General features: G+C 59.7%; 61 protein-coding genes and 2 tRNA genes (2 of these 63 running past the window's edge). 31 read left to right on the top strand and 32 right to left on the bottom strand.

All coding sequences use genetic code 11. The annotated features are described in order from the left end of the window. From ACR0LD_RS05025 to ACR0LD_RS05015, 3 genes are all read right to left on the bottom strand, one after another. Positions 1–413: the start of a zinc-binding dehydrogenase gene (locus ACR0LD_RS05025; protein ID WP_170367095.1), read on the bottom strand. Its footprint begins 616 nt before the window's first position; only the first 413 of its 1,029 coding nucleotides appear in the window; the start codon lies at positions 411–413; its stop codon lies beyond the left edge, outside the window. Between the two features lie 232 nt (positions 414–645). After that, complete coding sequence (locus ACR0LD_RS05020; protein WP_093962956.1) at positions 646–1,197, bottom strand: hypothetical protein; 552 nt, start codon at positions 1,195–1,197, stop codon at positions 646–648. A gap of 210 nt (positions 1,198–1,407) precedes the next feature. Then, positions 1,408–1,497 (bottom strand) — tRNA-Ser (locus ACR0LD_RS05015). Positions 1,498–1,620: 123 nt separating this feature from the next. Here ACR0LD_RS05015 and ACR0LD_RS05010 point away from each other — a divergent pair. From ACR0LD_RS05010 to ACR0LD_RS04970, 9 genes are all read left to right on the top strand, one after another. Continuing rightward, positions 1,621–2,463: a DUF2059 domain-containing protein gene (locus ACR0LD_RS05010; RefSeq protein WP_170357817.1), complete on the top strand. Its 843-nt coding sequence runs from the start codon at positions 1,621–1,623 to the stop codon at positions 2,461–2,463. Beyond that, positions 2,463–3,269, top strand: a complete 807-nt coding sequence (locus ACR0LD_RS05005; protein WP_480635798.1) for a DUF2059 domain-containing protein — start codon at positions 2,463–2,465, stop codon at positions 3,267–3,269. Before ACR0LD_RS05010 ends, ACR0LD_RS05005 begins: the two co-directional genes overlap by 1 nt. Before the next feature lie 208 nt (positions 3,270–3,477). Further along, the gene (locus ACR0LD_RS05000; protein WP_170367097.1) at positions 3,478–4,092 is read left to right on the top strand and encodes a 50S ribosomal protein L21; all 615 of its coding nucleotides are present in this window, start codon (positions 3,478–3,480) and stop codon (positions 4,090–4,092) included. Between the two features lie 11 nt (positions 4,093–4,103). Next, positions 4,104–4,373 carry a 50S ribosomal protein L27 gene (gene rpmA, locus ACR0LD_RS04995; RefSeq protein WP_005983052.1) on the top strand — a complete coding sequence of 90 codons (270 nt, stop codon included), beginning with the start codon at positions 4,104–4,106 and terminating at the stop codon, positions 4,371–4,373. Between the two features lie 96 nt (positions 4,374–4,469). Further along, complete coding sequence (locus tag ACR0LD_RS04990; protein ID WP_149777268.1) at positions 4,470–5,078, top strand: LysE family translocator; 609 nt, start codon at positions 4,470–4,472, stop codon at positions 5,076–5,078. Next, a complete protein-coding gene (locus ACR0LD_RS04985) occupies positions 5,075–5,611 on the top strand; it encodes a GNAT family N-acetyltransferase (RefSeq protein WP_170339204.1) in 537 nt (178 codons plus the stop codon). Before ACR0LD_RS04990 ends, ACR0LD_RS04985 begins: the two co-directional genes overlap by 4 nt. 37 nt (positions 5,612–5,648) lie before the next feature. Beyond that, positions 5,649–6,683: a GTPase ObgE gene (gene obgE, locus ACR0LD_RS04980; RefSeq protein WP_480635795.1), complete on the top strand. Its 1,035-nt coding sequence runs from the start codon at positions 5,649–5,651 to the stop codon at positions 6,681–6,683. Further along, on the top strand, positions 6,671–7,777 hold the full coding sequence (proB, locus tag ACR0LD_RS04975; RefSeq protein ID WP_170390083.1) for a glutamate 5-kinase: 1,107 nt from the start codon (positions 6,671–6,673) through the stop codon (positions 7,775–7,777). The genes obgE and proB overlap by 13 nt, the downstream gene beginning before the upstream one ends. A 51-nt stretch (positions 7,778–7,828) precedes the next feature. Beyond that, positions 7,829–9,091 carry a glutamate-5-semialdehyde dehydrogenase gene (locus tag ACR0LD_RS04970; RefSeq protein ID WP_480635792.1) on the top strand — a complete coding sequence of 421 codons (1,263 nt, stop codon included), beginning with the start codon at positions 7,829–7,831 and terminating at the stop codon, positions 9,089–9,091. A 9-nt stretch (positions 9,092–9,100) separates the two neighbouring features. On the opposite strand, the gene ACR0LD_RS04965 is transcribed toward ACR0LD_RS04970, so the two are convergent. Then, positions 9,101–9,697 (bottom strand): histidine phosphotransferase family protein, encoded by a 597-nt coding sequence (locus ACR0LD_RS04965; protein WP_480635790.1) that lies wholly within the window; start codon positions 9,695–9,697, stop codon positions 9,101–9,103. A gap of 45 nt (positions 9,698–9,742) precedes the next feature. Between ACR0LD_RS04965 and ACR0LD_RS04960 the strand changes: the two genes are divergently transcribed. The 5 genes from ACR0LD_RS04960 to tsf all read left to right on the top strand — a co-directional run bounded on the left by ACR0LD_RS04960 (position 9,743) and on the right by tsf (position 13,529). After that, complete coding sequence (locus tag ACR0LD_RS04960) at positions 9,743–9,925, top strand: DUF3553 domain-containing protein (protein ID WP_170339192.1); 183 nt, start codon at positions 9,743–9,745, stop codon at positions 9,923–9,925. Between the two features lie 108 nt (positions 9,926–10,033). Continuing rightward, on the top strand, positions 10,034–10,789 hold the full coding sequence (gene olsB / locus ACR0LD_RS04955; RefSeq protein WP_480635788.1) for an L-ornithine N(alpha)-acyltransferase: 756 nt from the start codon (positions 10,034–10,036) through the stop codon (positions 10,787–10,789). Next, positions 10,776–11,630, top strand: a complete 855-nt coding sequence (gene olsA / locus ACR0LD_RS04950) for a lyso-ornithine lipid O-acyltransferase (protein ID WP_480635786.1) — start codon at positions 10,776–10,778, stop codon at positions 11,628–11,630. Before olsB ends, olsA begins: the two co-directional genes overlap by 14 nt. Before the next feature lie 167 nt (positions 11,631–11,797). Then, positions 11,798–12,577, top strand: a complete 780-nt coding sequence (rpsB, locus tag ACR0LD_RS04945; RefSeq protein ID WP_480635785.1) for a 30S ribosomal protein S2 — start codon at positions 11,798–11,800, stop codon at positions 12,575–12,577. A 76-nt stretch (positions 12,578–12,653) separates the two neighbouring features. Then, entirely contained in the window at positions 12,654–13,529 is an 876-nt protein-coding gene (tsf, locus tag ACR0LD_RS04940; protein WP_093962057.1) for a translation elongation factor Ts, read from the top strand. 344 nt (positions 13,530–13,873) lie between these two features. On the opposite strand, the gene ACR0LD_RS04935 is transcribed toward tsf, so the two are convergent. The 3 genes from ACR0LD_RS04935 to ACR0LD_RS04925 all read right to left on the bottom strand — a co-directional run bounded on the left by ACR0LD_RS04935 (position 13,874) and on the right by ACR0LD_RS04925 (position 16,201). After that, entirely contained in the window at positions 13,874–14,626 is a 753-nt protein-coding gene (locus ACR0LD_RS04935) for a LuxR family transcriptional regulator (RefSeq protein WP_093962957.1), read from the bottom strand. Then, positions 14,626–15,075 carry a type II 3-dehydroquinate dehydratase gene (aroQ, locus tag ACR0LD_RS04930; protein WP_170390094.1) on the bottom strand — a complete coding sequence of 150 codons (450 nt, stop codon included), beginning with the start codon at positions 15,073–15,075 and terminating at the stop codon, positions 14,626–14,628. Before aroQ ends, ACR0LD_RS04935 begins: the two co-directional genes overlap by 1 nt. Positions 15,076–15,205: 130 nt before the next feature. Continuing rightward, positions 15,206–16,201 (bottom strand): NADPH:quinone oxidoreductase family protein, encoded by a 996-nt coding sequence (locus ACR0LD_RS04925; RefSeq protein ID WP_480635783.1) that lies wholly within the window; start codon positions 16,199–16,201, stop codon positions 15,206–15,208. A 154-nt stretch (positions 16,202–16,355) separates the two neighbouring features. Between ACR0LD_RS04925 and ACR0LD_RS04920 the strand changes: the two genes are divergently transcribed. Genes ACR0LD_RS04920 through ACR0LD_RS04910 form a run of 3 tightly spaced genes read left to right on the top strand, consistent with a single transcriptional unit; the run spans position 16,356 to position 19,037 of the window. Then, a complete protein-coding gene (locus ACR0LD_RS04920; RefSeq protein ID WP_170357836.1) occupies positions 16,356–17,174 on the top strand; it encodes an SDR family NAD(P)-dependent oxidoreductase in 819 nt (272 codons plus the stop codon). 32 nt (positions 17,175–17,206) lie between these two features. Continuing rightward, positions 17,207–18,232, top strand: a complete 1,026-nt coding sequence (locus ACR0LD_RS04915) for a phosphotransferase (RefSeq protein ID WP_480635780.1) — start codon at positions 17,207–17,209, stop codon at positions 18,230–18,232. A 10-nt stretch (positions 18,233–18,242) separates the two neighbouring features. Further along, positions 18,243–19,037: an IclR family transcriptional regulator gene (locus ACR0LD_RS04910; protein ID WP_367648386.1), complete on the top strand. Its 795-nt coding sequence runs from the start codon at positions 18,243–18,245 to the stop codon at positions 19,035–19,037. A 4-nt stretch (positions 19,038–19,041) separates the two neighbouring features. Here ACR0LD_RS04910 and ACR0LD_RS04905 read toward each other — a convergent pair whose 3' ends face one another. Then, positions 19,042–19,647: a DsbA family protein gene (locus tag ACR0LD_RS04905; protein ID WP_480633071.1), complete on the bottom strand. Its 606-nt coding sequence runs from the start codon at positions 19,645–19,647 to the stop codon at positions 19,042–19,044. Positions 19,648–19,865: 218 nt separating this feature from the next. On the opposite strand from ACR0LD_RS04905, the gene ACR0LD_RS04900 reads away from it, so the two are divergent. Both ACR0LD_RS04900 and ACR0LD_RS04895 read left to right on the top strand, forming a co-directional pair. Further along, positions 19,866–21,083: a serine hydrolase domain-containing protein gene (locus ACR0LD_RS04900; RefSeq protein WP_480635778.1), complete on the top strand. Its 1,218-nt coding sequence runs from the start codon at positions 19,866–19,868 to the stop codon at positions 21,081–21,083. 49 nt (positions 21,084–21,132) lie between these two features. Next, positions 21,133–22,002, top strand: a complete 870-nt coding sequence (locus ACR0LD_RS04895; RefSeq protein ID WP_170371036.1) for an acyl-CoA thioesterase — start codon at positions 21,133–21,135, stop codon at positions 22,000–22,002. On the opposite strand, the gene ACR0LD_RS04890 is transcribed toward ACR0LD_RS04895, so the two are convergent. Together ACR0LD_RS04890 and ACR0LD_RS04885 are read right to left on the bottom strand one after the other, a co-directional pair. Next, complete coding sequence (locus ACR0LD_RS04890) at positions 21,999–22,766, bottom strand: SDR family oxidoreductase (RefSeq protein WP_480635775.1); 768 nt, start codon at positions 22,764–22,766, stop codon at positions 21,999–22,001. The two genes, ACR0LD_RS04895 and ACR0LD_RS04890, sit on opposite strands and share 4 nt — an antisense overlap. 130 nt (positions 22,767–22,896) lie before the next feature. After that, positions 22,897–24,126 carry an acyl-CoA dehydrogenase gene (locus ACR0LD_RS04885; protein ID WP_170363462.1) on the bottom strand — a complete coding sequence of 410 codons (1,230 nt, stop codon included), beginning with the start codon at positions 24,124–24,126 and terminating at the stop codon, positions 22,897–22,899. 96 nt (positions 24,127–24,222) lie between these two features. Between ACR0LD_RS04885 and ACR0LD_RS04880 the strand changes: the two genes are divergently transcribed. Continuing rightward, entirely contained in the window at positions 24,223–25,134 is a 912-nt protein-coding gene (locus tag ACR0LD_RS04880) for a LysR family transcriptional regulator (protein WP_170357851.1), read from the top strand. Position 25,135: 1 nt separating this feature from the next. Here ACR0LD_RS04880 and phoB read toward each other — a convergent pair whose 3' ends face one another. The 7 genes from phoB to ACR0LD_RS04845 all read right to left on the bottom strand — a co-directional run bounded on the left by phoB (position 25,136) and on the right by ACR0LD_RS04845 (position 30,546). Beyond that, positions 25,136–25,825, bottom strand: a complete 690-nt coding sequence (gene phoB / locus ACR0LD_RS04875) for a phosphate regulon transcriptional regulator PhoB (RefSeq protein ID WP_480635773.1) — start codon at positions 25,823–25,825, stop codon at positions 25,136–25,138. Between the two features lie 12 nt (positions 25,826–25,837). Next, positions 25,838–26,539 (bottom strand): phosphate signaling complex protein PhoU, encoded by a 702-nt coding sequence (gene phoU, locus ACR0LD_RS04870; RefSeq protein ID WP_093962068.1) that lies wholly within the window; start codon positions 26,537–26,539, stop codon positions 25,838–25,840. Between the two features lie 16 nt (positions 26,540–26,555). Then, positions 26,556–27,335 carry a phosphate ABC transporter ATP-binding protein PstB gene (gene pstB, locus ACR0LD_RS04865; RefSeq protein ID WP_315901647.1) on the bottom strand — a complete coding sequence of 260 codons (780 nt, stop codon included), beginning with the start codon at positions 27,333–27,335 and terminating at the stop codon, positions 26,556–26,558. A gap of 70 nt (positions 27,336–27,405) precedes the next feature. After that, positions 27,406–28,452, bottom strand: coding sequence for a sensor histidine kinase (locus tag ACR0LD_RS04860; RefSeq protein WP_170339160.1), 1,047 nt, complete (start codon positions 28,450–28,452; stop codon positions 27,406–27,408). A 16-nt stretch (positions 28,453–28,468) separates the two neighbouring features. Next, positions 28,469–29,002, bottom strand: coding sequence for a gamma carbonic anhydrase family protein (locus tag ACR0LD_RS04855; protein WP_480635770.1), 534 nt, complete (start codon positions 29,000–29,002; stop codon positions 28,469–28,471). Next, positions 28,999–29,640, bottom strand: a complete 642-nt coding sequence (gmk, locus tag ACR0LD_RS04850; protein ID WP_170357855.1) for a guanylate kinase — start codon at positions 29,638–29,640, stop codon at positions 28,999–29,001. Before gmk ends, ACR0LD_RS04855 begins: the two co-directional genes overlap by 4 nt. Positions 29,641–29,655: 15 nt before the next feature. Then, complete coding sequence (locus tag ACR0LD_RS04845) at positions 29,656–30,546, bottom strand: YicC/YloC family endoribonuclease (RefSeq protein ID WP_480635768.1); 891 nt, start codon at positions 30,544–30,546, stop codon at positions 29,656–29,658. A 237-nt stretch (positions 30,547–30,783) separates the two neighbouring features. Between ACR0LD_RS04845 and ACR0LD_RS04840 the strand changes: the two genes are divergently transcribed. After that, on the top strand, positions 30,784–31,458 hold the full coding sequence (locus ACR0LD_RS04840) for a PAS domain-containing protein (protein ID WP_480635766.1): 675 nt from the start codon (positions 30,784–30,786) through the stop codon (positions 31,456–31,458). Between the two features lie 54 nt (positions 31,459–31,512). On the opposite strand, the gene ACR0LD_RS04835 is transcribed toward ACR0LD_RS04840, so the two are convergent. Then, positions 31,513–32,883 carry a class II 3-deoxy-7-phosphoheptulonate synthase gene (locus ACR0LD_RS04835; RefSeq protein WP_093962074.1) on the bottom strand — a complete coding sequence of 457 codons (1,371 nt, stop codon included), beginning with the start codon at positions 32,881–32,883 and terminating at the stop codon, positions 31,513–31,515. Between the two features lie 169 nt (positions 32,884–33,052). Here ACR0LD_RS04835 and ACR0LD_RS04830 point away from each other — a divergent pair, with 169 nt between their 5' ends. Continuing rightward, positions 33,053–34,057: a GlxA family transcriptional regulator gene (locus ACR0LD_RS04830; protein WP_170338595.1), complete on the top strand. Its 1,005-nt coding sequence runs from the start codon at positions 33,053–33,055 to the stop codon at positions 34,055–34,057. Positions 34,058–34,060: 3 nt separating this feature from the next. Here ACR0LD_RS04830 and ACR0LD_RS04825 read toward each other — a convergent pair whose 3' ends face one another. Genes ACR0LD_RS04825 through ACR0LD_RS04815 form a run of 3 tightly spaced genes read right to left on the bottom strand, consistent with a single transcriptional unit; the run spans position 34,061 to position 35,601 of the window. Next, a complete protein-coding gene (locus tag ACR0LD_RS04825; RefSeq protein ID WP_480635764.1) occupies positions 34,061–34,285 on the bottom strand; it encodes a hypothetical protein in 225 nt (74 codons plus the stop codon). A gap of 3 nt (positions 34,286–34,288) precedes the next feature. Next, positions 34,289–34,471, bottom strand: coding sequence for a hypothetical protein (locus tag ACR0LD_RS04820; RefSeq protein ID WP_480635763.1), 183 nt, complete (start codon positions 34,469–34,471; stop codon positions 34,289–34,291). A 32-nt stretch (positions 34,472–34,503) separates the two neighbouring features. After that, positions 34,504–35,601, bottom strand: a complete 1,098-nt coding sequence (locus tag ACR0LD_RS04815) for a PQQ-dependent sugar dehydrogenase (protein ID WP_480635761.1) — start codon at positions 35,599–35,601, stop codon at positions 34,504–34,506. A 167-nt stretch (positions 35,602–35,768) separates the two neighbouring features. On the opposite strand from ACR0LD_RS04815, the gene ACR0LD_RS04810 reads away from it, so the two are divergent. From ACR0LD_RS04810 to ACR0LD_RS04780, 7 genes are all read left to right on the top strand, one after another. Continuing rightward, positions 35,769–36,950, top strand: coding sequence for an ABC transporter substrate-binding protein (locus tag ACR0LD_RS04810; protein WP_170338589.1), 1,182 nt, complete (start codon positions 35,769–35,771; stop codon positions 36,948–36,950). A 131-nt stretch (positions 36,951–37,081) separates the two neighbouring features. Next, positions 37,082–37,870: an ABC transporter ATP-binding protein gene (locus tag ACR0LD_RS04805; RefSeq protein WP_093962961.1), complete on the top strand. Its 789-nt coding sequence runs from the start codon at positions 37,082–37,084 to the stop codon at positions 37,868–37,870. Further along, complete coding sequence (locus ACR0LD_RS04800; RefSeq protein ID WP_170338588.1) at positions 37,867–38,697, top strand: ABC transporter ATP-binding protein; 831 nt, start codon at positions 37,867–37,869, stop codon at positions 38,695–38,697. Before ACR0LD_RS04805 ends, ACR0LD_RS04800 begins: the two co-directional genes overlap by 4 nt. A 328-nt stretch (positions 38,698–39,025) precedes the next feature. Next, positions 39,026–39,355 (top strand): hypothetical protein, encoded by a 330-nt coding sequence (locus ACR0LD_RS04795; RefSeq protein WP_170338586.1) that lies wholly within the window; start codon positions 39,026–39,028, stop codon positions 39,353–39,355. Between the two features lie 210 nt (positions 39,356–39,565). Then, complete coding sequence (locus ACR0LD_RS04790) at positions 39,566–40,576, top strand: branched-chain amino acid ABC transporter permease (RefSeq protein ID WP_093962081.1); 1,011 nt, start codon at positions 39,566–39,568, stop codon at positions 40,574–40,576. Beyond that, on the top strand, positions 40,573–41,886 hold the full coding sequence (locus tag ACR0LD_RS04785; RefSeq protein ID WP_170403078.1) for a branched-chain amino acid ABC transporter permease: 1,314 nt from the start codon (positions 40,573–40,575) through the stop codon (positions 41,884–41,886). The genes ACR0LD_RS04790 and ACR0LD_RS04785 overlap by 4 nt, the downstream gene beginning before the upstream one ends. 188 nt (positions 41,887–42,074) lie before the next feature. Further along, positions 42,075–42,329: a hypothetical protein gene (locus ACR0LD_RS04780; RefSeq protein ID WP_093962083.1), complete on the top strand. Its 255-nt coding sequence runs from the start codon at positions 42,075–42,077 to the stop codon at positions 42,327–42,329. 42 nt (positions 42,330–42,371) lie between these two features. On the opposite strand, the gene ACR0LD_RS04775 is transcribed toward ACR0LD_RS04780, so the two are convergent. Beyond that, on the bottom strand, positions 42,372–43,919 hold the full coding sequence (locus ACR0LD_RS04775) for a helicase HerA-like domain-containing protein (protein ID WP_480635758.1): 1,548 nt from the start codon (positions 43,917–43,919) through the stop codon (positions 42,372–42,374). Positions 43,920–44,387: 468 nt separating this feature from the next. Here ACR0LD_RS04775 and ACR0LD_RS04770 point away from each other — a divergent pair, with 468 nt between their 5' ends. After that, positions 44,388–44,999, top strand: a complete 612-nt coding sequence (locus ACR0LD_RS04770; protein WP_170442725.1) for an invasion associated locus B family protein — start codon at positions 44,388–44,390, stop codon at positions 44,997–44,999. Positions 45,000–45,049: 50 nt separating this feature from the next. Here ACR0LD_RS04770 and ACR0LD_RS04765 read toward each other — a convergent pair whose 3' ends face one another. The 4 genes from ACR0LD_RS04765 to ACR0LD_RS04750 are packed head-to-tail and all read right to left on the bottom strand — an operon-like array spanning position 45,050 to position 49,297. Next, on the bottom strand, positions 45,050–46,258 hold the full coding sequence (locus tag ACR0LD_RS04765) for a beta-ketoacyl-[acyl-carrier-protein] synthase family protein (RefSeq protein ID WP_093962085.1): 1,209 nt from the start codon (positions 46,256–46,258) through the stop codon (positions 45,050–45,052). A gap of 9 nt (positions 46,259–46,267) precedes the next feature. After that, on the bottom strand, positions 46,268–46,525 hold the full coding sequence (locus ACR0LD_RS04760) for an acyl carrier protein (RefSeq protein WP_093962086.1): 258 nt from the start codon (positions 46,523–46,525) through the stop codon (positions 46,268–46,270). 32 nt (positions 46,526–46,557) lie between these two features. Then, positions 46,558–47,649 (bottom strand): UDP-3-O-(3-hydroxymyristoyl)glucosamine N-acyltransferase, encoded by a 1,092-nt coding sequence (lpxD, locus tag ACR0LD_RS04755; RefSeq protein WP_480635755.1) that lies wholly within the window; start codon positions 47,647–47,649, stop codon positions 46,558–46,560. 37 nt (positions 47,650–47,686) lie between these two features. Continuing rightward, a complete protein-coding gene (locus ACR0LD_RS04750; protein ID WP_480635753.1) occupies positions 47,687–49,297 on the bottom strand; it encodes a L,D-transpeptidase family protein in 1,611 nt (536 codons plus the stop codon). A 354-nt stretch (positions 49,298–49,651) separates the two neighbouring features. Between ACR0LD_RS04750 and mepK the strand changes: the two genes are divergently transcribed. Continuing rightward, complete coding sequence (mepK, locus tag ACR0LD_RS04745) at positions 49,652–50,221, top strand: peptidoglycan L,D-endopeptidase MepK (RefSeq protein WP_170338571.1); 570 nt, start codon at positions 49,652–49,654, stop codon at positions 50,219–50,221. Positions 50,222–50,353: 132 nt separating this feature from the next. On the opposite strand, the gene ACR0LD_RS04740 is transcribed toward mepK, so the two are convergent. From ACR0LD_RS04740 to sufC, 6 genes are all read right to left on the bottom strand, one after another. Continuing rightward, positions 50,354–50,430 (bottom strand) — tRNA-Arg (locus ACR0LD_RS04740). Between the two features lie 78 nt (positions 50,431–50,508). Further along, a complete protein-coding gene (locus ACR0LD_RS04735) occupies positions 50,509–51,729 on the bottom strand; it encodes a cysteine desulfurase (protein WP_170367122.1) in 1,221 nt (406 codons plus the stop codon). Between the two features lie 11 nt (positions 51,730–51,740). Then, positions 51,741–52,307 carry a Yip1 family protein gene (locus ACR0LD_RS04730; protein WP_480635751.1) on the bottom strand — a complete coding sequence of 189 codons (567 nt, stop codon included), beginning with the start codon at positions 52,305–52,307 and terminating at the stop codon, positions 51,741–51,743. Then, positions 52,304–52,789: a YIP1 family protein gene (locus ACR0LD_RS04725; RefSeq protein WP_170357884.1), complete on the bottom strand. Its 486-nt coding sequence runs from the start codon at positions 52,787–52,789 to the stop codon at positions 52,304–52,306. Before ACR0LD_RS04725 ends, ACR0LD_RS04730 begins: the two co-directional genes overlap by 4 nt. Continuing rightward, complete coding sequence (gene sufD, locus ACR0LD_RS04720; RefSeq protein ID WP_480635749.1) at positions 52,789–54,069, bottom strand: Fe-S cluster assembly protein SufD; 1,281 nt, start codon at positions 54,067–54,069, stop codon at positions 52,789–52,791. The genes ACR0LD_RS04725 and sufD overlap by 1 nt, the downstream gene beginning before the upstream one ends. Further along, on the bottom strand, positions 54,069–54,088 hold the 3' portion of the coding sequence (gene sufC, locus ACR0LD_RS04715) for a Fe-S cluster assembly ATPase SufC (protein ID WP_170357887.1). Its footprint extends 736 nt past the window's final position; 20 of the gene's 756 nt are visible here — the last part of the coding sequence; its start codon lies off the right edge, out of view; its stop codon occupies positions 54,069–54,071. Before sufC ends, sufD begins: the two co-directional genes overlap by 1 nt.

Here is a 54,088-nt window from a genome sequence, read left to right as displayed (position 1 = left end):
GCGGCACCGTCATCGTCCGATATCTCGGGCCGTAAAGGAATGCACATCTGCGCCTGTGTCAGGGCATACTCGGCCCATGCGCCGGACCCGGAGGCGACGAAGGCGACCCTTTGCCCCTTCAGCGCTTCGGCGCCCGCGCCGGTGGCGACGACGTCCCCGCACCCTTCGAAACCGGCCGGGGCACCTTTGACCCGCGGCTGACCGTACTCACCTTTGATGAAATGGAGGTCTGAGGGGTTCACCGATGCGGTGCGCAATTTGATCAGCACCTGGCCAGGGCCAGGCGTGGGCACCGGGATCTCGGCATTCTCAACCCAGTCGGCGGCGTCCTCGATCGCCGGGCCCGTGGCGGTACCCGAGTATCCGTCAAATTTCTGGATCACGGCAAACATGGATTTGGGGAGGTCAGTCATTCTTTTTCCTTTGTTTCCGACATTTTCAAGCAAACGGGTCGATCCGAGTGCGCGCCCCGGGGCAGGTCGCACCGATGCCGACAATAGGTCGTCCCGACTTGATGCGACTGGTTGAGCCAAGCCAAACAAATGGCACCGGGCACGTCAATCGACCACAGGGTTAACGTTGGGGAATTGGGAAGCCGGTGCAGGTGTGACAAGGCCCGACAATTGCCGGCCTTGTCGAATGATCTTATTGCGTCAACAGGTTGCGCAGTTCCTGGATCTTGAGCGCAGCCGTTTCCGGCGCTTCCTTGATGCCATCGAGGATCTTGATCACCTGGTCCTGGATTTCCTGGCTCAGCTGGCTGTTTTTCACGGATTCAACCATCGCGTCATAGTCGAACTGCTCGGCCGACAGCATGCCTTCGTCAACCCAGGTATTCAGCAACTCCTGCCCTTGGGCAGTGAGGGCTGCAACCTGATCGCCTGCCTGGTTGGCCAGATCCGTAGCTGCATCGCCGGCCTGGTTTGCCAGATCGGTAGCTGTTTGACCGGCTTGCTCGGCGGCTTCACCGGCCTGTTCTACGGCGGCCGAGGCTGCGTCACCTGCTTGCTGTGTGGCCGTCGACAAAGCCTCGCTGGCGGCTTCCTGGGCTGCGGTTGCGGCCTCGCCAACGGCCTCGCCGGCTTCTTTGGCGGCAGATTGCAGTTTTTCGGCCGGGGTGGGCTCGGGCTGATTCAGGTAGAAATACGCGCCGGCACCCAATCCGGCGATGATAATCAGGATGATAATGCGGGACATTGGGGTCTCCTTTTCGGATGTGTGCCGCTGATGTGGGGAGAAACTACCTGAGATCAAAGGGGAAATCCCAAAGATTCGGCGCATGTTCGGGGTTTGGGCCACTCGGCGCTGATCAGTCAGACGATCGGCGGCAACAACACGCCACCGGCGAAAATACACGGTTGCAACCATCAGGCGAACAAGAAAGGGGGGGGAATCATTGGGAAGTAGTGGCGGAGAGACAGGGATTCGAACCCTGGGTGGGCTTGCACCCACAACGGTTTTCGAGACCGCCCCGTTCGACCACTCCGGCACCTCTCCGCGGGGGTCTGTGAGGGGGGGATTTAGTTGTGATCGCCGAGGGGTGCAAGCAGAAAATTCCCGAATTCACCAAACCGCGGATTTTCCATTGCCAGTCCGACGAAATCTCCTAGGCTGACATGTATGAGACATCTTCTGCACCGCATTTCGCTTCTGCTCATCCTGCCCGTGTTCGCGTTCGCTCTGACGGCTCAAAACGCCTTGTCCGCCAGTCGGGATCGGATTGAGGCTTTTCTGACGACGACGGGTTTTGACGTGGCGCTGGAAAGCATCGCATTGGCCTCGGCTTCGGCGCCTCAGATGCTGGGGATCGACCCCGAGGGTTTTGGCTCGCAATGGACGCGTCTGACGGAAGAGGTGTTCGACACCGACGACATGCATGAAACAGCGGTTGCGATTCTCGAACAGACGCTGAGCGACGAGGCCCTGAACCACGCGGTCGAGTTTTATGCCTCGGATCTGGGACAACGGCTTGTCGAGGCGGAAAATGCCTCGCACCTTGTCGAGGATGACGAAGCCAAGCAACTTGAGGGGCAGGAGATCATATCCGATCTGGTCAAGTCCGGTTCGAGCCGCATCGAAAGCCTGAAGCGGATGAACAGCGCCATCGATGCCAGCGAAACCTCGTTGCGGGCGCTGCAGGAGATCCAGCTGCGGTTCCTGCTGGCCGCCAGCGCCGCCGGAGTGATCGACCTGCAGTTGGACGCGGACGGGCTGCGCCAGATGATGAAGCTGAACGAACCCGAGATGCGGCAGTCATTGCAACTGTCCGCCTTGGCCAACGCGGCCTACACCTATCAGGATTTCTCTGACGCGGATGTCGACGCCTATACCAAAGCGCTGGAACAGCCGCTTATGCAGGAAGTCTACGAGCTGTTGAACGCCATCCAGTACGAGATCATGGCGATGCGGTTTGAAGTGCTGGCGGCGCGCATGGCCGAACTGCGTCCGGCTCAGGACATCTAATGCGACTGTTTCTGGCTCTGTGGCTGGTTTTGGCCGGTTGGGCCAGTGCGGTCACGGCCGACCAGGTCGACCGTCTGACCAAAGCCATGCATTTGTCCGACGTGATGCAGATCCTGCGTGATGAAGGTGTCGTGCAGGGGCGCGAACTGGACAAAAGCCTGCTGGACGGTGAGGGCGGATCGTTTTTTGAGGCCCAGGTTGAAGACTTGTACGACAAGGCCTGGATGCAAGCCAAGATTCACGACGCCCTGGCTGGCGGTATGTCCGAAGGACAACTGGAGCAGGCTGCTCTGTTTTTCGAGAGCGATCTGGGCCGCGCCGTCGTGTCTCTGGAAAACTCGGCCCGTCGAACTTTTTCCGACGAAGCCATAGAAGAGATGGCCATGGCCGCATATCGGGAAGCCGATCGTGATGCGGCTTATTTTCGTCTGATCGATGAGTATGTCGAGATCAACGACCTTGTTGATCGGAACGTGCGCGGTGCGTTGCAGGCCGATTACAATTTCTTCCGTGGGTTGACGGACGGGCAGGGCATCACGGGCGACGACGGCGAAATGTTGGCCCAATTGCTGGCGCAGGGAGCGCAGTCCGAGCAACAAACCCGCGAGTGGCTGTACTCGTTCCTGCTGTTTGCGTACCAACCGCTCAGCGAGGCCCAGCTGCGCGAGAATATCGCCTTTTCACGTACCGAGGCAGGGCAAGCCTTGAACAACGCCTTGTTCGCTGGTCTGGACACCATGTTCAACGAGTTGTCATACCAGCTGGGCGTGACGGTGGCTCAGGTTCTGCAAGCGTCGGATCTTTAGGCCGGTTTGCTGTTGACTTTGCCGTGTGATCCGTGGATAAGCGCGCATCCCGGCCGGAACCTCCGCGCCGGGTATCGTTATTGTTGGCCTGACGGGTGCGCCCTGACGGTCGTTCATCCGCCCGAAAAGGGCGCGCTGTTCGAGGTGGCCTTGGCCGAAACACCCGTCTGACGGGGACCACAGAACGCGGTAGAAAAAGGAAAGACGCATGTTTGCAGTCCTCAAGACTGGCGGCAAGCAGTACAAGGTTCAGGCGGGCGACGTGCTCCGCGTTGAAAAGCTGGCTGCCGACGCAGGTGAAAAAGTCCAATTCAACGACGTTCTGATGCTGGGTGGCGACGCCCCGGTGGTCGGCGCGCCGTTCATCGATGGTGCGGCCGTTCAGGCGGAAGTGATCGAACAGATCAAAGGTGACAAGGTCATCAAATTCGTCAAGCGCCGCCGCAAGCACAGCTCGAAGCGCACCGTTGGCCACCGTCAGAAGCTGACCCTGGTCAAGATCACCGACATCCTGCCCTCGGGCGCGGACAAGTCGGGCGTCAAGGCCGCAACCGGGTCGGCTCCGGCAGGTGAAGTTGCGAAAGCAGCGAAACCCGCCAAGAAAGCCGCTGCCAAGGCAGAAGCCCCGGCCGCTGCTGCTGCCGCTGACGATCTGACCAAGATCACCGGTGTTGGTCCCGCAGCTGCCAAGAAACTGGCCGAAGCCGGTATCGAAAGCTTTGCCGCTCTGGCCGCCTTGTCGGACGAGCAGATTGCTGCTATCGAGACGGTCAAAGTGAAACCCGAATGGGTTGAGCAGGCCAAAGAGCTGGCCAAAGGCTAAGGAGAGAGAGAATGGCACATAAAAAAGCTGGCGGTTCCTCCCGTAACGGCCGCGACTCAGCGGGTCGTCGCCTTGGCGTGAAACTGTATGGTGGCCAGGCCGCCGTTGCAGGCAACATCATCGTGCGTCAGCGCGGCACCAAGTTCTGGCCGGGCGAAGGCGTGGGCATGGGCAAGGATCACACCATCTTTGCAACTGTCGATGGCGCCGTGAAGTTCCACAAGGGACTGAAAAACCGCACCTTCATTTCGGTCCTGCCAGTGGCGGAGGCCGCAGAGTAAGCCGAAACCCAGAAGGTTTAAGAAAAATTCATGGGGGACCGGCACAAAGTGCCGGTCCCCTTTCTCGTTTTGACGCAGATTTGATCGAAAGCCCCGATGCCCGTTGCAACCACCAGTTTCCTGATCTTTGCCGCCAGCCAGGTCGGCACGCCGGGACCGGCCAACATGGTCCTGTTGGGAACGGGTGCGCGCTATGGGTTCCGGGCTGCGCTGCCCTTCGTGGCGGGCGTGATTCTGGGCAAGCAGCTGATCATCTGGCCGTTGGGCTTTGGCCTTCTGCAACTGGCAGAACAAGCCCCCACCGCGTTTGCGGTTCTGAAATATGCTTCGGCGGCCTATATTTGCTGGCTTGCATGGAAAATCGCCAACCTGCGCCTGTCCCATCAGGACGCGGGCGAGTCGGTTCCGGGTTTCTGGGCCGGGCTGGTGGTGCATCCGCTGAACCCCAAGGCCTGGGCGATGATCATCGCGGGATTCACCGGGTTCGTCGCGGCGGGAACGTCGGTGCTGAGTGCGACGCTCACGATCGCGCTCGTTTTGTTGACCTGCCAGTTGGTCCTGCACCCGATCTGGACCTTTGCGGGCGATAGAATTGCACGCGTGGTTGCGGGACGGCCGGCGGAAAAATATCTGATGTGGACCCTCGCGGGTCTGACTGTTGCATCCGTACTTTTCGTGTTGTTCGGAGGAGGAACACACCAATGAAACTTGAGGCAATCATAAATCAGCCGGTCATTGAAACCGAGCGGTTCGACCTGCGCCCGCTGCGCCGGTCGGACATGGGCCTGATCGAGCACTACGCCGGGGACGAGCGCGTGGCGCGCATGACCACGTCGATCCCGCACCCCTTGCCGCCCGGTTCGATCGAGGCTTTCGTGACCCGCGCCATGGCCGAGGACCGGGACGAGGACGTCTGGGCGATGGACGCCACCAAGGATGGCGGGCCCGAGTTGATCGGGGTGATCTCGCTCAAGCGGCTGGATCGCAACCAGTCCGAAGTGGGCTATTGGGTCGCGCCCTTGTATTGGAACACGGGCATCGCCTCGCTGGCGGTGGAAACGCTGGTTCAGGCGAATCCGTTGGAAAACGCCACGATGTTTGCCAGCGTGTTTCAGGACAATCCCGCCTCGGCACGGGTTCTGACCCATTGCGGGTTCCAGTATCTTGGCGATGCTGAAAGCTTCTCGGTGGCGCGCGACGCAAACGTGCCCACCTGGACGTACAGTAAAAAACTCTGACTTGTGGCCGATGGGGCCTTTGCAGTAGGGGACTGACATGAAATTTCTCGATCTTGCAAAGGTCTACATCCGGTCCGGGGCCGGCGGTAGCGGGTGCGTCAGCTTCCGACGCGAAAAGTACATCGAATACGGCGGCCCCGATGGCGGGGACGGCGGCAAGGGCGGGTCCGTCTGGGCCGAGGTCGTGGACGGACTGAACACCCTGATCGACTTCCGCTTTCAGCAGCATTTCTTTGCCAAGAACGGACAGCCGGGCCGGGGCCAGCAGCGCACCGGCAAGGATGGCGACGACATCATTCTGCGCGTGCCCGTCGGAACCGAGATCCTGGACGAGGATCAGGAGACGGTGATCGCCGACCTGACCGAAGTGGGGCAACGTGTCCTGCTGGCGCGGGGTGGCAATGGCGGTTTCGGCAACCTGCATTTCAAATCGGCCACAAACCAGGCGCCGCGCCGGGCCAATCCGGGGCAGCCGGGCGTGGACCGTACGATCTGGCTGCGTCTGAAATTGATTGCCGATGTGGGTCTGCTGGGCCTGCCGAATGTGGGCAAGTCGACCTTTCTGGCCGCCACCTCGAACGCTCGGCCCAAGATCGCCGATTATCCCTTTACCACGCTGCATCCTAATCTGGGCGTCGTCGGTGTGGACAACGTGGAATTCGTTGTGGCCGACATTCCCGGCCTGATCGAAGGCGCGCATGAAGGCCGCGGCATCGGCGACCGTTTTCTGGGCCATGTCGAACGCTGCGCGGTGTTGCTGCATCTGGTCGACGGCACGTCCGAGACCATCGCGCAGGATTATCACACCATCATCCACGAGCTTGAGGCCTATGGCGGCGCGCTGGCTGACAAGCCCCGGATCACCGTGTTGAACAAGATTGACGCGCTGGACGAAGAACAGCTCGAACTGGCCAAGGCCGAGTTGAAAGAGGCCGTGAGCGGCGCTGTCATGACCATGTCGGGCGTCGCCCGGCAGGGCGTGACCGAAGTTTTGCGGGCCCTGCGCGCCCAGATCGACGAAAACCGCCTGCGTCAGAAACCCACTGAGGAGCGCGAGACGTGGCAGCCCTGACCGACGCAAAGCGCCTGGTGGTCAAGATCGGCTCGGCGTTGCTGGTCGATCGTGCGACCGGCAAGCTGCGTTCGGAGTGGTTGCATTCGCTGGCGCAGGACGTGGCGTGGCTCAAGGGGCAGGGGGCCGATGTGGTTCTGGTCTCGTCCGGTTCGATCGCGCTGGGGCGCGGCGTTCTGGGTCTGCCCGCAACCGCGCTGTCGCTGGAGCAGTCCCAGGCCGCTGCCGCCGTCGGTCAGATCCGGCTGGCGCGGGCCTATGAAGAGGCGTTGGCACCGCACGACATCACCACGGCGCAGGTTCTGGTGACGCTTGAAGACAGCGAGAACCGCCGCCGGTACCTGAACTCGCGCGCGACGCTGGAAACTCTGCTGGGGTTGGGTGTCGTGCCCATCGTGAACGAGAACGATACGGTGGCCACGGATGAAATCCGGTACGGCGACAATGATCGCCTGGCCGCGCAGATCGCCGTGACCGTCGGTGCGGACCAATTGATTCTGCTGTCCGATGTCGATGGGTTCTACACTGGCAACCCTGCCGAGGACCCGTCCGCCACCCGGTTTGACGTGATCGACGCGATCACGCCCGAGATCGAGGCGATGGCCGGTGACGCCGGTTCGGGGCTGTCCAAGGGCGGCATGAAGACCAAGCTGATGGCCGCGCAGATGGCGACGGCGGCGGGCTGCGACATGGCGATTACGGAAGGATCGCCTTTGAACCCGCTGAAACTGCTGAACAATGGCGCGAACAGCACTTGGTTCAAGGCCAAGCTGGACCCGCATGCGGCGCGCAAACGCTGGATCTCGGCGATGAAGCCGCGGGGCGAGATCACGGTCGATGCAGGGGCAGCGCAGGCGCTGGAGAATGGCAAAAGCCTGTTGCCGGCCGGCATCGTCGAAGTGACGGGCGATTTTGGACGGGGCGACCCGGTGGCCATCAAGGATCACGAAGGCCGGCGTTTGGGATTGGGCCTCAGCCGCTATACCGCGCACGAGGCCGACACCATCAAGGGGCGCAAATCCTCCGAGATCGAGGACGCACTCGGCTATCCCGGCCGTGCGGTGATGATCCACCGTGACGATCTGGCTTTGTAGCCGCGAAAACTGATAGATTTGGCTGGTCCGACGACCGGAAAGGCAGATGACATGAAGGACTTTGATAGCATTCCCGCCCTGATGGCCGATCTTGGCAAGCGCGCCAAGGATGCGTCTCGGGATCTGGCCTTTGCTTCGGCCGAGCGCAAACACGCCGCGTTGATTGCCGCCGCCGACGCTGTGTGGAAGAACCGTGCGCAGATCATCGAGGCCAACAAGAAAGACCTGGACTACGGCCGCGAAAAGGGTCTGAGCCCGGCTATGATGGACCGTCTGATGCTGGACGAGACGCGCATTCAGGGCATGGTCGACGGGTTGCGCACCGTGGCTGAACAGACCGATCCGGTGGGTGAGGTTCTGGCCGAATGGGATATGCCCTCGGGGCTGAACATCCGCCGCGTACGCACCCCGCTGGGCGTGATCGGCGTGATCTATGAAAGCCGCCCGAACGTGACCGCTGATGCCGGGGCGCTGTGCCTGAAGTCGGGCAACGCCGTGATCCTGCGCGGCGGATCCGAGAGCTTTCATTCTTCAACCGCGATCCATGCTTGCCTGGTCGAGGGTCTGAAGGCCGCAAACCTGCCCGAGGATGCGATCCAGCTGGTCCCGACCCGTGATCGGGCGGCGGTGCAGGAATTGCTGACCATGACCGACTATGTCGACGTCATCGTGCCGCGTGGTGGCAAGGGGCTGGTCGGGTTGGTCCAGCGCGAGGCGCGGGTGCCGGTCTTTGCCCATCTTGAAGGGATCGTGCACATCTACATCGACAAGGCTGCGGATCCGCAGAAAACGCTGGACGTGGTGCTGAACGCAAAGACCCGCCGCACTGGCATCTGCGGGGCGGCCGAATGCCTGCTGGTGCATCAGGATATCGCGGAAACGCTGGGGCGCGACGTGATCGCCGCGCTGCTGGCCGCGGGCGTCGAGGTCCATGCCGCGGGTGCGCTGGCCATCGACGGCACCGTGCCGGCCAACGATGACGATTGGGGCAAGGAGTTTCTGGACAGCATCATTGCTGCAAAACCGGTGGCCGATATCGACGAGGCAATTGCGCATATCCGGGAATACGGATCGAACCACACCGATTGCATCATGACCGAGGATCAATCCGCCGCCGACCGCTTCTTTGAACGGCTCGACAGTGCGATCCTGATGCACAACGCCTCGACCCAATTTGCCGACGGGGGTGAGTTCGGAATGGGCGCCGAGATCGGAATCGCCACGGGCAAGATGCACGCGCGCGGCCCGGTGGGGGCGGCGCAGCTGACCAGCTTCAAATACCTGGTGCGCGGCAACGGCACGACGCGCGCCTGAGGCGCTGCGTCAGAACCGCAGCACCACGCGGGTCGCGCCCGTCTCGGCCGATACCCGGCGGCCCTGAGCGGCCGCCGTCTGCGGAAGCAGGGCGAACTGCACCTGCGCCGGCGTGACCTTGTTGGCGAATGTGCCGGTTGGGAGGCCTTTCCACAGGTCGGGATCGACATTCATGCGGTCGGCCGTACCAGTGACCGTCCATTTGTCGCCCACGCTGTCGATCTTTACCTCGCCGCCCATCGGCATGGCGCTTTCGCAGCACATGATGGCCAGAAAGGCCAGTTTGATCTGATTGCGCGGCATCGCCTCGGTGACGTTCCAATGCACCCGGACACGGCCCGCGTGGTTGACATCGCGCAGCAGGTCCGTCACTTCGCTGCGGCCTAGCGGCTGATCGCTGGCCGCGCCAAAGGCCACGCGAAAGAACCGAACCCGCGCCTCGGCGCTGCCGACGCTGCCGGTGATCAGTTCCATCTCGGGGCCCTGGGTGCCGCCAACCATCTCCAACAGTTCCAGCCCATTGGTGATCGCGCCGATCGGGCTGATCAAATCGTGGCAGATCCGAGAGCCGATCAACTCGGCCAGGTTGACGTTGGTGTCGCCCATGCGTACCTCCTGTGGTATCCCCCATGCCCGACCCGGAGCCGTCGCATGACAGATCTGAATGCCATTCTTGCACCGGGCATGTTTGTCCGCCACCCAGATTTCCCTGACTGGGGCGTTGGACAGGTCCAGTCCAACATCGGGGGCAAGATCACCGTGAACTTTCGCGACCAGGGCAAAGTGGTGATTGACGGAACACGCATCGCCTTGATGCCGGTTCTTGATCCATGAAACTGGTTTAGGAAAGGTTAACGGTGCTCGCCACCCGGTTCGTGTTGCCATTCGCCGCGCAGCTGCGGTATCAGCGCTGGGATCGCAACAAGACGACTACCATTCCACATGCCGGATACGGGCCCTTCATTCACTGTCAAACTTGCCGAAACCGACGAGGAACTGCGCGCGGCGCAGCGGCTGCGTTATGACGTCTTCGTGCGTGAATTGGGCGGTGGCGGAGAGATGGTCGATCATGCAGAGGGCCTGGAACGCGACCAGTTCGACCCGTATTTTGATCACATGCTGGCCTATGACGACGTCACCGGAGAAGTGGTCGGAGTCTACCGCCTGTTGCCGGGTGACCGCGTAGCTGAAGTCGGACGGTTCTACTCTGAGGATGAATACGACCTTACCGTTCTGAAAAACAGCGGCCGCAAATTGCTGGAACTCGGCCGGTCCTGCCTGCATCCGGACTATCGCGGCGGAACCGCAATGTATCATTTGTGGAATGGCCTCGCGAAATATGTGTCCGAACGGGAGATCGAGGTTCTGTTCGGCGTTGCCAGTTTTCACGGCACAGACGTCGAGCACCTTGCCCAGCCTATGTCGATGCTGCATCACAACCACCTGGCTCCACCCGAACTGCGGGTGCGTGCGCAGCCGGATGTTTATCAGAACATGAACCTGGTTCCGAAAGATGCGCTGGATCGACGGAGTGCGATGTTGCAAGTTCCGGCCTTGATCAAGGCCTATCTTCGATTGGGCGGGTTTGTGGGCGAGGGGGCATTCATCGACCATGCCTTCAACACCACCGACGTTTGCCTGATCCTCGACACCACACGGATGAACGAAAGACAGAGACGCATCTATGGCGGAGCGTGACGTGCCAAACGGTGCTGTCTGGCACAGCTCGGACGACCCGGACCCGGTTGAGTTGGGCGTGTGGGGTTGGATTTTGGTGATCCTGCGGGGGCTTCCTCTGGCTGTGCTGGTGTTCGGTGGTCTGATCGTTCTGTTGCTTGTGCGCCTGGTCGAAAGACCCATCTTTGGCCTGCGTCGACCAGTAACGCCCTTCATTGCCCAATTCGTGTGTCGCAATGCGTTTCGAATTCTGGGGATCGGATTTTCAAGCTCGGGTGAGCTGATGCAGCAGCGCGGGGCCGTCGTGGCCAATCACACGTCCTGGCTGGACATCTTCGCGCTCAACGCCCGCAAGCGTGTATACTTCGTTTCCAAGGCCGAGGTGGCGAATTGGCCCGGCATCGGTTGGCTGGCCCGCGCCACCGGAACCGTGTTCATCGAACGCAATCCCAAAAAAGCACGCGAGCAGACCAGATTGTTCGAAGACCGTCTGAAGGCCGGGCACAAGCTGTTGTTTTTTCCAGAGGGCACATCGACGGACGGACTGCGGGTTTTACCATTCAAAACAACGCTTTTTGCGGCATTCTTTGCAGATGAACTGCGTGATTTCATGTATGTTCAGCCGGTTTCGGTTGTCTACCACGCGCCCGATGGGCAGCCGGACCGGTTCTATGGCTGGTGGGGGGACATGGATTTTGCCCCGCATCTTCTGAAGACGCTGGGCGCGCGGCGGCAGGGGCGGGTCGAATTGATCTATCATTCTCCGGCTCGGGTCAGCGATTTCGACAACCGCAAGGCTTTGGCCGCGCATTGCGAGCAGGCCGTTCGCCACGGGCATGCCTTGGCGCGGCCAGAAAAATAGGGGCAAAAGCCCCTTGCACCGTCAGTCAACCTGCCGTATACGCGCGGCATTCAATCCGCAGGCGGGGTTTGGTCGTTTTGAGGGAGACATCCTCATCAAGGCCGCCGGTTGGAGCAAACGCTTCTTTCACCCCCGCCAAGGCGAAAACCGGAAAAGGAAAACATAGCATGGCTCTTCCCGAGTTCACCATGCGTCAGCTGCTGGAAGCTGGCGTTCACTTTGGTCACCAGACACAGCGTTGGAACCCCCGCATGGCGCCTTTCATCTATGGCGCACGCAACGGCATCCACATCATGGACCTGACCCAGACCGTTCCGATGCTGGACCAGGCGCTGCAGGCGGTACGTGACACCGTCGCCAAAGGTGGCCGCGTTCTGTTTGTCGGCACCAAGCGTCAGGCTGCACAGCCAATCGCCGATGCCGCTGAAAAATCGGCTCAGTATTACATGAACCACCGCTGGCTGGGCGGCACGCTGACCAACTGGAAAACCGTTTCCCAGTCGATCAACCGTCTGAACCAGATCGACGAAGCCATGGAATCGGGCGCTGAAGGCCTGACCAAGAAAGAGCGTCTGGGCATGGAGCGTGACCAGGCCAAGCTGCAGGCTTCGCTGGGCGGCATCCGCGAGATGGGCGGCGTCCCTGACCTGCTGTTCGTCATCGACGTCAAGAAAGAAGCACTGGCCATCGCAGAAGCCAACAAACTGGGTATCCCGGTTGTGGCCGTCGTCGACACCAACTGCTCGCCGGATGGTGTGGACTACATCATCCCCGGCAACGACGATGCTGCCCGTGCAATCGCACTGTATTGCGACCTGGCCGCACGCGCTGCGCTGGACGGCATGACCGCTCAGCTGGGCGCCGCCGGCGTCGACCTGGGCGAGTTCGAAGAAGCACCGGTTGAAGAAGCCGTTGCAGAAGAAGCCGAAGCGTCGGCCGAAGCGTAAGCTGCCCGTCACGTAAATGACATATGGGGCAGGGTAGACCTGCCCCAATTCCGTTTGAATTGAGGAGAGCCAAGAGATGGCAATCACTGCAGCAATGGTGAAAGAACTGCGCGACTCGACCGGCGCAGGCATGATGGACGCGAAAAAAGCGCTGACCGAAACCGGCGGCAACATGGACGAGGCCGTTGACTGGCTGCGCACCAAAGGTCTGGCGAAGGCCGCAAAGAAATCCGGCCGTACCGCAGCAGAAGGCCTGGTTGCCGTTCACGTCGAAGGTGGCAACGGTGTTGCTGTCGAAGTGAACTCGGAAACCGACTTCGTCGCGAAGAACGCCGAGTTCCAGGAAATGGTCGGCAAGATCACATATGCAGCCCAGGGCGTTGACTCGGTTGAGGAACTGCTGGCCGCTGATCTGGGCGGCAAGTCGGTTGCCGACACGCTGACCGACAAGATCGCCACCATCGGCGAAAACATGTCGGTCCGTCGCATGGCCAAACTGTCGGGCGACACCGTGGTATCGTATGTCCACAACGCCGCAACCAACGGCATGGGCAAGATCGGTGTTCTGGTTGCTCTGTCGGGCGGCGATGAAGCCATCGGCAAGCAGGTCGCGATGCACATCGCAGCCGTGAACCCGGCCGCTCTGTCCGAAGCCGACCTGGATCCGGCCGTTGTCGAAAAAGAAAAGCAGGTCCAGATGGACATCGCGCGCGAATCCGGCAAGCCCGAGCAGGTCATCGAAAAGATGATCGAGGGCCGCATGAAGAAATTCGTCGCGGAATCGACCCTGCTGAGCCAGCAGTTCGTTGTGAACCCCGACCTGACCGTGGAAGCAGCGGCCAAGGAAGCCGGCGCAACCATCACCGGTTTTGTTCGCCTGGAAGTTGGCGAAGGCATCGTGGTCGAAAAAGAAGACTTTGCCGCCGAAGTCGCCAAAGCGGCTCAGGGCTGACGCCTGTTCAGCCCGGGTTTTCCGGGCTGCTCCAAAAACATCCGAAACCGGTTGCGCGACGCGCGACCGGTTTTTTTTGGCGAATTTCCGATTGATCAGAGGAGTAATTGGAGGGCCCCGCAAGATGGGGATGGTCGAGGCCCCCCAAAATTTCCGACATCGGCACGCGGACGAATAAGCGCCCTTTGTCAGAGCGAACGGAGAGCCTTGGCAATACAAAGATCCGTCCAAATGTTCCTTGGCTAAAGCCACCACTCACGGAACAGGATCAATGTGCAATTTCTGCGCAGTTTTAGGAAGTCATGTATTCCTTACCTAAGGTCAACTGTCGCGCGACAGCGGATTCAGACCTCCATGACGAACATCTGATTCTGCAGCGAAGCCTTCAAAACCGCCTGTGCAGTCGTCTCGACAGAGAGAGCCTCGCGCGCCAGCCTGAGGTGTTTTTCAACAGTCGCCGAAGTCAGTCCCATCAGCAGGGCAATGTCCTGGGTCGTTTTTCCGTCACCCACCCATTCCAGAGCCTCTCGCTGCCGCTTGGTCAAGGCGCGGTTCGGGGGATTGTAGGGCAGAGTCAGAATTTTGAGGTGGGCGATGTTGTTCATCAGCAGGATATCATCGCCGTGCTCAGCCCACATCTCGTCCATCTCGTCCTGGCTGCGGTTCAGAGCGGCCAGCGAAATTGCCCCCTTCGACCGCATGGACACCGAAGTGAAACTGATCGTGTAGCCGACGGTGATCCCTTTCGAGCGGTTGAACTCGTACACCTTGCGTTCTTCGTTGGTCATCGTGCCGCTGGACATCATCTCGCGGATCATGCTCCAGCTTGCGGCCCCTTCGTGATCCAGCGCCCATTTCAGCATGGGCGCATGGAAATAGAGACCATCCCGAAGGAAACCGTCCATGTATTCCTTGCAGTGATTGGTCAGGATCACGAAGTCTTCGGGGTCGCCCAAAGACGTTTGGGTGCGGTATTGTGTGTGTCCGTACAACAGGCGGTCAAAACCATACTTGGCCATCTGTTCGGTGTGCGCGGCCCAAAGTTCCTCGAGGGTTTTCACATAGCTCAGAAAGTTGAGGTATTCCTTGAGCGTCATCATGCGCCGCCACCCTCCTGAAGATGCGCGGCCAGCGCTTCCAGCGCCAGAACATAGCTTTGAGCGCCGAAGCCGCAGATCTGCCCGATGGCGACGGCCGAGATGTAGGACTTGTGCCGAAATGCCTCGCGGGCGTGGATATTGGACAGGTGAACCTCGACCACCGGCAGTTGAGCCGACGAAATGGCATCCATCAATGCTATTGACGTGTGGGTATACGCGCCGGCATTCAGGACGATCCCGTCATGGGTCCCGCGCGCGGCGTGGATGGCATCAATCAACATACCTTCATGGTTTGATTGAGCGCACTCCACACGCAACCCGATCGATGCGCCATGCGAAACGCACAAGTCTTCGATCATCTTCAAGGTGGTATGACCGTAAACCTCGGGCTGCCGTGTGCCCAAAAGGTTCAGGTTCGGTCCGTTCAATACAAGAATACTACGCATTATTTTTCTGTCCCCATACCTGTTTCATAGCCGCGAATTGAAAACGCGTCTACCGGCTTTGCTCTCATGAGGCGAGCAGGCGCAGGTCAGGTCTTGGGGACAGGCGGTGAAACGACCGTGAATGTCGTTCCTAGTCGATGGACACGACAACTTTGCCGAGAACCGACCGGTCGCCCAACATCTCCAAAGCTTCGGCGGCGCGGGGCAAGGAAAAGCGGGCACTGATACGCGGCTTGATCTTGCCGCCATGATACATGGCAAACAGTTCCCGCAAGTTTTCGGCATGTCCGGCCGGATCGCGGAATACCGACGCGCCCCAGAACACGCCGACGATCTCACAGCCTTTGAGCAAAGGCAGATTCAACGGGATGTTGGGGATACCGGCCGGAAAACCAACGACCAGAAACCGCCCCTTCCAGGCCATCGCGCGCAAAGCTGGCTCGGCGTAGTCGCCGCCAACCGCATCATAGACCACATCAACGCCATCACCGCCCGCCAGCTTCTTGATTTCTGACGAGAGCGCTTTTTGCGCCTCTCGCGTCATCTCCTTGGAGTAGACGATCGTTTCATCAACGCCCAAATCCCTGCAGAACTGAGCTTTGTCTTCCGTGGACACCGCAGCAATTACACGCGCGCCCATGGCTTTGCCCAATTCAACCGCGGCCGAGCCGACACCGCCGGCGGCCCCAAGCACCAACAGTGTCTCACCGCCCTTGAGCCCGGCGCGATCTTTCAGCGCATGGTAGGACGTTCCGTAGGTGAAAATGAAACAAGCCGCATCCTCGTACGGCATGGACTCCGGGATGGTAACGGCGCTGGCGGCCGGAATGCACAGCTGTTCGGCGAAACCTCCGTGACCTGTCAGGGCCAGAACGCGGTCACCGACCTTCAGATCGGAAACACCATCTCCAACGGCGATCACATCGCCCGACACCTCCCCTCCGGGCGCGAAGGGGCGCGGTGGTTTCATCTGGTACAAATCGCGGATGATCAGCGTGTCCGGAAAATTCACGCCTGCCGCACGTACCCGGATCAGCACCTGACCCTTTTTGGGCGTTGGATCGGGCAGGGTGGTCAGTTCAAGTGTTTCCGGACCACCCGGGGCGACGCTGAGTAATGCTTGCATTTCGTTTTCCGATCCTCGCCATTTGTTGGCCCGAAGGTCGGGTCCTCACACCATGTTGTCAAGGCAGATGTGAAATGCAATTCTGCATAGTGAAACTGACCCGACCTGAAATAGAACTCAGGACGCAATAAAAACGAATTATGGGGAGAGGCTGATGACACCGGAGAACTTATTTTCGCTAGCGGGCAAGACTGCTTTGGTCACGGGCGGCGCGACCGGCATTGGTCGGATGGCAGCCGAGGCTCTGCTGCGCGCGGGTGCGCGGGTGCTGATCGCCTCGCGCAAGGGCGAAGCCTGCGAAGCCGTGGCCGCCGAACTGAACGCGCTGGATGCGTCCGGAACCGCCGAAGGGTTTGCCGGTGACGTCAGCAGCGAGGCCGGCATTGACGCACTGGTCGAAGAGGTGAGCAACCGCACCCAAAGGCTTGATATTCTTATGAACAATGCCGGCGTTTCGTGGGGCGCTCCTATGGGACAGTTTCCCTATGACGCCTGGGACAAAGTCATGTCCGTGAATGTCGCCGGCATCTTTCATCTGACCCAGAAGCTGCTACCTCTGCTGATGCAATCGGGCTCGGACGATGATCCTGCACGGGTAATCAACGTCGCCTCGGTGATGGGCGAGGTTCCGATGGGCGATGGCGCCTACAGCTATTCCGCGTCCAAGGCGGCCGTCATCCATCTGACCAAGATCATGGCAAAGGAGCTGTCGCCCTACCGCGTGACTGTGAATGCTCTGGCACCGGGACCGTTCGTTTCGCGCATGACCGCCTTTGCCACGGCTGACGAAGAAAAACGCGAGAAAGTGGGCAAGTCGGTCCCGCTGGGCCGTGTGGGGCGCGACGAGGACATCGCGGGCTGTATGCTGTTCCTCAGCGGACGCGGCGGCAGTTACGTGACCGGCGCCGTGATTCCGGTCTCGGGTGGTATCAACGTTCTGACCGGAGGAAACATCTTTGCCGATGCCCTGTGAAACCCGGTCCAGTATCAAGCGAGGTCGATCGCATGAGCGATAACCCGAACACCCTCGACCTTGTCGCCGTAGATGCCTATCTGCGCGCCAACCTGCAAGGCTATGCCGGTCCGCTTGAGGCGACGAAGTTCACGGTGGGTCAGTCCAACCCGACCTACGAACTGCGCACGCCTGGCAAATCCTATGTTCTGCGGCGCAAACCGCCCGGAGTTCTGCTGAAATCTGCCCACGCAGTCGACCGCGAATTCCGTGTTCAGACCGCGTTGGCGCACAGCAAAGTGCCGGTGCCGCGCATGTACGTGCTGTGCGAGGATGACAGCATCATCGGCTCTGCCTTCTATGTCATGGAGCGTCTCGTCGGCCGGAATTTTCTGGAACCGACCATGAAGGGCGAAACCAGCGAAACCCGCAGCGCCGTTCTGGATGAGATGAACCGGGTTCTGGCCGAATTGCACATGGTCGACATCGACGCAGTGGGCCTGTCCGACTACGGACCGACCGGCAACTACTTTGAACGCCAGATCGCGCGCTGGACCAAACAGTATCGCGCCTCGGAAACCGAAACGGTTGCCGACATGGATGCGCTGATCGACGCGCTGGAAAGCTCGATCCCGGCGGATGATGGCCAACGAACGCTGGTTCATGGCGACTATCGCATCGACAATCTGATGTTCGAGCGGGACGGCACCCGCTGCATCGGGGTCCTGGATTGGGAGTTGTCCACCATCGGCCATCCTTATGCCGATCTGGCGGCCGTAATCATGCAATGGCAGATGCCGCCGGGCAAAGAGGGGCGGGGGTTGGCTGGTGTTGACCGAAGCAGCCTTGGGCTGCCCAGCGATCAGCAGTTCATCGCCTCATACTGTCAGCGGCGCGGACTACCGGGCATCGACAATTTCGGCTTCTATCTCGCGTTCAACTTTTTCCGCATGGCCGGAATTCTCCAGGGCGTCTACAAACGGGCCCTGGACGGGAACGCCTCCGATCCGGCCCGGGCGCGTGCATTCGGAGCCTATGTGCCGATGTTCGCCAAACATGGTCTGGCAGCGCTGGGATAGAGGGGCAGGCGTGGTATCCGAGACATCATCAAGCGCCGACATTGGCAAGGATCGGAACTTCGTCACTGCACTGGCGCGGGGGCTTGAACTGCTGCGGTGCTTTCGCCACGGCGAAACGGCCCTGACCAACACGGATTTTGCTGAACGCACGGGTCTGCCCAAGCCAACGATCTCGCGGTTGACCCATACGCTGTGCCAACTGGGTTACCTTGTTCAGGATCACGCAGGCGGTTCGTATCGGCTTGGCGTCGGAGTGCTGCGGCTGGGATTCGGAGTTCTGGGGGCGGCGGATATTTGCGAGCGTGCCGTCGAGGTGCTGAGGGAACTGCGCGATGGAGCCAATCCGTACCTGACGGCCGCCCTGGGCGAAGCGCATCGGGCCGAGGTCGTATACGTCGCGGTCAGCAGGTCGACGCAGAACGTGGCGCTTACCATGCATGTCGGATCCCGGCTGCCGTTGTTCTCCTCGGCCATGGGGCGGGCCATTTTGGTTGGCATGACCGAGGATCAAAGGGAAACGGCGATTTACGCTGCTCGACGCGATCTGAACCTGCCCGAAAATCACCTGCGCGACTCGATAAAAACCGCGTTGGATGAATACGATACACAAAGTTATTGTACCGGATATTCTCTGTGGCGGGACGACGTCCATGCCATTTCCGTTCCGGTGTCCACCGCCAGCGACGGGCGGGTATTTGGATTGAATATCGGCGGACCCAGCTTTTACGTGACCCCGGAAGAGCTTGAAGGAGACCACGCGCACAAGCTGATAGATGCCGCCCGGCAATTGGGACTGCGTCCATGAAACCTCAGTGCAACGCCTCAAGTTCAAGTTCTACGTTGGCCAGGCTGTTCTTACCAAAAAACATCTCAGACCCGACAAACAGGCTGGGCACCCCAAAAACTCCGCGGCGGACGGCCGATTTTGTCTGATCCTTCAGAGTCTGCTTGGCCAAATCGCCGGTGATCGCCTCACGGATTTTTCGTACGGGCAGGTCACGTTCTTGAATGATGTCGGTCAACACATTCAGGTCGTCAATCTTCTGCCCGTGCACCCATATTGCATCAAAAACGGCGTCTACATATCTGTCTTCCCATGATTTTCCCATCGCTGCGACCGCCCCACGCATGGCGAATTTCGTGTTCAGCGGAAAATAGGGGCTCATATGAAAGTTCAAGCCGCGCCGCCGCGCAAAGCGGTGCAGGTCATGGGTCAGATACGCCGATTTCTTCCGATTTTCCGAGAACGCCTGAAATGGGCTCTGGTTGTTGGTAGCCTTGAAAACTGTGCTCAGAAGAACGGGCACAAAGCGAATCTCGGCCCCGTGGCGCGCGGCGAGATCTGGCAAAACCTTATGAGCGAGGTAAGCGTTCGGGCTGCAAAAGTCGTATACGAATTCCACGTTCTGCGTCATCTGGCACCTCCGGCCGGTGGCGAATTCAGGGGTAACGGCTGCAAATCACGAATCCAGAACGCCGTCAGTCTAGCAGTGTCGCGGGTCGTGGCCGAGAGCAGACTTGCAGATCGCCCGCCCGGCAGTTTTCGCCGGCTGTGTTTTTAGGGCTGTTTTTCTTTGCCACAGGACGGCAGGATTGCGCGCAGGTGAAAGAAAAAACGGGGAAATTTCGGCCAATGCAGTTTGATCGGACGAGGCTGAACCGCATTCAGACATGGATGCAAAGGTATGTGGACGAACGAAAATACCCCGGGTGCGCCTTTCTGTTGAAACAGCACGGGCGCGAAGTTTTCTTTCACGATTGCGGATTGCGCAGTCTCGAGAGTGATTTGCCGTACGACCGCGAGACCTTGGTTCGCATCTACTCGATGACCAAGCCGGTGACCACGACAGCGCTGATGATCTTGGTAGAACAAGGTCTGATGCACCTTGAGGCGCCGGTATCCGAGTTTCTGCCGGAATTCGCCGAAATGAAGGCGTTGCGGAAAGACGCGCAATCCATTGAACAAACAGAAGACTCGACGCCGCCGACCCTGCATCAACTGCTGACCCACACCAGCGGGCTAAGCTATCCGTTCAATCCGGGCGTTCTTCCCGCCGCGATGGATGCTCAGGACCTGATGTTCAAACCGGACCAGGGTCCACTGGCCGATCAGGTTCGGGCCGTGGCTGCATTGCCGCTGGCGTTTCAACCCGGCAGCCGCTGGGAGTATTCGGTCGGCATCGACGTTATCGGACGGGTAGTCGAAGTCGTGTCCGGCAGGGGTTTGGACCAATTCTTTGCCGATGAGATCTTTGGGCCGCTTGGGATGGCCGAAACCGGGTTTTCGGTTCCCAAAGGGGCAGGGGACCGGTTCGCCTCGCTGTACACACCGCTCGAGGGAGACGCGATGGCCCTGAACGCGGCCAGGTCCGGCGGCGAAACGTTGCGATTGGTGGATCAGGCCGGAAACTCGCCATTCGAAGCGGCCACGCTTTTTTCCGGCGGTGGTGGGCTGGTCAGCACGATCGACGATTTTGCCCGTTTCGCCGAGATGCTGCGCGCAAAGGGGAAAGTGGGTGATCAACGACTGCTGGGCCCGAGCACGGTGGATTTCATGATGCGCAACCACTTGCCGGGCGACATCGCGTCCATGGGGCCTCAAAGCTTTGCCGAACAGCCGATGGACGGCATGGGGTTCGGGCTTGGCGGCGCTGTGGTTTTGGACCCGGGCCGTGCACGTACCCCCGGATCGGTCGGAGATTTCAGTTGGGGCGGAATGGCGTCGACCTTTTTCTGGGTCGACCAAAAGAACGACCTGTCGGCTGTTTTCTTTACACAGCTATCGCCCTCCAGCTCTTACCCGTCACGCTCGGAACTCAAAGCCCTGGTTCACGCCGCCCTCATTGAATGACCCGCGCGGGCCTGCTAGGCCGATCACGAACAGAACCAGAGAGAGTCGAATGACCGAAGCCGAACGCATCCTGTTGGATTTGCTGGACATTGAACGCCTTGAGGTAGACTTGTTCCGAGGCACCGGGTCCGGCGGTGAAACGCCCACGCGGATATTTGGCGGTCAGGTCATTGCGCAGGCTCTGGCGGCCGCGTACCGAACGGTCGAAAACCGCCTTTGCCATTCGCTACATGCCTATTTCATCCGTCCGGGAGATCCGGAAATTCCGGTTATCTATCAGGTAGATCGCGCGCGGGATGGCGGATCGTTCACCACACGGCGCGTGGTGGCAATCCAGCACGGCAAGCAGATCCTCAACATGTCGGCCTCGTTCCACATTCAGGATGAAGGCTGGAACCATCAGCACGCGATGCCTGATGTCCCATCGCCCGAAACGCAACCGTCCCGCGATGAATTGCGGCAAAAATACCTGAACCGCGTTCCCGAAAGGCTGCGCGCCGAATTGCTGCGCGAACGTCCGATCGAGGTGCGCGAGATTGATCCCTTGGACATATTCCAGCCCGAGAAAAGCGACGACCGAAACCATCTGTGGTTCCGCATGGGAGCAGCGGAACAGGCTGATCACGTGACCCAACACCTGTTGCTGGCCTATGCCTCGGACATGGCGCTACTGAGTTCCGGCATGCGGCCGCACAGGTTGAGCTGGTTCACGGGCGAAATCAATGGCGCGAGCCTGGATCACGCGATCTGGTTTCATGCACCGGTTCATTTCCAGAACTGGCATCTCTATTCCATGGAGTCGCCATGGACGGGGCAGGGACGCAGCTTCAACCGCGGGTCAATCTATGCGCAGGACGGTACCTTGGTCGCCTCCGTCGCGCAGGAAGGCCTTCTGCGCCGCGCCCGCAAGAAAGACTAGGTATCGCCTGCAAACTGCTGATTCAACTTGTTCATTCCTGAAATCCAACGGTCGTAATCGGCGGTTTTCAAGCGCATGTAATCCAGAACCTGCGGATGCGGCAGAATCAGAAAGGTCTCGGTGCCAATGGCCTCGACACAAGCCTGTGCCACGTCCTCGGGTTCAAGCATGCCATCAATCGCGGCAACTGAGTCTTCAAACCCTTTGGTCATTTCCGATCGGACGGCCTGAGGACACAAGACCGAAACCCGGATGCCTTTGTCGGCATAGGTCAAAGCCAGCCATTCCGCGAAACCAACCGCCGCATGTTTGGTGACTCCGTATGGCGCGGCTCCGGGCTGGTTGAGCAGCCCCGCAGCGGAAGCCGTGATCAATATGTAGCCGCCGCCGCGCGCAATCATCCGCGGCACCAGATGGCGTGCCGTCCACACATGAGACATGACGTTGATCTTCCAGATCCTGTCCCAATGCGCATCGGGAACATCGAGACCGCCAAGCGTCAGAATGCCGGCGTTGGCACAGAACAGATCAATGGGGCCGATCCTGGATTCAACGCTTTCGATCATTTGCTGGATATCGTGTTCGTCGGCCACATCGCATTTGAACGAATGCCCGCCAATGTCCTGGGCGACTGCTAGGGCGCCGGCTTCATCAATATCCGCACAGATCACATGCGCGCCGTCCGCCGCGAAGCGCGTCGCCATACCTTTGCCGATGCCTTGGGCTGCACCGGTAACAACTACGATTTTTCCCTGAAGGTCCATCAGCGCATCCTGTCTTGGGTTCACACAGGACCGTAACAGGTTGAAATAGCACCGCCAACGCGAACGTAGCGGTGCCAGGTCTCACAGTTTTATTTACATAATACCGATTACGCGATCTTTAGATTGCGGATCAGTAGAATGCCTGCAACCCGGTCTGCGCCCGCCCCAAGATCAACGCATGAACATCATGCGTGCCCTCGTAGGTATTAACGGTCTCAAGGTTGACCATGTGCCGAATGACTTGGAACTCCAACGAGATCCCGTTGCCACCATGCATGTCCCGCGCCATCCGTGCGATATCCAACGCCTTGCCGCAATTGTTCCGCTTGATGATCGAGATCATCTCAGGCGCTGCTTCGGCTTTGTCCATCAGCCGTCCGACCGTCAAGCTGGCCTGCAAGCCCAACGCGATTTCGGTCTGCATGTCCGCAAGTTTCTTTTGGAACAGCTGTGTCTGCGCCAAAGGACGATTGAACTGCTTGCGATCCAATCCATACTGACGCGCCGCGTGCCAGCAGCATTCTGCGGCCCCCATGACACCCCAACTGATGCCATAGCGTGCTCGGTTCAGGCATCCGAACGGCCCTTTCAGGCCCTGGACGTGAGGCAGCAAGGCACTTTCGTCGACCTCCACGCCATCCATCACGATTTCGCCGGTGATTGACGCGCGCAGGCTAAGCTTGTTTTGGATCTTGGGCGCGCTCAGACCTTTGGCGCCTTTTTCCAGTACGAAGCCGCGGATCTTTCCGTCATGCGCATCGGACTTGGCCCAGACAACAAACACATCGGCAATTGGCGCGTTGGAAATCCACATCTTGCTGCCGGTCAGACGGTAGCCGCCGTCGATCTTTTCCGCCCGGGTTTTCATGCCCGCCGGATCAGACCCCGCATCCGGTTCGGTCAGGCCAAAGCAACCGATCCATTCACCACTGGCCAGTTTCGGCAGGTATTTCCGGCGCTGCTCTTCACTGCCATAGGCATAGATCGGATACATCACCAGCGAGCTTTGCACCGACATCATCGAGCGATAGCCGGAATCCACACGTTCGACCTCGCGCGCGACGAGACCGTAGGTGACGTAACCGGCGCCAATCCCGCCGTATTCTTCGGGAATGGTGGTGCCCAGCAGGCCCATTTCGCCCATCTCACGGAAGATTTCAGGATCGGTTTCCTCGTTCTGAAACGCCTGAGTTACCCGAGGCTGCAGCTTTTCCTGCGCATACGCACGCGCGCTGTCGGCGATCAGGCGTTCATCCTCGGTCAGTTGATCAGACAGGCGGAACGGATCGTCCCAGGTAAAGCGGCCAAGATCGGGCGCATCCTTTGCGCGCAATGCAGGTTTGGTGTCGGGGGCGTTCATCTTCTGGCTCCAAACTGAAGTTCATACGCACCCTACCCTGCAATTTACGCAAAAAACAGCGAGACATTTGCAAGTTTTCATGAGTAAAACGCATAGATGGATACGCCTCGTCGACTTTTTCCGTCAATTTCTTCGCTTCGCGCGCTCGAAGCATTGGACAGGCTGGGGTCCGCCTCGGCCGCCGCGGAAGAGCTTGCGCTGACCCAGAGCGCCGTCAGCCGGCAACTGCAGACGCTCGAGACCCAACTGGGCGTGCAACTCATTCTGCGTGACAAGAAGCGATTGGCGTTGACGCCGGTGGCGCAGGACTATGTCGCGGAAATACGGCAAGGTCTGAACCAAATTGCGCAGGCCTCCCTGAAACTACACGTCGCGCCAGTGGGTGGAACGTTGAATCTGGCAATCCTGCCGACATTCGGAATGCGTTGGCTGGTGCCACGGCTGCCGGATTTTGCCCGTTTGCATCCTGACATCACGATCAACATGTCCACGCGCCTGAGGCCTTTCAATTTCTCGTCGGAACCCTTTGATGCTGCGTTACATTTCGGGGAACCGGATTGGCCCGGAACCGATCGTCTGCTGCTGAAGGTGGAAAGGGTTCTACCGGTATGTGCCCCCTCGCTCCTGCCAGGAGGCGCGCCGGACGATCCGCGCGAATTGCTGAAACTGCCCCTGCTTCACATCCAGACCCGCCCGCGCGCCTGGCAAGACTGGTTCAAACAAATGGGCGTTCCGCATTCAGGCGCCCTGCCCGGTACGGTGCACGATCAATTCACGACCATCAATCAAGCCGCCCTGCATGGGCTGGGCGTCGCCCTGCTGCCCAACTATCTGATCGAGCAAGACCTGGCGACCGGCAGACTTGTTGCAGCCTGCAAGGATCCGGTTGAAACCATGGGGGCCTATTATCTGGTCTGGCCAAGCTCAAAGTCCGAAGATCCGACACTTCGGCACTTCCGTCACTGGTTGGCGTCGCAGGCCCAAAACGACGAAACTCTGCCCAGATAGGCTAATCCAGCGCGTATCCAGCACCTCGAACCGTTCTAAGGGGGTCGGCTCCGCCAAACGCCGTCAACGCCTTGCGCAGTCGACCAATATGGACATCCACGGTGCGGGAATCGACATAGACGTCGCGCCCCCAGGCACGGTCCAATAGCTGAACGCGACTGAACACGCGCCCCGGCTTCTCCATGAAGGTGCACAGCAGCCGGAATTCGGTTGGCCCCATCCGGAGCGGCTTGCCCGCCCGACTGGCCTTGTGGCTTTCGAGGTCCACGACGATGTCGTGATATTCCAGGGTTTCCGCAGCCGCCGCCGGGCGTACCCGACGCAGTTGAGCTCGGATTCGCGCCATCAGTTCCGCCATCGAATACGGTTTGGCCACATAATCATCGGCCCCCGTCTCCAAACCGCGCACCTTGTCCCCCTCATCGGACCGCGCCGACAGCATGATGATCGGAATCGCGCGGGTCTGCGGGCGTGCCTTTAGCTGACGACACAGCTCAATCCCACTGAGATTGGGCATCATCCAGTCAAGCACGATCAGATCAGGCGCCACCTCTTGGACCAGCACCAGGGCTTCTTCGCCGCTTGCTGCCTGAACCACTTCGTACCCGGCGGACTGCATGTTGTACGCCAGCACCTCGCGCAGTGCGGGCTCATCATCGACGATCAGGATAGTCGGCTGGCTCATTGGCATGCCGGCCACCTCTTACAGAGATTGCGAGGTGTTGTCTGCTTTCGGGCGGGCTTCGGTCGGCCGTTCGCCGGTCACCAGATAGATCACCTGTTCGGCGATGGCAGTGACGTGGTCGCCCATCCGCTCGATGTTCTTGGCGATGAAATGCAGATGCATGCAGGCCGTGATGTTGCGCGGGTCTTCAGCCATGAAGGTCAGCAACTCGCGGAACAGGCCGTTGTACATCTGGTCCACCTCCTGGTCCCGATCGATAACGTCACGGGCCAGCTCAGCATCCCTTTGAATATAGGCGTCCAATGCGTCACGCAGCATCCGCTCAACCTCACGCGCCATGCGGCGCAGTGCGGCGGTGCTGCCGCCGATCTGGTTGGCCTCGACCAAAATGGTGGTGCGCTTGGCGATGTTCTTTGCGTAATCGCCGATGCGTTCCAGGTTGGCCGAAACCTTGAGAACGGACAGCACCAACCGTAGGTCGCCGGCGGTGGGCGCCCGCAGAGCGATCACCCGGGCGGTTTCCTCATTGATCAGGTCCTCAAGCGCATCAATCGCCTTGTCGCCCTGCCGCACCTGCTGCGCAAGCTCCTCGTCCCGCGTTTCCAGCGAACGGGCCGCACCTGTAATCGCGGCTTCGACCAGACCACCCATTTTCATGATGTGGGCCTGAACCGCCTCAAGATCGCGGTCGAAGGCAGATGCAATATGTTGTTCGCTCATGGTCTTTTACCTGTTCTCAGCCGATGCGGCCGGTGATGTAGCTTTCGGTACGCGGGTCTTCGGGGTTGGTGAAGATTTGGGCGGTATCACCGAACTCGACAAGATTGCCCAAGTGAAAAAACGCCGTTTTCTGGCTGACGCGCGCCGCCTGTTGCATCGAATGGGTAACGATCACGACCGAAAACCTCTCACGCAGTTCATCGATCAGCTCTTCGACCTGGGCGGTGGCAATCGGGTCCAGTGCCGAACAGGGCTCGTCCATCAACAGAACTTCGGGTGCCGTGGCGATGGCGCGTGCGATACACAGGCGCTGTTGTTGCCCTCCTGACAAACCAGTACCAGGGGCATCCAGGCGATCCTTCACCTCGTCCCAGATGGCGCCGCGGCGCAAGGATTTCTCGACGATCTCGTCAAGTTCGGCCTTGGTCTTGGCCAGACCATGAATGCGCGGGCCGTATGCGATGTTGTCATAGATCGACTTTGGAAAAGGGTTGGGTTTCTGAAACACCATGCCGACCTTGGCGCGCAGTTGCACGGGGTCGATCCGCTTGTCATAGATGTCTTCCCCATCCAGGCGGATTTCACCCTCGACCCGACAGATGTCGATGGTGTCGTTCATCCGGTTCAGACACCGCAAAAAGGTAGACTTGCCGCACCCCGAGGGCCCGATGAACGCCGTAACGGTCTTGTCCTGGATTTCTACATTCACGTCCTTGATGGCGTGCGAGTCACCATAGAACACGTTCACGTTCCTGGCTGAGACCTTGAGGGTTTCGGTTTCCAATGCGCTATCCACGGGTGGCGGGTCCTTCGTTTTTTGGTCCGAGTACTCGGCTTGACCGTTCCTAGCCTATCACGCGCCAGTCTTACATGGGCAAAATGACGGTGAACACCGCGCCCTTTCCCAAATCACTTTCCACCCGCAACCGACCGCGGTGGCGGTTGATGATGTGCTTGACGATAGCCAGGCCCAGCCCCGTCCCCCCCAACTCGCGCGAGCGGTGGCTGTCGGCGCGGTAAAACCGTTCGGTAAGTCGAGGCAGATGAACCGGATCGATGCCAGGGCCCTTGTCGATGACCCTCACCCGGGCGGCCGGTCCCCGGATCGCGGTATCCTGATCTGAAACCGTCACTTGCACATCGACACCGCCACCGCTACCGCCATATTTGATCGCGTTTTCAATCAGGTTGGTGAAGACCTGCCGCAGCTGGTCATTGTCGCCCGGAAGGCGAACGGGGTTATCCGGGGCGCTCAGAGACAGGCAAACGCCCGCGTCATCCGCCAAGGGGCGCAACGTCTCGAGCGTCACGCGCAGCAGCTCGATCAGTTCAATCTGCTGCCTTGGCCGAACGCGCTCTTCGCTCTCGACCCGATTCAACGACAGCAGGTCACCGACCAGACGGTTCATCCGGTTGGCCTCGGCTGTCATGATCTTCAGGAATCTGTCCCGGGCCGCCGCGTCATCCTTGGCCGGTCCTTGCAAAGTCTCGATGAAGCCCATCAGAGCGGTCAGTGGGGTACGAAGTTCGTGGCTGACATTGGCAACGAAGTCACGGCGCATCTGGCTGGCCTGTTCAAGGTGGGTCACATCCATGAACGTTGCCAGAACCGCGCCACCGGAAACCGCGCCAACGCCCTGCATGTACCGACAGTGGACCTGAAACGCAGTGTCCTGTGCGCCGTCGTTCGCCAGATGCCGGCTGTTGGCCGGCCCCTTGCTCCGCAAGCTTTTCTCCATCGCTTCGATGACCTGCGGCTGTCGCAGGATCGTCGCAAAATGGCGACCGTCGATGTTTCGGCCCAACAGCGCACGCGCATCCGCGTTCGAGGCGATGATCCGCTCGGTCTGATCGACCATCAATGCGGGCATCGGCAAAGCAGAGACGACTTCGGCAAGCAGTTCGTTGCTCATGACCGGTTCACAGGACCTATGCGACGGGCGAAACGGGCGTCAGCGTTTCCCGGAACTTGCGCATGTTCTCTTGATAGTGGAGCGCGCTGAACGTGATCCGCCGGGCCGCCGCTTCGTCCAGTTGCCGGACCACCTTGCCAGGGGCTCCCATCACCAGAGAGTTGTCGGGGATCTCCTTGCCTTCCGTGATCAGGGCCCCTGCCCCGATCAGGCAGTTCCGGCCGATCTTCGCGCCGTTCAGGACGATGGCTCCCATACCAATCAGGCTGTTGTCACCGATAGTGCAGCCATGCAGCATCACTTTGTGGCCGATGGTGCAATTCTTTCCGATCGTCATAGGAAAACCGGCGTCGATATGCATCACGCAGTTCTCCTGAACGTTGCTGCCCTCGCCCACGCGGATTTCTTCGTGATCGGCTCGGATCGTGCACCCGAACCAGACGGATGCACCTCGCTCCAGGACGACTTTGCCGATCAGGTTCGCGTCCGGCGCAACCCAGCTGTCTTCGTGGATCTGCGGGACGTCCTGTCCCAATGCGTAAATGGTCATGACATGCTCTCGAATTCGTATTGCAAGGCGCGGACGTGATCCTGCAATCGGGGCTGCTGAATACGGCGCATCCGCTCGGCGCTGACGATCGTCTTCAGCTTTTCCTCGGTTGCGGCCAGATCGTCATTGATCAACACATAGTCGTAGTAGCCCCAATGGCTGATTTCGTCCCAGCTTTTCATCATGCGTTTGGAAATGACGTCGGCGCTGTCCTGACCGCGGGTTTCAAGCCGGCGGCGCAGCTCTTTGATCGATGGCGGTAGAATGAAAATGGACAAAGCATGTTTGCCCAGCTCGGAATTCCGGATCTGCACTTCACCCTGCCAGTCTACGTCAAACAGCACGTCCCGCCCGCTCTGGATCGCTTCGCGCACTGGTCCAGCGGGTGAGCCGTAGAAATTGCCGAACACATGGGCATGTTCCAGCATCTGCCCATTTGACACTTGCTGGCGGAAATCATCTTCGCTGAGAAAATAGTATTCGCGTCCATGTTCCTCACCCGGGCGCGGGGCGCGGGTAGTGGCCGAGATCGAAAACTCGAGATCGGTGTCCCACTCCATCAGGCGACGGGCCAAAGTGGATTTTCCGGCACCCGAGGGCGACGAAAGGATGATGAGTAGACCGCGGCGATCCGCCATTACAATTTTCCTTGCTTATTCGACATTTTGCACCTGCTCTCTCAACTGATCGATCACCGCCTTCAACTCCAGTCCGATCGTTGTCAGGTCCGAATTCTGGGATTTGGAGCACAGCGTGTTGGCCTCGCGGTTGAACTCCTGCATCAGGAAATCCAACTTGCGGCCGACCGGGGCCTCCTGCTCCAGCAGAGCGCGCGCGGCTACGACATGGGCGGCAAGGCGGTCCAGTTCTTCGGTGATATCCGCCTTGACCGCGATCAGGGCCAACTCCTGCGCCACCCGGTCGGGATCGGCGCCCTGGCTGTTTTCCATGACCCGCGCAAGGTTCTGGCGCAGAGTGTCGGCCATGGCTTCCTTGCGCCGCTCGGCCAGCTCGGTGGCCTGCTCGGTCAGGGTCTGGATCTGATCCAACTGGGCCGACAGGACGGAAGCCAGGGCTTGCCCCTCATCCCGGCGCATTGTCACAAACTCGGCCAGCAGACTGCCAAATTCGGATTTCAACGCCTCGACCAGCGGAGCGGGATCGTCGTCTTCGGCTGCCGCGTCCAGCATCCCCTTGAGCATCAGCAGATCGCTGGCCTTTGACGGAGCAAGCGCGACACCCTTGTTGACCGCCAATTCCTCGGCCTGCGCCAACGCCTCCAGCGCGGCGCTCATTGCGCCTTCGTTCAGCTTCAGTTCCGCGGCGGTTTCTTCGCGGGCGACGCGCAAGCTAAGCGTCACGTTGCCCCGGCTGATCTGTTTGGACATATCCGCGCGCAGTGCAGCCTCAAGTCCCGTCAGCCAGTCCGGCACCCGCAACCGCATGTCCAGACCCTTGCCGTTGACACTGCGCAGCTCCCAGCTCCAGCTGTGCGGCCCCAATGCGCCCTTTCCGGATGCGAAACCGGTCATGGATTTGATCATGCCTGCCCTTTCCCACTGCTGCGCAGCCTTGTTCTGCTGCACCTAAAGCTATCGGACCCCATAGGGCAAGACCTTGCCGGATGTGCAATTCATCGCAAGAAGTTAACCATTCCTTAAAGATTTGGTCCAAAATTGAATAAACCCGTGTCAATCTGTCAGTCGAAGGATGGGTCGGCCGCTATCGCTTTGCATGGCGCACGGACCGGATGGCCGCCAATCGACACGAGGTGCATGGTAATGAAAACCTTCTTCTGGAATGGTTCCGGGTCGAAAGCTGGAAAGATCATCGCAATGGATCGCTTTGACAGTGGGCGCAGTCTGTCCCCCATCCGTCAGGCTGAGGCGTATTGGACCGCGCTGCTGAGCGGCGACGGCGTTCCCAAGCGTTCCCAGATCGACCCACGCGGCCTCGAGAACATTCTGGAATACACATTCATTCTGGAACGCATCGCGCCCGGCCTCGCCCGGTTTCGACTGGCGGGAAGCCATCTGAACAAGATCGCGGGGATGGAGGTGCGCGGAATGCCTCTGACCGCCTTCTTTGATCCCAGCGCCCGTGATCAGGTGTCAGAGGCGCTGGAAGAGGTGTTCGCCGCTCCGGCGATCGGTGAGTTCAGCCTTGTTTCAAAAGGCAAGCTCGGCCGGACGCGGCTGCAGGCCCGCATGATCCTGTTGCCCCTCAGTAGTGATCTGGGGGATGTCAGCCGGGTGCTGGGTGTGATGGTCAGCGATGGCGCGATCGGCGCTACGCCGCGACGGTTCGGAATCGAGGACACTCGGATCCGCACACTGGTGAACATTCAGGATCAGGCCCACAACAGCCGGCCTTTCGAGGCGGGCTTTGCCGAGGATCAGGCCGATTTCCAGAGACCAGCGAAACACCTGCGGCTGGTCTTCTCTCGCGACGAGTGAAAAGCAGAACGGCGGACCCGAGGGCCCGCCGTTTGCGTTTCAATCCGACATGCCTCAGCTTGCCGCGCGGTCCTTTCGGTCACGGCGCAGGTTGGTCAGCTCTTCAGCCACCAGGAACGCCAGCTCCAGCGACTGCGATGCGTTCAAACGCGGGTCGCAGGCGGTGTGGTAGCGGTCCGACAGGTCCTCTTCGCTGACGGCGCGGACGCCGCCGGTGCATTCGGTCACGTCCAGTCCGGTCATCTCGAAATGCACGCCGCCGGGGATCGTGCCCTCGGCCTGATGCACGCCGAAGAAATCCCGAACCTCGCGCAGGACCGATTCGAACGGCCGGGTCTTGTAGCCGGTGGCCGACTTGATCGTGTTGCCGTGCATCGGGTCGCAGACCCAGGTCACCTTGGCGCCCTCTTCCTTGACGGCCTTGATCAGGCGCGGCAGGTGCTCGCCCGCTTTGCCCGCGCCGAAGCGCGCGATCAGGGTCAGACGGCCTTCTTCGTTGTCCGGGTTCAGCTTGGACATCAGAACCTTGAGGTCCTCGGCCGTGGTGGTCGGGCCGCATTTCAGGCCGATCGGGTTCAGCACGCCGCGGCAGAATTCGACATGCGCGCCGTCGGGCTGACGGGTGCGGTCGCCGATCCAGATCATATGGCCCGAGCCGGCCAGCCATTTGCCCGAAGTAGAATCCAGTCGCGTCAGCGCTTCTTCATACTCCAACAGCAGTCCTTCGTGGCTGGTGTAGAACTCGACGGTCGAGAATTCATGCGTGGTATCCGCGGTGATACCGGCGGCCTCCATGAAGTCGATCGTGTCCTGAATGCGGTCGGCGATCTCGGAGTATTTCTGCACGTCCTGTTCGTTGGTAAAGCCCAAGGTCCAGGAATGCACACGGCTCATGTCCGCGAAACCGCCGGTCGAGAACGCGCGCAGCAGGTTCAGAGTGGCTGCAGCCTGGGTATAGGCCTGCAGCATCTTTTCCGGGTTCGGGATACGTGCTTCGGGCGTGAAGGCCAGTTCGTTGATGATGTCACCACGGTAGCTTGGCAGTTCTACGCCATCGACCACTTCGGTCGGCGCGCTGCGCGGCTTGGCGAACTGGCCGGCCATACGGCCCACCTTGACCACCGGAACCTTGGCACCGTAGGTCAGAACCATCGCCATCTGCAGCATCACCTTGAAGGTGTCGCGGATCGCATCGGCGCTGAACTGGTCGAAGCTTTCGGCGCAGTCCCCACCCTGCAGCAGGAAGGCCTCGCCACGGCCGGCCGCACCCAAGTGCTGTTTCAGACGCCGGGCCTCGCCCGCAAAAACCAGCGGGGGATACTGCGAAAGCTTGGCCTCGACTTTGGCCAGCGCGGCCGCGTCGGTATAGTCTGGCATCTGAACCCGCGGCTTGCTGCGCCAGTTCGTTTTTTGCCACTCGGTCATAGCTTTGATCTCCGCTGAGGTAATTCAGGTGGTCTCTATACAAAATCCATAGACCAGAGACCATATCCGATTTGCGCCTCTTGACGTCGGAAACAAGCTTTGAGCATGGTGTCGGTCAAATTCGCCGCAGGCCTCGGGCCTCGGCCCGCCGAATCAAGGACAGTTCGCCATGCAAGAGCAACGCCAAGTTGTCACTGTGGACAAGCGCGCGGCCAAGCCGCTCAATTTCGTATTCGTGTTGCTCGACAAGTTTTCGTTGCTGTCTTTTGCCTCGGCACTGGACAGCCTTCGGATTGCCAATCGGATGGCGGATCAGCAGATCTATACCTGGTCGCTGGCCGGTGAAGGCGGAGAGGTGGTCAGCTGCTCGGCCGGGACGACGTTCGAGCTTGACCGCGATCTGGACGAACTGCAGCGGGACGAGGTGATCCTTGTATGTGGCGGCGTCGATGTTCAGGCGGCGACCACCAAAAAGGTTCTGAACTGGCTGCGCCGCGAGGCCCGCAAAGGTCTGAAGATCGGTGGCTTGTGCACAGCCGCCTATACCCTTGCCAAAGCCGGCCTGCTAGACGGCAAACGCGCCACCATCCACTGGGAAAACGCCGACAGCTTTGCGGAAGAGTTCGAAAACGTCGAACTGACGAAATCCGTCTTTCTGATCGACGGCAACCGGATGACAACGGCTGGTGGCACCTCGTCAATCGACCTGATGCTGAAGCTGATTGCCGATGACTACGGGGAAGAGTTGGCTAACGCCGTAGCTGACCAGATGATCTATTCCTCTATCCGCACCGATCAGGACACCCAGCGCCTTTCGACGCCCACGCGGATCGGTGTGCGCCACCCCAAGCTGAGCCAGGTCATCCTGATGATGGAGAAGAACATCGAGGAGCCGATTTCGCCCTCGATCCTGGCCAAGGATGTTGGCATGTCGACCCGCCAGCTCGAGCGGCTGTTCCGCCGGTATCTGAGCCGTTCGCCCAAGCGCTATTACATGGAATTGCGGCTGCACAAGGCGCGCAACCTGCTGATGCAGACCGACATGAGCGTGATCAACGTGGCCTTGGCCTGTGGCTTTGCCAGCCCCAGCCATTTCTCGAAATGCTACCGCGCGCATTACAACACCACGCCCTATCGCGAGCGTGGAACGCAGAGCGGACGGCTGTCGGTCTGACCCCTAGAACTTCGCCAGAATGGGCTCGGGGCTGGTGTTGATGCTGAACTGCAGAACCATCACGCCGTCGTCGCGTTGGTGCAGAAGGGCGTAATAGAAGAGATAGCTGTTCTTGTCGTTCCAGTAGATCCGCATTTCCTGCGCGAACCCGTTCTCAAGCTCGACCCGTTTGGCAACGTCGGCATTGGTCAGGTAGTACGGAACAAGGTCACGCAGCTGCCCTTGCACGACTTAAATCTGCTGGGGCGTGTATTCGTCAGTGCCGCCCAACCGGGTAATGACGTTCGAGAACTCGCGGTTCTTGATCTTGGTGTCGACGAAAGCTTCGTAATCGGCATTGGTCGCAAAGACCGCGTCGGCCGCGGCGGGAAGTGTCGAAAGGGACAAAAATATCGCTGCGAGAATGCGGAACATATCAATCCTCCTAGAAGTGCATTGCTGCACTCCTAGGACGAACGGGAAATCCTGTAAACCGCACCCTGCCCGACCGAGATGAACCAGATCGCACCGTCTGGGGCCTGCACGATGTCGCGGACCCGTTCGGTCTCGGGGCCTTTGATCTGCTCGACCTCGCGCAACGGGTTTCCGGACAGCCGTGCGATATAGTCGAATTTCAGCGAACCCACGAAGATGTCACCCCGCCATTCGGGAAACATCCCGCCGGAATAGACCATCAAGCCCGACGGCGCGATGGACGGATCCCAATACAAGCGGGGCTGTTCCATTCCGTCTTTGCTGGTGCCTTCGCCAATCTTCTCTCCGGAATAATGCGTCCCGTAGGAAATGACCGGCCAACCGTAGTTGGCGCCGGGTTTCACAAGGTTCACCTCGTCCCCGCCCCTGGCGCCATGTTCCGAGACCCACAACCGGCCGCTCGTATCAACATCAGCGCCTTGCGGGTTGCGATGACCAAAGGACCAGATCTCGGGGCGGATGCCTTCTTGCGCGACAAACGGATTATCCGCCGGGATCGAGCCATCGCGGTTGATCCGAATAACCGTCCCTATGTGGTTCGAGCGGTCCTGCGCGCTTGGCCTGTCGCCACGATCCCCCAAAGTGATGAACAGCGTCCCGTCCTGCGCCTCGACTACGCGCGATCCGAAATGCCGGCCGCCCGAGCCTCCGGGAACCGCTTCGAATACCACCTTCAAGTTGGTCAGCCGCTTGCCGTTCTCGGACAGGCGCGCCACGGCAACCGCCGTACCGGCCCCGCCGCTCTGTGGCTTCGAGAATGTGAGAAACACCTCTCTGGTGCGGTCAAAATCGCGGGCTATGGTTACGTCCAGCAGACCGCCCTGCCCCTGCGCCGCGACTTTCGGAACGCCCCGGACCTTGGTGGCCTTGCCGTCACGTGCCAAAAGCAACTGGCCGTCGCGCTCTGTAACCAAAAAACTGCCATCGGGCAGCAGGCCGATCGCCCAGGGCGTATCGAGGCCGGCAAGCATGGTCGTGACCGAGACCTCGCCTGCGGATGTCTTCAATGACTCGCCCGACGCGACGCTGCCGCAAATCATCAGAATGAGAATCGTGAAAACCCTGATCATATCTATCGCTCCAATCCCGGTCAGAATGAGCCGCCCGGGAACCAAACCCTAGAAAACAAATAGAGTTGTTCAGCCAAAAGACACATTCCTGTTTGGACTTTTCTTTTCTGAACAGCTTGCCTAGGGTCTTGCTCAGAACGAATACGTTCCAACAAGGGAGTAACCTAATGAAAAAGCTGCTTACTGCGACTGCAGCAACCGCATTGCTGGCCGGTGCCGCAATGGCCGAAGACGTCAAACTGGGCGTTCTGTTCGGATTTACCGGGCCGATTGAATCACTGGCCCCGGCAATGGGTTCGGGCGCTGAACTGGCGATGGCCGAAGTGACCGAATCCGGCAAGCTGCTGGGCGGCGCCACCGTCACCCCGTCGCGCGCCGATACCGGCTGCATCGACAACGGCCTGGCCACCTCGAACGGCGAACGCATGATCGCCGATGGCGTCGCCGGCATCATCGGCGGCGACTGCTCGGGTGTAACTGGCGCAATCCTGCAGAACGTCGCTATTCCGAATGGCATGGTCATGATCTCGCCGTCAGCGACCTCACCCGGTCTGTCGACGATGGAAGACAACGGGCTGTTCTTCCGCACCGCCCCGTCGGATGCGCGCGAAGGTCAGGTTATGGCCGACATTCTGAAAGACCGCGGCATCAACTCGATCGCTCTGACCTATACCAACAACGACTACGGCAAAGGTCTGGCCGACGCGATCCAGTCGTCGTTCGAGGCCGTGGGCGGTGAAGTGACCATCGTTGCAGCACATGAAGACGGCAAAGCGGACTATTCGGCCGAAGTCGGCGCGCTGGCCTCGGCCGGCGGTGACATCCTCGTGGTTGCCGGCTACCTGGATCAGGGTGGCCTGGGCATCATCCAGTCGGCCTTGGACAGCGGCGCGTTCGACACGTTCGGTCTGCCGGGCGGCATGATCGGTGACTCGCTGCCTGCGAATGTCGGCCCCGATCTGGACGGCTCGTTTGGTCAGATCGCCGGCTCCGGCGGTGAAGGCGCCGAGAAGTATTTCGCCATGGCCGAAGCCGCGGGCTTTGACGGCTCGTCGCCCTACTCGCCCGAAAGCTATGACGCAGCCGCGCTGTTCATGCTGGCCATGCAGGCAGCAGGGTCGGCCGATCCGGCCCAGTACGGTGGCAAGATCCTGGATGTGGCCAACGCCCCCGGTGAGAAGATCTATCCGGGTGAACTGGCCAAGGGTCTGGAACTGCTGGCCGCTGGTCAGGACATCGACTATGTCGGCGCTTCGGGTGTCGAACTGATCGGTCCGGGCGAAAGCGCTGGGTCCTACCGCGAGATCGAAGTGAAAGACGGCAAGAACGAGACCGTCAAGTTCCGTTGATCCGTCAGCTGACCGCATGATACCAAGCAGCCCGGGCCTTGTGCCCGGGCTGTTTCAATGACAAAAGGCGCCACCTTATCTTGAGGATGGGGCAACACGAAGAACCGCGAAAGCCGCGGACAGGGGAACACATGATCGTCGTCGAGGACGTGCACAAGCATTTCGGCGGTTTCCATGCGGTGGACGGGGCATCGCTGGAGATCGAAAAGGGCTCGATTACTGGCCTGATCGGTCCAAACGGGGCCGGAAAAACCACTCTTTTCAATGTGATCGCGGGTGTTCTGCCTCCGACCAGCGGCAAGGTCTGGATGGATGGCGAAGACATCACCGGCCTGCCGCCCCATGATCTGTTTCACAAGGGGCTGTTGCGCACGTTCCAGATCGCGCACGAGTTCTCGTCGATGACATGCCGCGAAAACCTGATGATGGTCCCCGGTGGCCAATCCGGTGAATCGCTGTGGAACACATGGTTCGGCCGCAAGCGGATTGCGGATGAGGAACGCGCCCTGCGCGCCAAAGCCGACGAGGTGCTGGAGTTCCTAACCATCGAACATTTGGCCGACCACAAGGCGGGTCAGGTCTCGGGCGGCCAGAAAAAGCTGTTGGAACTGGGTCGCACGATGATGGTGGACGCCAAGATCGTGTTCCTGGATGAGGTCGGCGCAGGCGTCAACCGCACCCTGCTGATGACCATCGCCGATACGATCCTGCGTCTGAACAAGGAACGCGGCTATACCTTCGTCGTGATCGAACACGACATGGATTTCATTGGCAAGATCTGCGATCCGGTGATCTGCATGGCCGAGGGCAAGGTGCTTGCGCAAGGCACGCTGGACGAGATCAAGGCCAACGAGCACGTCATCGAGGCCTATCTGGGCACTGGTCTCAAGAACAAAGACCAGTTGGAGGCCGGGGCATGAGCGACAATCCCTATCAGGACGACAAGGGCAACAAGGACGCCTCGATTACCAACACGCATGGCATCGGCACAATGACGCCGGCCCATCGGGTCAGCGGCAAGACCCACCGGGTAGAAGGCGGTCCATTCCTGATCGGTGACACCATGACCGGCGGGTACGGCAAAGGCCCCGACATTCTGCACGATTGTACGATCGCCGTGGACAAGGGCGAAATCGCCGTGATCGTCGGCCCCAACGGCGCTGGCAAATCCACCGCGATGAAGGCCGTCTTCGGCATGCTGGACGTGCGCGCCGGATCGGTGCGGTTGGATGGAGAGGACATCACCAACCTCAGCCCGCAGGACCGGGTGATCAAAGGCATGGGCTTTGTGCCCCAAACGCAGAACATTTTCACCTCGATGACGGTTCAGGAAAATCTGGAAATGGGCGCGTTCATCCGCACGGATGATTTCTCGGACACGATGGAACAGGTGTTTGAGCTGTTCCCGATCCTGAGAGACAAACGCAACCAGGCGGCGGGCGAGCTCTCGGGCGGTCAGCGCCAACAAGTGGCCGTCGGCCGCGCGCTTATGACCAAGCCCAAAGTGCTGATGCTGGACGAACCGACTGCGGGCGTTTCGCCGATCGTGATGGACGAACTGTTCGACCGCATCATCGAAGTGTCGCGCACTGGCCTTCCGATCCTGATGGTCGAGCAGAATGCCCGCCAGGCACTTGAGATCGCCGACAAGGGCTATGTGCTGGTCCAAGGCCGCAATGCATACACGGGAACCGGTAAGGAACTGCTGGCGGACGAGGAAGTGCGCAAGTCGTTTTTGGGCGGCTAACCGACGGTTTTCAGAATTCGGTTTTTTCATGGGGCCGGTCGGGATTCTCGACTGGCCCTTTTGCTTGATCGCTTTGCGCAAAATTGAAGGCCAGAAGATGGCAATAGGTGTTTCCGGCCACACCCTTCTTCCTGAGAACCCTTACTAGGCATCTGAAAAATAAAAATTATTTCCTGGCAGTGCACCGCTTCAAAAAGCCTGTGGAAATTCCCGGAATGCCTATCTGCTGCTTTAATCAGGTCAAATTTCAAAAATATCGCTGCGCCTGAACCACTACACCAATCCCCGAAACGCGCCCCGGTTGGGGGCACAGTAATTGGAAGTCTAAATGAAGAAATGGATGATCGCCGCACTGGTCGCACACTTGGCAACTGGCGCTGTGGCTCAGCAACGCGAATTTGTGTGCATATCGGATATTGATGGAACCGAGTACCGGCTGACACGGCTTGAAGGCGAGCAAAAGGGATCGGTCAAATTCGGTGACACGACCGGGGATGCTCAGGTGTTTCCTGGACTGAACAACATGACGTTCATCCTGGCGACCGAACAGCATGTCATGACCTTCTTCGTCAAAAGCCCTGATCTGTCCTACAACCTGTCCATTCGCCGTCCGGTCCTTCAGAATGACCGCGGCCAATGCACGGAAACAGGAGCCTAGTCCCGCAATCATCTGCGATTTCAGGCCGCGTCCCACATGGTGGCGCGGTCTTTTTCTTTCGGGGATCGGCAGACGGTCGGAGCGCACGTGATCAATGTCCGCCAAACCGCATAAAAACATGCACAAAGCCGCAAAAATCATGCTCCAAATTGTTGTGTCTTTTGTCGGCGTCATGCCATAAAGCCGCACCCGGACAGTGAGAAGAACATAATGGACCTACTGAATGCGCTTGTTGCGCTTGCGAACTTTGTGATCGTGCCTGCGGTTGCCTATGGCAGCCAGTTGGCACTTGGGGCGCTGGGGGTCACCCTGATCTACGGCATCCTGCGGTTTTCCAACTTTGCCCACGGGGATACGATGGCCTTCGGCGCAATGATTGCCGTGCTGGTCACCTGGGGTCTTCAGGCCGCAGGGATCGGGTTCGGGCCCCTGCCGACGGCGCTTCTGGCGCTTCCGTTTGCGATCCTGGGGTGCATCCTTCTGGTGCTGATCACCGACAGGCTGGTCTATCGGTTCTACCGCGAGCAAAAGGCCAAACCTGTGATCCTGGTGATCGTGTCCATGGGCGTGATGTTCATCATGAATGGGCTGGTGCGCTTCATCATCGGCCCCGATGACCAAAGGTTCTCGGATGGGGCACGGTTCCTGATTTCTGCGCGGGATTTCAAAAAGATGACCGGGCTGGATGAGGGGCTTGCGATCAAGACCTCGCAGGGTATCACCGTGATCGTCGCCGTCGTTGCCGTCGCCTTGCTGTTCTGGTTCCTCAACAAGACCCGCACCGGTAAGTCGATGCGCGCTTATTCCGACAACGAGGATCTGGCCTTGTTGTCCGGCATCAACCCGGAACGTGTGGTGATGATCACCTGGATCATCGTTGCGGCACTGGCCACGACGGCCGGGGTTCTCTATGGGCTGGACAAGAGCTTCAAGCCATTCGTCTATTTCCAGCTGCTTCTGCCGATCTTTGCCTCGGCCATCGTGGGCGGATTGGGTAACCCGATTGGGGCTATCGCAGGCGGATTCATTATCGCCTTTTCCGAAGTCACGATCACTTATGCCTGGAAGAAGGTGCTGACTTACCTTGCCCCGGAAAGCCTGGAACCTTCGGGCCTGGTGCAGTTCCTGTCCACCGATTACAAATTCGCCGTCAGCTTCGTCATTCTGCTGATCGTGCTTCTGTTCAAGCCAACAGGTCTGTTCAAGGGGAAAGCGGTATGAACGAAGCAGTCAAAAACACCCTGCTTTTCGTGATTGTCGGCGGGCTGATCCTGCTGACCGGTTTCGTTCAAAGCTGGAACACGGCGATCTTGATTCTGAACATGGGTCTGATTTCCGCGATCATGGCGATCGGTGTGAACCTGCAATGGGGCTTTGCCGGACTGTTCAATGTCGGCGTCATGGGTTTTGTTGCGCTGGGCGGACTTGCGGTTGTGCTGGTCTCTACCCCTCCGACACCCGGAGCCTGGTCCGCGGGCGGATACGGGATCGTGCTGGCGCTTCTGCTGGGGGCGGCGACCGTTGTCGCAGCCGTGATGGCCGCGCAAAAAATGCCCAAGGGCCGGGCACGAACGCTGGCGATCATCGCAATCCTCATCGTCGGGTTCTTCGTCTATCGCGCGGTGTTCGACCCGAGCATCGCAGCCGTCGAAGCCATCGACCCAGCCATTGCCGGAAATATCGGCGGACTGAATCTTCCAGTGCTGCTTGCATGGCCGGCGGGAGGGCTGTTGGCCGCGGGCGCTGCCTGGCTGATTGGCAAGACGGCGTTGGGTCTGCGCTCGGACTACCTTGCGATTGCCACGCTGGGCATCGCCGAGATCATCATTGCGATCATGAAAAACGAGGACTGGCTGGCCCGAGGGGTCAAGAACGTCTACGGCATCCCCCGCCCCTCACCTATCGTGGGCTATGAGATTGACCTGCAGAGCGACCCGTCCTTCGTCGAACGTGCAGCCTCATTCGGGCTGGACCCGGTGACCGCTTCGACCCTGTGGGTGAAACTGGGTTATGCATTCCTGTTCCTGATCGTGCTTCTCATCCTGCTCTGGATGGCTCAGATGGCGCTCAAAAGCCCGTGGGGCCGCATGATGCGCGCGATCCGCGACAACGAGGTCGCCGCCGAAGCCATGGGTAAGGACGTCACCCGCCGTCATCTGCAGATCTTCGTTCTGGGCTCGGCCATCTGTGGCATTGCCGGGGCGATGATGACGACGCTGGACGGCCAGCTGACACCCAGCGCCTACCAACCGCTCCGGTTCACCTTCCTTGTCTGGGTGATGGTGATCGTCGGCGGTTCCGGTAACAACTTCGGCTCGGTCCTGGGGGCCTTTCTGATCTGGTTCCTGTGGGTCGAGGTCGAACCGATCGGTCTGTGGCTTATGAACCTGATCACTTCCAGCATGCCAGATGGCAGCGCGCTTAAGGCCCACCTGATCGAAAGCACGGCACATATGCGCCTGTTCACTATGGGGCTTATCCTGCTGATTGTTCTCAGATTCAGCCCAAGGGGCCTGATCCCCGAGAAGTAGACATCTTTCATCACGAAACCGTCAGGCCGCGCCATGCGAATGGCGCGGTTTCTTGATTGCGGCTTGAAAAATCAATAGACGCATTCACACTCTATGAACCATATCGGCGCATATTGTTCGAAACACCACTCACCTGATGCGCCGATCTTAACGAGTAAACTCTGACCCAGAAGAAAAGTTCTTGCACCATGAAGACTTCCACAAAGAAAATTGCCCTTATGGTTCCGGTCCTGGCTGTTGTGGCCGGATGTATCCCAAGCCCCCGTGAACTGGAAACCACACCCGTCCAGGTACAGACGCCCAAGGGCGTCGTGACCTGCCAACTGTATCGCCAGGATCGGGTTGACTGGGATCGCGCGATTGATTTCCCGGCCACCAAGATGTCGGTTCCCGAAGCTGACGCCTATTGCCAGCAGGAAGGACAGCGGCGCCTCAAGCGCTGACGCGGCACGCCCCGCCAGTTCCGGCTGGCAGGGCGATGAAACTCAACGGTTGCGAAACAGCCCGCCCAGAATGCCGCGAACGATGCGGCGTCCTGTGGTTCCTTTCAGCTCTTTGATGACTGCCTCGCTCATGGCAGAGGCAAAGCTGTCTTGCTTTCGGACCGATCGTGCAGACGATCGCCCTACTCTGCTGCCGCTGTATCTGCGCGCCGCCGAATACTCCCGCTCGGACACCGACCGGGTGTCGTCTTGCTCCTCGGGTTCGGCTTCCTCGGCCTCGGCCGCGGCCTTCGCCGCGCGCGCCTGCAGGATTTCGAATGCCGATTTGCGATCTAGAAGCGTTTCGTACTTTCCGGCCATCGGAGACGCCGCCATCACAGCCTTGCGCTCGGCGTCGGCAATCGGCCCCAGTTGTGAACCCGGCGGACGTATCAATGTCCGCTCGACCATACCGGGCGCACCCTTCCGTTCGAGCATCGAGGTCAACGCCTCGCCCACTCCGACTTCCCGGATCGCGGTTTCCGTGTCGAAGGCCGGGTTTTCCCGATAGGTTTCCGCGGCCAGCCGCAAATTCTTGCGATCGCGCGCGGTGAATGCGCGCAAAGCATGTTGGACGCGGTTGCCCAACTGCCCGAGGATATCTTCGGGAATATCGGCCGGATTCTGAGTAATGAAGTAAACTCCAACGCCCTTGGATCGGATCAATCGCGCGACCTGCTCGACCTTGTCCACCAGAACCTTGGGCGCATCATCGAACAACAGATGGGCTTCGTCGAAGAAAAAGACCAGCTTGGGCTTGTCGGGATCGCCGACTTCGGGCAGTTCTTCGAACAGTTCGCTCAGCAGCCACAAAAGGAACGTGGCATACAGCCCGGGCGCGCCCATCAGCTTGTCAGAAGCGAGGATGTTGACCATCCCGTGGCCGTTTTCATCCTGGCGCATCAAATCCGACAGTTCGAGCGCGGGCTCACCAAACAGCCGTGCGCCTCCTTGGTTTTCCAACACCAGCAATCGTCTCTGTATGGCGCCGATCGAAGCGGTCGAGACATTTCCATAACGCAAGGACAGCTGCGACCGGTTTTCACCAATCCAGACCAGAAGAGCCTGCAGGTCCTTGAGATCTAGCAGCGGCATCCCTTCTTCATCCGCAACCCGGAAGGCGATGTTCAGCACACCTTCCTGCGCTTCGCTCAGGTCCAGAAGCCGGGAAAACAACAGCGGCCCCATCTCGGTAACCGTTGTCCGGACAGGGTGGCCTTGCTCACCAAACAGATCCCAGAACGTGACTGGGCACGCGGCATAGGAATAGTCGGCAAACCCGATGCGCTGGGCACGGTCCATGAAGGCCTGGTGCAACTTGTGATCGGGGCTACCGGGACGCGCCAGTCCGGACAGGTCACCTTTGACGTCTGACAGGAAAACAGGAACACCCTGCTGCGAGAACCCTTCGGCCAGGATTTGCAGGGTCACGGTCTTGCCCGTCCCCGTTGCACCGGCAATCAGACCGTGCCGGTTTGCATATTTCAGCGTCAAACCCTGCGGCTGCTTGTATTCAACACCGCCACCGCCGACAAAAACGTTTTCCGTCATATTGATACGTCCCAAAACTTAGCGTCCCGGCACCACCATACAAACTTAACCTTTGACTGCGATAGTGATTTTGCCCGCCTCGCAATTCCCTCGTGTGGTGGGCAAACTTCCTCCCTGTCGACTGGCTGTGCTTTCGGGCACAGCCCTTTTTTTGAAATTGCCAAGTTTCTGCTTGTGGAAACATTAAATTTCGCTGTTAGCAGTTGACCACTGGGTTCGCCTCTCGTAACGTTCGGGCATAACTAAGTCGGCCAGTCCGACGGGGAGATACATTGATTGAAGGGAGCCGCTCGTACGGCTCCCTTTGTCGTTTGTACTCAAAGGCTTCCCGGCGTCACTTCAGGTGGCCTATGATGGGTCGGCGAAAATCCGTCCAATCCCGCGTGTGGCGCGCGCTTTGCAACTGACATGGCCGAGCAGGAATGCTAGAGACGTTTGAAAAAGCTGTATCAGCACAATGAGGCACTGATGATCACCAAACTTGTTCCAGCCACCCTGGTAACGGCTGCATTGCTGGGCTCAGGCGCGTTCGCCCAGGAAGCCACGACTGAAACTCAAGAGCAGACCCAAGCCGGTCAGACCACAGATACCGGCTCCGACCTGGATCTGGGGCAAAGCGGCCCGCGTGTCGGCGAGCAATATGTCCGCGAGAAGTCGGGCGACTGGGAGATCTCCTGCATCAAGGCGCAGTCCGGCGATGACCCCTGCGCGATGGTTCAGATTCTCAACGGTGCGCAGAATGAACCTCTGGCCGAGATCACCGTTGGCAAGCTGCCCGCCGGTGGTGCCGCCGCAGCCTGGGCAAACGTCATTGTTCCGCTGGAAACCCTGCTGCAGGCACAACTGGCTATCTCGATCGATGGCGCGCCGCGCAAGCTGTACAACTATCACCATTGTGTTCCGGTCGGTTGCGTTGCCCAGCTGGGTCTGACCCAAGGCGACATTGACGCGATGAAAGCAGGAACGAAGGCTACCATTTCACTGGTGCCCGCCCGCGCCCCCGATCAGGTTATCAACATGGATCTGTCGCTGAGCGGATTTACCGCTGCCTTTGACGGCCTGCAGGTCAACACCAACTGATCACGCCAAGATGAATGACCAAAGCCGCCATCCCCCGATGGCGGCTTTTTTCATACCTTCTTGAGGGCCAAGACCGCGTTCAGACCGCCAAACGCAAAGGCGTTGCTCAATGCCACATTCACCTCGGCTTCGCGCGCCTCGTTTGGTACGACGTCCAAGGCGCATTCCGGGTCGGGTTCTTCATACCCGATGGTCGGAGCAATCACGCCGTCACGGACGGCCATGATACAGGCCAACAGTTCAACCGCGCCGGTTCCGCCGATAAGGTGGCCGTGCATGGATTTGGTCGACGAGATCATCAGATCGTCGGCATGGCGTCCAAATACATCCGCGACTGCTGCGCACTCGGTCTTGTCATTGGCGGCGGTTCCGGTGCCGTGGGCGTTGATATAACCCACGTCACTTGCGTTCAGCCCCGCGTCCTTCAAGGCCCCGGCCATGGCGCGGGCCGCGCCCTGTTTGCTGGGCATCACGATATCCGTCGCGTCCGAAGACATCGCATAGCCCGCAACCTCACACAGGATTTCAGCGCCGCGAGCACGCGCATGTTCGTATTCCTCGAATACGAACACACCGGCGCCCTCGCCCTGAACCATGCCATTGCGATTTGCGCTGAACGGCCGGCACGCGTCCTTCGACATAACCCGAAGGCCTTCCCAAGCCTTGACCCCGCCAAAACACAACATGGACTCCGACCCACCGGTAATCATCGCCGGGGCGGCGCCACTGCGCACCATCTGGAACGCCAGCGCCATCGCGTGGTTGGACGATGCACAGGCCGTCGAAACGGTAAAACTGGGGCCTTTGAGGTTGTGCTCCATCGAAATGTGGCTTGCGGCCGCGTTGTTCATCAGCTTCGGCACGACGAACGGATGGACCCGGTTCTTCCCGTCTTCGTAGACCGAGCGGTAGTTGTCATCCCAGGTCGAAACACCACCACCGGCCGTTCCCAGAACGACCCCCGACCGAACGGCCAATTCGCCGTGAAACTCCAGCCCCGACTGGTCGATCGCCTCTTTGGCCGCAGTCAGAGTGAATTGCGTGAAACGGTCATACAGAGCCATCTGCTGACGATTGAACCGGCCCTCGGCCTCGAACCCGCGGACCTGGCCGCCAATTTTGATGCTCAGTCGGTCGACGTCACGAAATTCAAGCTCGGAAATGCCGCAACGGCCTTCGCGCATCGCTTCCAGGGTGTCGGGCACGGAATGGCCCAGCGAATTGATCGTGCCAGCGCCGGTAATGACAACCCGTTTCATGACCGCGGATCAGACCTTTTCCGCGACCAGTTTTTCGATCCCGGCAATGATCGCTGCAACATTCGAGATGTCGAAATCACTTGCCGTCGGTTCGTTGGCGTTGAAGGGGATCGAGATGTCGAATTCTTCCTCGATAGCAAAGATGCTTTCAACCAGGCCCATGCTATCGATTCCGAGATCTTCCAGAGAGCTTTCGGGCGTCACGTCGGACGGCTCCAGCACGGCCTGCTCTGCAATGATTGCGATGACGCGGTCGCTGATGCTCATGTCGTTCCCCTGATTGTCGCGTTGCGGTTGATTTAATCGCTCGACGAGGGTTTGAAAACCGTCTTTTTAAGCGCCTCTACGTCACGGGCCATGCGAGGAAGCCGACGCTGCGCCTTGTAGATTTCGGTGTGCGTTTCCATTTTCACGCCCGGATAGCCCATGATCACACGACCTGCCGGGACATTCGAAAGTACCTTGGTTCCGCCGCCCGCGATCACGCCGTCACCAATGAAGATATTGTCGACGACTCCGGTCTGGCCACCCAAAACCACGTTGTTGCCGATCTCGACCGAACCGGACACGCCGGTTTGACCGCACAGCAAACAGTCCCTGCCGACCTGGGTGTTGTGCCCGACATGAACAAGATTGTCCAACTTGGAGCCGTCTCCGATGACGGTGTTGCGGATTGTGCCGTTGTCGATGGTGCAGTTCGCGCCAACTTCGACATCATTGCCGATCTGGACCGCACCAAGCGAATGGATGCGCAACCAGCTCTGCGCCTTGGCGTCTCCGGCGTCGCCCATGGTCTTGCGCACGTTTTCCACACCAGACACCTCGGGCGTGACAAAGCTGAACCCATCCCCGCCGATCCTGGCTCCGGGTTGCGCAACAAAGCGATCGCCGATGATGGCACGCGCGCCGATGCTGACCATTTCGCGCAACAGGCAGTTCTGGCCCAACACGACATCCATACCAACGTGGCACTGGGCGCCAATCACCGTTCCTGATCCGATGCGGGCCCGGGGGCCAACAACGGCCAGAGGCCCGATGGACACATCTCCGGCGATCTCGGCCGTCGGGTCCACGACCGCCGAAGGATGGATCCCAGGTGCGATACCCTGCCCCCGGTCCAGCATCGTGGTAATTCCGGCCATTGCCATACGGGGGCGGCCGACGAACACGGCGCCCTCCAGACCCAGTGCGCGCCAGTCGGCGCCTTCCCACAGAACGGCGCAGCGCGCCTGACCCTCAGCCAGGGCCTCGGCGTATTTCGGAGCCATCGCCATAGCCAGATCGGTCGGACCAGCATCCTTGGGCTCGGCCGCCCTCAGAATCGTCAGGCTGGTGTTTCCCTCGGCCGGCGCCCCCAGAGCATCGGCGATTTGCTGTAAGGTGAACTGCATCGCGGGCTTCCTTGTCGCAGGATTTAGGGCCCTGTGCTTACCCCTGAACGTTCGGCAGGGCCACCCCTGCTTTTTGCAGGGCATCCCAAATCTTCTGGTCCCGACCATAGACATCGCGCCGATACTGCACGTCGCCCTTCGGCCCGACGAATGCGGTGCGGTAAATCAGATGAACCGGAACCGGCTGTTTGAGGTCAACCTTGGTTTCACGTCCGGTACCCAGCACCCTGTGGAAAAAGGCCTTGGGATCCTCTTCCTGTTTTGCCAGCAAAGCATAGGCGAAATCAAAAGGTTGCGCCAAACGAATGCACCCGTGAGAGAAGGCGCGCACTTCGCGTGCGAACAGGCTCTTCTGCGGGGTGTCGTGCAGATAGATGTTGTACTTGTTGGGGAACATGAACTTGACCAGCCCCAAAGCGTTGCTCTGCCCCGGAGGCTGGCGCATCGCAAACGGGAAGCTGCGAGCCGTGAACTGGTTGAAGTCCACCGCATTGCGGTTCACCTGGCGCCCGCGCCGATCGGTGATCTCAAGATGCCGGACGGCATTGGGGTTGGCCCGCAACTTCGGCAGGTATTCCTTGGTGATGATCGAGCGCGGCACATGCCAGCTGGGATTGATCACCATGTGCTCCATCACATCCGAAAATTCGGGGCTTTGACGATCGCTGGTGTTTTTGCCGATCACCGCACGTGTTTCAAATGTCACCCGACCATCGTCGACGATTTTCGCGGAAAAGTCGGCCTGATTGACCAGAACATGCCGTGCGCCCCTCTCGCGAGGGAGCCAGCGTTCACGTTCCATCGCAACCATCACCGCCTTGAGTCGGTCAGAAGGTGACCGGTTGATTTCGGCAATCGTTCCCTGGCCGGCGACACCATCTGGTTCAAGTCCATGGGCGCGTTGGAAGGCTTGCACCGCTGCCACCATGGAGTCGTCATATTCCGGGCTGGCCGTGGGCTTGAGGAACCCCATCGCAACCAAACGATTACGCAGTTTTATGACGCTCGGCCCCGTATCGCCGCGTTCGTATTTTCCGGTTGGAACGGTCGGCCCCCATTCACCATGTTCGTTCAGTGACTGCAGCGCCATCTTCTGCTTGAGCAGCGCCCGGTACTGGCTGGACTGCGGCGGAAGCTGCGCGAGATAAGAGCCGTCGGTGGATTTCATCATCGCCGCAAGATGATCCGAGGCTGGCTTCCGTTCGACCGCACGCACGAGGCCGGCGTCGATCTGAGCCGGGCGCAGCAGCCCGGACTGAATATCCTGCGCATAGCGGACAAACGCCTCGCTCAGCGCAGCCTCAAGCGCCCCGAGATCGCGGTTTGACCGAGCGCTCTGCATCTTCGCCATCAGGCCATCAACGTCATATCGTTCGGCCGGAAGCCCATGCATCTGAGCATGGGACAATGCTTTGATAAGTGCCGACCGACGCGCCGCGTGATCAGAGGTAGGACCGACCCAAATCGGCGCGAATTCCTGTTCTCGATAAAAGGACGCGATTTCCGGGGTTGTCTCTGCGCTTTCCGCCACAGCCATCCGAAACGCGAAACTCTCAGCCTGGGTCGGAGCCGCCTGAACGGATGTGGCCGACACGGCGATGCTTGCGGCAAACAGAAAAATCGTACAGGTCCGACGGACAGAATTCATGGGATAGCCTTGGTTTTCAATAACTTGGAACACTAGTTTTTGCGTCCGACAATTATGTTTCACGCCTCGGGGGATTGTCCACTCACATTTCCAACAGCACATCACACCGCTGGCCCCCTGATGCGCGATTGCATCGTCTGGAAAAAAACGAAAGGGATTCAGGCCTGTTCGCCACATTTTTTGTCACTTGCGCAGATTTTCGCCGAAAATTCCCCGTAAGAAAGCACAAGACCAAAAGATCGCTTGGCGCAAGAATCCCTCTGTGGCATAAAATCCGCATCTGGGATGGGAAAGAATTAAGAAAGCGCACGTAACATCGTGTGCAGGCAGGAACTGTACGGGACGAAACACGCTATGACCAAGAGCAGTACCTCGGGGATGACCCGGCGTGCCCTATTGGGCGCATTCGCGGCAACGGCAGTTGTTGCAGCACCAACCTACTCAAACGCAGCAGGCTTCCTTCGCGGGGGCGGAGACATCCGCAGGATCCGTATGTATTCGGGTCGTACCGGAGAGCGTTTGGATATGATCTACTGGGTCGATGGCAAATACGTCAAAGACGCGGTCAAGGAAATCAACCACTTCATGCGTGACTGGCGCACCGATCAGTCAAAGGACATGGATCTGCGCACGATCGACATCATGGCCGCGGCCCACAACCTTCTGGATGTGAACGAGCCCTACATGCTGTTGTCGGGATACCGTTCTCCGCAGACCAACGCCATGCTGCGCCGCCGGTCGCGCGGTGTCGCCAAGAACTCTCTCCACGTCAAAGGCCAGGCTGCGGATCTGCGGCTTGCCTCCCGCTCGGTCTCACAGATGGCCAAGGCAGCCATTTCATGCCGTGCCGGCGGTGTCGGCCAATACTATGGATCAAATTTCGTGCACATGGACTGCGGCGACGTTCGCTCCTGGCGCGGCTAATACACTACCACTCACCGACCCCGCAAAAAGCCCCGGCGCATCACTGCCCGGGGCTTTTTGCTGCGGCAGCGCCCATCTGGCAGTGACATACACAGGCGCAGGAGCGTTACGCCTTGAAACTCTGGAAGAAAGTGGCGCACCTGAGAGGATTCGAACCTCTGGCCTCTGCCTTCGGAGGGCAGCGCTCTATCCAGCTGAGCTACAGGTGCGTTGGCCGTTAGCTAACCTTGTTCCGATCCGGGTGCAACTGGATTTTGCATGTCGGAACTCGGTTTAGCGACGAACAATCAGGCAAACAATTCGTGCGCCAGTTCCAGCGCATCGATCAGCGTGTCGACCTCATCGGTTGTGTTGTACAGACCAAAACTGGCGCGGCAAGTGGCCGTAACCCCGAGATGATCCATCAACGGTCCGGCGCAATGGTGCCCCGCCCGAACGGCGACGCCCTTCTTGTCGAGAATAGTGGATACATCGTGCGCGTGGCCCGCACCATCCAGCGTAAAGCTGAAGATAGCGGCCTTGTCGGGCGTCGTCCCCTGAACCTGCAGCCAGTTCAGCCCGGTCAGGCGCTGCATTGCATAGTCGCGCAAGCCCGCCTCATGGGCCGCGATGTTGTCCATCCCCAAACTCATCATGTAGTCCAGCGCAACGCCCATGCCGATCGTCTGGACGATACCTGGAGTGCCGGCTTCGAATTTCATCGGCGGATCGTTGTAGATCACCGTGTCTTTCGACACCTCCTTGATCATATCGCCTCCTCCGATGAAGGGGCGCATCTCGGCCATACGTTCCGATTTGATGAAGATCGCGCCAGACCCCGAGGGGCCGTACAGCTTGTGTCCGGTAATAGCATAGAAATCGCACCCGATATCCTGCAGATCCACCGGCATGTGAACCGCGCCCTGGCTTCCGTCGACCAGCACAGGCACGCCTTTGGCATGGGCGCCTTCGGTGATCGCCTTCACGTCAACCACGGTACCCAGAACGTTGGAACACTGGGTCACCGCCACCAGTTTGGTCTTGGGCCCGATGGCGTCGATCACGGCCTGCGGATCCAGCGCACCACTTGCATCCACGTCCACCCATTTCAGAACGACGCCCTGGCGTTCGCGCAGAAAATGCCAGGGTACGATGTTGGCATGATGCTCCATGACGCTCAGAACAATTTCGTCGCCGGCCTGCATCCGCGGCATGGCCCACCCATAGGCGACTAGGTTGATCCCCTCGGTCGTCCCGGAATTCAGGACGATCTCATCCTCATTCGCGACATTCAAAAACCGGGCGACGGTTCCGCGGACGGATTCGTACTTTTCGGTCGCCAGGTTCGACAGGTAGTGCAATCCGCGATGCACGTTCGAATACTCGTGCGCATAGGCATTGGTAACTGCATCTATCACCACCTGAGGTTTCTGCGCCGAGGCCCCATTGTCGAGATACGTCAACGGCTTCCCGTTCACCTCACGCGAGAGGATCGGGAAATCGGCGCGGATTTTCTGGACGTCATACATGAACGAATTCCCTAAACAGGCCCGCTTGGGGTCATCAACAGGACGAAGGGTATCGCCAGCAATCCCGAGATGAGGATGACCACGAAGGATTTGCCCAGCGAGTGGAAGTGGTGCGCCTGATTGATGAAATGCAGGCTGATGTAGAGGCTGTACAGGCTCATCCCCAATACGAGGATCAGGAACATCGTCGGCGCAACCATCACCATGACGAAGATGATCAATTGGCCCAGAATCTGCAGAAATTGCAGCCAGACCATTAGCAGCATCATGCCTTCCAGGCTACCGGTGCCGCCAAGCATCCTGCCGACAAAATAGAACGCGAAGATGCCCAAGAGAACGGCCCCGGCCGAAGTCGCCAACGACTGCACAACCGGTTCAAACGCCATATCCAGCGATGGATCAAGCGCCGGAAACACAAGGGTCGACAGTGATTGAGACAAAGCGTTCAGGACAACGACCAATGCCAGCGCTGTCCAAAGCACATCCCGACCGGGTACACTGGTCAACAGACGCCTTGCCGCCTCGGCCGGATTTGCCAGTGTCAGAACGGCCAGATGTCCCAGAAATGCGGCGTTCATGCCGGCGCCCTTCGTGTTTGAGAAAATCCGGAAAACCAGAACCAGACGAATACCGCAACCCACAGGGCCCCGGTCAGCGTCTGGACAGGGCCCGGACCGATGAAACCCGCCACCAGCCCGTTCAACAACACCAGCGGCGATGAGGCGAGCAGAGCCCAGAACAGCGCAAGCCGCGCCTGATAGGACGTGGTTGCACCGCCGAACATGCGAGAAATCAGATAAGTCCCCCAGGCAAGGACGTAAAGCAGTAACGGCAGAATGAAGACCGACCCCAGCAAGGCCCCACCCATCAGCATGTTCAGGTCCAACCCCTCAAGATGGGCACGGCGCGCGAGGCCCGGCAACTGTGCGATAAAGCCAATCACACAGAACGCCATGACAAAGGCCAGCGCGCGGTCTTCGCGCGGGCCCATGTCCAGCAGTCGACGCACCACCCGACCGGGCCCGCGATACGAGGCGACGATATCGGTGGTCACCGGCATCAGCTGTGCCGCGCCAACCAGCCTTCCAGCCGCGAGACGATGTCCTCGGCCAGCGCTTCGTCTTCGATCTCTTCAACGGCTTCCGCCAAAAAGGCCAGCGTCAGCATGTTGGTCGCGTCCTTTGCCGGAACCCCGCGCGAGCGCAGGTAGAACAGCGCGGTCTCGTCGATCGCACCCGAGGTCGACCCATGCGAACAGGCCACGTCGTCGGCATAGATCTCAAGCTCGGGCTTGGCCAGGAACTGACTGTCGTCATCCAGCAGCAAAGACTGGCTGATCTGGTAGCCATCGGTCTTCTGAGCGCCTTCCTTGACCAGGATCTTGCCTTGGAACACGCCGGTCGCGCCGTTGCGCAGAACCTTCTTGAACACCTGACGGCTTTCGCAGTTCACCGCGTCATGGGTGATGAACACCGTGTCGTCATGGTGGAAGTCGCCATCGCCCACGCAGGCGCCGGCCACATGCGCCACCGCATCGTCGCCGGTCAGCTCGACCACCTGTTCATTGCGCGTCAGCACACCATTCACGGTCAGGGTGAAAGACTTGTAGACGGAGTCCTTGCCCAACCGGGTGAACATATGCGTCGCAGCACGGCGCTGATGGTCCCTGCCCTGCGCCCGGACATGGTGCAGCGTGCCGCCATCGGCGATGTCGATCTCGATGCACTTGTTGAACCGCGAGGCCGCCGGGCCATTCTCGAGAATCGTCACCTCGGCGCCGCTTTCCACGCGGATCACGTGGTGCAGGATCGCGTCCGAGGTCTCGGAGTCGTGGCGATAGATCAGACTGATCGGCTTGGACGGGTTGCCGGTCACATGGATCGCCACGCCGTCCTGCGCAAAGGCGGTGTTCAGCGCCGCCAGCGGGCGTTGAACCGGGGTCTGGCCCCGCTCCTCGAGCACGCCGTACAGTTGCTTGGCCCAGTGGATGTCCTTGCAGCAGATATCCTCAAGCCGGTCGATGCTCACGCCTTCCAGCGTCAAGTCATCGCTGTCCTCGGGGCTGAACACGCCATCGACGAAGACGATTTTAAGGCGGTCGAACCCGTCAAAGACCATCGGTTCGTCGGTGTGGAAAACCTCGGCCGCCGGGGCCTCGGGCGAAATCAGCGTATCGGGACGCGTGTATTTCCAATACTCGTCGCGCCGCCCGGGCAGACCCATGGCGCGCAGCCGGGCCAGAGCCGCCTCGCGCGCATCGCGGGTGCAGCCAGCTTCGGGCATGCGCAGCGTGGCCAGCCGCGCCTCGGTCGCGGATTGTTTCACGTCGGGCAAGGCCATCAGTTCACCTCGGCAAGAA

The organism is Ruegeria sp. BF8 (assembly GCF_056538625.1).
Note: the sequence above shows the minus strand (reverse complement) of the source record. Positions and strands in the feature narration are given on the sequence as shown.

What these genes read in the sequence shown, in the direction of transcription:
- aroQ (WP_170390094.1), bottom strand. Translation starts at nt 15,075, where the DNA reads ATGCGTAGTATTCTTGTATTGAACGGACCGAACCTGAACCTTTTGGGC.
- ACR0LD_RS04860 (WP_170339160.1), bottom strand. Translation starts at nt 28,452, where the DNA reads ATGAGCAACGAACTGCTTGCCGAAGTCGTCTCTGCTTTGCCGATGCCC.
- ACR0LD_RS04985 (WP_170339204.1), top strand. Translation starts at nt 5,075, where the DNA reads ATGAAACTTGAGGCAATCATAAATCAGCCGGTCATTGAAACCGAGCGG.
- ACR0LD_RS04890 (WP_480635775.1), bottom strand. Translation starts at nt 22,766, where the DNA reads ATGGACCTTCAGGGAAAAATCGTAGTTGTTACCGGTGCAGCCCAAGGC.
- ACR0LD_RS04925 (WP_480635783.1), bottom strand. Translation starts at nt 16,201, where the DNA reads ATGCAAGCATTACTCAGCGTCGCCCCGGGTGGTCCGGAAACACTTGAA.
- ACR0LD_RS04775 (WP_480635758.1), bottom strand. Translation starts at nt 43,919, where the DNA reads ATGACGGAAAACGTTTTTGTCGGCGGTGGCGGTGTTGAATACAAGCAG.
- rpmA (WP_005983052.1), top strand. Translation starts at nt 4,104, where the DNA reads ATGGCACATAAAAAAGCTGGCGGTTCCTCCCGTAACGGCCGCGACTCA.
- ACR0LD_RS04780 (WP_093962083.1), top strand. Translation starts at nt 42,075, where the DNA reads ATGAAGACTTCCACAAAGAAAATTGCCCTTATGGTTCCGGTCCTGGCT.
- ACR0LD_RS04805 (WP_093962961.1), top strand. Translation starts at nt 37,082, where the DNA reads ATGATCGTCGTCGAGGACGTGCACAAGCATTTCGGCGGTTTCCATGCG.
- ACR0LD_RS04820 (WP_480635763.1), bottom strand. Translation starts at nt 34,471, where the DNA reads ATGTTCCGCATTCTCGCAGCGATATTTTTGTCCCTTTCGACACTTCCC.
- tsf (WP_093962057.1), top strand. Translation starts at nt 12,654, where the DNA reads ATGGCAATCACTGCAGCAATGGTGAAAGAACTGCGCGACTCGACCGGC.
- ACR0LD_RS04880 (WP_170357851.1), top strand. Translation starts at nt 24,223, where the DNA reads ATGGATACGCCTCGTCGACTTTTTCCGTCAATTTCTTCGCTTCGCGCG.
- ACR0LD_RS04835 (WP_093962074.1), bottom strand. Translation starts at nt 32,883, where the DNA reads ATGACCGAGTGGCAAAAAACGAACTGGCGCAGCAAGCCGCGGGTTCAG.
- rpsB (WP_480635785.1), top strand. Translation starts at nt 11,798, where the DNA reads ATGGCTCTTCCCGAGTTCACCATGCGTCAGCTGCTGGAAGCTGGCGTT.
- ACR0LD_RS04885 (WP_170363462.1), bottom strand. Translation starts at nt 24,126, where the DNA reads ATGAACGCCCCCGACACCAAACCTGCATTGCGCGCAAAGGATGCGCCC.
- ACR0LD_RS04800 (WP_170338588.1), top strand. Translation starts at nt 37,867, where the DNA reads ATGAGCGACAATCCCTATCAGGACGACAAGGGCAACAAGGACGCCTCG.
- mepK (WP_170338571.1), top strand. Translation starts at nt 49,652, where the DNA reads ATGACCAAGAGCAGTACCTCGGGGATGACCCGGCGTGCCCTATTGGGC.
- ACR0LD_RS04790 (WP_093962081.1), top strand. Translation starts at nt 39,566, where the DNA reads ATGGACCTACTGAATGCGCTTGTTGCGCTTGCGAACTTTGTGATCGTG.
- olsA (WP_480635786.1), top strand. Translation starts at nt 10,776, where the DNA reads ATGGCGGAGCGTGACGTGCCAAACGGTGCTGTCTGGCACAGCTCGGAC.
- ACR0LD_RS04840 (WP_480635766.1), top strand. Translation starts at nt 30,784, where the DNA reads ATGAAAACCTTCTTCTGGAATGGTTCCGGGTCGAAAGCTGGAAAGATC.
- ACR0LD_RS04845 (WP_480635768.1), bottom strand. Translation starts at nt 30,546, where the DNA reads ATGATCAAATCCATGACCGGTTTCGCATCCGGAAAGGGCGCATTGGGG.
- ACR0LD_RS04725 (WP_170357884.1), bottom strand. Translation starts at nt 52,789, where the DNA reads ATGCCGGTGACCACCGATATCGTCGCCTCGTATCGCGGGCCCGGTCGG.
- ACR0LD_RS04785 (WP_170403078.1), top strand. Translation starts at nt 40,573, where the DNA reads ATGAACGAAGCAGTCAAAAACACCCTGCTTTTCGTGATTGTCGGCGGG.
- ACR0LD_RS04915 (WP_480635780.1), top strand. Translation starts at nt 17,207, where the DNA reads ATGAGCGATAACCCGAACACCCTCGACCTTGTCGCCGTAGATGCCTAT.
- ACR0LD_RS04815 (WP_480635761.1), bottom strand. Translation starts at nt 35,601, where the DNA reads ATGATCAGGGTTTTCACGATTCTCATTCTGATGATTTGCGGCAGCGTC.
- ACR0LD_RS04990 (WP_149777268.1), top strand. Translation starts at nt 4,470, where the DNA reads ATGCCCGTTGCAACCACCAGTTTCCTGATCTTTGCCGCCAGCCAGGTC.
- ACR0LD_RS04920 (WP_170357836.1), top strand. Translation starts at nt 16,356, where the DNA reads ATGACACCGGAGAACTTATTTTCGCTAGCGGGCAAGACTGCTTTGGTC.
- ACR0LD_RS04810 (WP_170338589.1), top strand. Translation starts at nt 35,769, where the DNA reads ATGAAAAAGCTGCTTACTGCGACTGCAGCAACCGCATTGCTGGCCGGT.
- ACR0LD_RS04730 (WP_480635751.1), bottom strand. Translation starts at nt 52,307, where the DNA reads ATGAACGCCGCATTTCTGGGACATCTGGCCGTTCTGACACTGGCAAAT.
- ACR0LD_RS04765 (WP_093962085.1), bottom strand. Translation starts at nt 46,258, where the DNA reads ATGAAACGGGTTGTCATTACCGGCGCTGGCACGATCAATTCGCTGGGC.
- ACR0LD_RS04735 (WP_170367122.1), bottom strand. Translation starts at nt 51,729, where the DNA reads ATGTATGACGTCCAGAAAATCCGCGCCGATTTCCCGATCCTCTCGCGT.
- ACR0LD_RS04855 (WP_480635770.1), bottom strand. Translation starts at nt 29,002, where the DNA reads ATGACCATTTACGCATTGGGACAGGACGTCCCGCAGATCCACGAAGAC.
- ACR0LD_RS04935 (WP_093962957.1), bottom strand. Translation starts at nt 14,626, where the DNA reads ATGACGCTCAAGGAATACCTCAACTTTCTGAGCTATGTGAAAACCCTC.
- ACR0LD_RS04795 (WP_170338586.1), top strand. Translation starts at nt 39,026, where the DNA reads ATGAAGAAATGGATGATCGCCGCACTGGTCGCACACTTGGCAACTGGC.
- gmk (WP_170357855.1), bottom strand. Translation starts at nt 29,640, where the DNA reads ATGGCGGATCGCCGCGGTCTACTCATCATCCTTTCGTCGCCCTCGGGT.
- ACR0LD_RS04760 (WP_093962086.1), bottom strand. Translation starts at nt 46,525, where the DNA reads ATGAGCATCAGCGACCGCGTCATCGCAATCATTGCAGAGCAGGCCGTG.
- ACR0LD_RS05010 (WP_170357817.1), top strand. Translation starts at nt 1,621, where the DNA reads ATGAGACATCTTCTGCACCGCATTTCGCTTCTGCTCATCCTGCCCGTG.
- sufD (WP_480635749.1), bottom strand. Translation starts at nt 54,069, where the DNA reads ATGGCCTTGCCCGACGTGAAACAATCCGCGACCGAGGCGCGGCTGGCC.
- ACR0LD_RS05020 (WP_093962956.1), bottom strand. Translation starts at nt 1,197, where the DNA reads ATGTCCCGCATTATCATCCTGATTATCATCGCCGGATTGGGTGCCGGC.
- ACR0LD_RS04965 (WP_480635790.1), bottom strand. Translation starts at nt 9,697, where the DNA reads ATGGGCGACACCAACGTCAACCTGGCCGAGTTGATCGGCTCTCGGATC.
- ACR0LD_RS04770 (WP_170442725.1), top strand. Translation starts at nt 44,388, where the DNA reads ATGATCACCAAACTTGTTCCAGCCACCCTGGTAACGGCTGCATTGCTG.
- ACR0LD_RS05005 (WP_480635798.1), top strand. Translation starts at nt 2,463, where the DNA reads ATGCGACTGTTTCTGGCTCTGTGGCTGGTTTTGGCCGGTTGGGCCAGT.
- ACR0LD_RS05000 (WP_170367097.1), top strand. Translation starts at nt 3,478, where the DNA reads ATGTTTGCAGTCCTCAAGACTGGCGGCAAGCAGTACAAGGTTCAGGCG.
- ACR0LD_RS04750 (WP_480635753.1), bottom strand. Translation starts at nt 49,297, where the DNA reads ATGAATTCTGTCCGTCGGACCTGTACGATTTTTCTGTTTGCCGCAAGC.
- ACR0LD_RS04830 (WP_170338595.1), top strand. Translation starts at nt 33,053, where the DNA reads ATGCAAGAGCAACGCCAAGTTGTCACTGTGGACAAGCGCGCGGCCAAG.
- obgE (WP_480635795.1), top strand. Translation starts at nt 5,649, where the DNA reads ATGAAATTTCTCGATCTTGCAAAGGTCTACATCCGGTCCGGGGCCGGC.
- phoB (WP_480635773.1), bottom strand. Translation starts at nt 25,825, where the DNA reads ATGCCAATGAGCCAGCCGACTATCCTGATCGTCGATGATGAGCCCGCA.
- ACR0LD_RS04895 (WP_170371036.1), top strand. Translation starts at nt 21,133, where the DNA reads ATGACCGAAGCCGAACGCATCCTGTTGGATTTGCTGGACATTGAACGC.
- ACR0LD_RS04970 (WP_480635792.1), top strand. Translation starts at nt 7,829, where the DNA reads ATGAAGGACTTTGATAGCATTCCCGCCCTGATGGCCGATCTTGGCAAG.
- lpxD (WP_480635755.1), bottom strand. Translation starts at nt 47,649, where the DNA reads ATGCAGTTCACCTTACAGCAAATCGCCGATGCTCTGGGGGCGCCGGCC.
- olsB (WP_480635788.1), top strand. Translation starts at nt 10,034, where the DNA reads ATGCCGGATACGGGCCCTTCATTCACTGTCAAACTTGCCGAAACCGAC.
- ACR0LD_RS04960 (WP_170339192.1), top strand. Translation starts at nt 9,743, where the DNA reads ATGACAGATCTGAATGCCATTCTTGCACCGGGCATGTTTGTCCGCCAC.
- phoU (WP_093962068.1), bottom strand. Translation starts at nt 26,539, where the DNA reads ATGAGCGAACAACATATTGCATCTGCCTTCGACCGCGATCTTGAGGCG.
- ACR0LD_RS04905 (WP_480633071.1), bottom strand. Translation starts at nt 19,647, where the DNA reads ATGACGCAGAACGTGGAATTCGTATACGACTTTTGCAGCCCGAACGCT.
- ACR0LD_RS04900 (WP_480635778.1), top strand. Translation starts at nt 19,866, where the DNA reads ATGCAGTTTGATCGGACGAGGCTGAACCGCATTCAGACATGGATGCAA.